The organism is Staphylococcus sp. acrmy (assembly GCF_022690565.1).
Classification (GTDB): Bacteria; Bacillota; Bacilli; order Staphylococcales; family Staphylococcaceae; genus Staphylococcus; species Staphylococcus caledonicus.
In genome coordinates this window covers 288,358-346,028 of sequence record NZ_JALCVE010000001.1, presented here as the reverse complement: position 1 = coordinate 346,028, position 57,671 = coordinate 288,358, and the positions used below count along the sequence as shown (strand labels likewise).

Genomic DNA, 57,671 nt, shown 5'->3' with positions numbered 1-57,671 from the left:
AGACCGAACGATATTGCGAAAGAAACATTTAAATCAGGTACGATTAGTATCGTCGGTATGGGTATTATTTATACGCTATTAGCCGTAATGGGTACAATGAGTTTAGGTCATTTTAAAGTCAGTGAAAATGGTGGTATCGCACTTGCACAAATCGCTCAATACTACTTAGGCGATTACGGTATTATCATCTTGTCACTTATTATCATCGTGGCATGTTTAAAAACGGCAATCGGGTTGATTACAGCATTTTCAGAAACATTTACAGAACTCTTCCCGAAAATGAATTACCTATGGTTAGCTACTGGTGCCAGCGTATTAGCATGTATCTTCGCCAACGTCGGTTTAACAAAAATCATTATGTATTCAACACCAGTACTGATGTTCATCTATCCATTAGCGATCACGTTAATTTTATTAACACTTGCAAGTCCATTATTTAATCACTCAACAATCGTTTACCGCTTTACAACGTTCTTTACAGTATTTGCGGCGTTCTTCGATGGAGTTAAAGCAAGTCCAGAATCTTTTGCGAAGACTGGATTCGCTCAATCATTAGTAGGATTTGCCGAAAAATATTTACCATTCTATACAATCGGTATGGGTTGGATTGTACCAGCAATTATCGGATTTATTATTGGTTTTATCGTATATAAAATCCGTTCTAATAAAACCACACAAACTAAATAATATGACTCATTGTAACGAGTAGCCTGAGACATAAAACTCTCAGACCAAAAGAAAAATGATAATTTCTATTGAACCAAGATAGAAATTATCATTTTTTATTTTTAAATTAAATTCTTATTGTGCTTAATGAATTATTGTAGTACGATATAAAACGTAATTATTACGATTTATATTAGACGAGGAGAATTTTAATGACTAAGAGTTATGAGGTTTGGTGGCAAAAAGGGCAAGAATCAGACGATGATATGGCTCGTGACCATCAAGAAGCATGGGAAAGAACAATCCAAATGTTAGATAGAGAAGATATTAAAGGTAAAAGAATTTTAGATTTTGGCTGTAATCAGGGAGGATTTTTACGCCAAATGTACGACACAGTACCTTTCGAAGAAGGCGTAGGAATTGATTTAGCACGCGCATCGTTGAAGAAAGCTGAAGAATTAAAAGGAGAACGCCCACTTACATATGTATTAACAGATACACCGCAAGACACTCACAAAACATTCCATACTGCAGTAAGTACATCGGTACTTTATTTAATCGAGGACTTACGCCAACACGCGAAAGATTTAAAAGCAGTATTACAACCGAATGGTGTCTATTACGCGACATTTGCGGACCATACTGACAATCCGAGTCGCCAATTTATGAACGACACGATTAATCAATACGGCGCTACACCATCACAAAATCACTCTCTCAAAGATATTGTAGATAGCTTTGTGGCAGAAGGCTTTGAAGTGGCAGTTATAAAAGAACCCGTTCCAGATGTTATTGATTTAACGCATTATAGTGATTTTTACTTATCACCGAATGACTATTTGCGCACCCTATTTGAGGAGTCATTTTTAATAAAAGCTAGAGTGAAAGAAGGCGTTAATTTATGAAGAAAAGATTATTAATAACGATGGCTGCAAGTGCGTCTATTATGTTGGCGGGTTGTGGGAATGGCGATGACCAAAAAGATAACAAAGAAGTCAAAGTGTCATTACCAACCGAGGCTAAAGCGGATAAATTAGACGCCCAAGGTTACGATGCGGCAATGCCCGTCTACAGTGCAGTGTATGACGCTTTAGTAAGATACGACAAAGATAAAGGCATCAAAGCAGGATTAGCCGATAAGTGGTCGGTAGATGACTCAGGAAAAGTATATGAATTTCACTTGAAAAAGGATGTTAAATTCTCAGACGGGTCACCTTTAAACGCTAAAGCTGTGAAATTCTCTATCGATCGTGCGAAAGCTATGAACAAAGAGACAACGGTAGAGACATTGAAGAAATTAGATAAAGTGGTAGTTAAAGACGACCATACCGTACAAATTAAACTTAAATCGCCTTCAAATCAGGTGTTAAACGAGTTAACACAAGTGCGACCATTACGTATTATGAGCCCACACGCAGTTGAAGGGGAAAAAGTGAATGGCAAGTTTAAAAAAGCTATTGGTACAGGTGCATTTGTAGTAGATGAACAAGGTAAAGAGAAGACATCATTGAAACCGAATAAACACTTTAATAACGACCATCCTGTTAACTACAATTTAACGTTCCAAACAATTGAAGATGGTGATTCAAGAAACTCAGCCGTTCAAAGTGGCGAGGTAGACGTCTCAGGTGGCGCCTTAGGTATGTTGTCAGAACAACAACTTAAACAAGATAAGAAGAATAAAGACTTAACAATTGAAGATAAACCAAGTACGGTAAGCCATTTTATGGCATTTAACCCTAATAATAAGACATTACAAAATCGCGCCGTACGTGAAGCTATTAGTAAGAGTATTGATACGTCACAATTATCTAGTAAAGAGATGAAAGGTTTATTCCAAAAGAATGTAGAATTTGTGACTAAGGATAACCAGGAAAAACATGTATTTGATAAGAAACAAGCAGAAGAATTATTAAAAGATGAAGGTTACAACAAAAATGACGATGGTATCTTCGAAAAAGATGGCAAACCATTATCATTAAATTTAACCATTCAAACGGCAGAATTTCCAAATTGGAAAGACAAAGCTGAAAAATTACAACGTCAGTTGAAACAAGTAGGTATTAAATTAAATATTAAAACGTTAGATGCTCAAACATATTACGATACGCTATGGACTCAAAAGGATTACGATCTTATTTTCTATAGAACGTATTCTGATGCGTTAATGCCGTACAATTTCATGAATTCAGTATATCGCAATATGGATGGCAAACCAGGTGTATTAGCTGACGATGAACAACTTACTAAGAAACTTGATGACTTCCCAACAAAAGTTTCAAAAGAAGAACAACAACAAGCGTTTAATGACATCTTCAAACACTTTAATAAACAATATTATGGCGTGCCAATCGCTTATCCAAACGAAACATTTGTCTTGAGTGATAAAGTAAAATCATTTAAATTCTCAGGACTTACTGACGCACCAATTGATTATAAAACATTGAAAGTTAACGAGTAGCCATGATCAAGCGAACGCTCAAACTACTTTTATATCTCATAATCAGTTCGTTTATCATCTTCGTGCTAGTAGAAAAGACATCAGGGAATCCCGCGATACTCTATTTACAACGACATGGTTATACGACGATTACACAAGAGCATATGGAGTTGGCACAACATAAACTGGGACTAGGTCGTAATATGTTTCTAAGATATGTTGATTGGGTGGGTCATGCATTTACAGGCAATCTAGGTTATAGCTTTAGTACAAATGAACCAGTCATTTCAATGATTATAGAATCGGTCGTTCCAACGCTCGTCTTAATCCTTGTTTCTGCATGCATTATGTTGCCATTTGGCTATATCATCGGCTATCTGATTGGTAATCATCCACATCGCCATTATGCGAAGACGATTCGTGGCGTGGCTCAAGTGATGACCTCTATGCCTGAATATTGGTTGGCGATTCTGTTAATTTATTATTTTGGTGTTAAATGGCAACTGGTACCATTTGTGGGAAGCGACTCGTGGCAACACTTTTTACTACCAATTATCACCATTGTAATGATTGAAGGATGCCATGTGTTACTTATGACGGCACATTTGATCGAACGCACATTGGATAATGATGCCTACCAACTTGCGGTATTAAGACGCTTAAATTTAGTTGCGCGCATTCACGTTCAAATTAAAGAAATTTTTGCGCCATTAATGACTATTTCGTTTAATAGTATCATTCACTTGTTTGGTAAAGCAGTCATTTTAGAAGTGATCTTTAGTATGTCCGGTATAGGCAAATTATTGATTACAGCGATTAATCAACGTGATTACCCTTTAATTCAAGGCATCGTCGTCATGATTATAGTGTCGATTATGTTGATTAATTATATTGGCGATTTAATTATTTTGAAAAATGAACCAAGACTACGCCAACAAGCAACGCTACGTTCTAAGCATGGAAAGAGGAAATCGTTATGAGACAGCAATTAAAATATTATATTGCGGGTAGTCTAGCGATCTGTATCTTATTATTGATGTATGGTTATACAAAAATACAAGGTTCAGACCTGTCCTCACCTTTACAAGCACCTAGTTTAAAACATTTGTTAGGGACTGATCAGCTAGGAAGGGACTTCTTTACTCGATTGTTTCTGGGGACAGGCGTGACACTCGGTTTAACGCTTACTGTGATTATACTTAGTGTCGCAATTGGGTTAACACTCGGCCTTATCGCTGGTATTGAACGTAAGTGGTTCGATCAGTTGTTAATGTTTGTCGCTGATATGTTACTAGCGATTCCGTCATTTATTATCGCTTTAGTCGCATTGAGCTTGGTTAGTAATTCAATGCTTGGCTTAATCTATTCACTGGCACTCGCGTGGATAGGACGTTACTTAAGATATTTTAGAAATTTAACGAGAGATATTCAGAAACGCCCTTTTATTACGTATGCGGTGTTAAGTGGTAATTCTAAAGTAAAGACGACACTTACGCATACGATTCCACACTTAACGAGTGATATTTTAGCGCTTATCACTGCTGATTTTGGCAAGATTATGCTTAGTATTTCAGGTCTAGCGTTTTTAGGTTTAGGTATTAAACCACCAACACCTGAGTTAGGAACCATCTTATTTGATGGGAAAAGTTATTTTAACGGCGCGCCGTGGCTCTTTTTCTTCCCAGGTCTATTGTTAGGAGGTTGTGCGTTATTATGTCAGATGATAAACAGAAAGCTAACACGTTAAATCCAATATTAGATGTCCAACAGTTAAGTGTCTTTGAACATCACCGTCAACTTCTACATGACCTCTCACTACAAGTTGTACCTGGTGCGTTTCATTGCATCATTGGTGAAAGTGGGAGTGGTAAATCATTATTTACTAGAACAATATTAGGAATGCGACGTTCCAATTTAAACTATCAAGGAACGGTTAATTTTGATTTAACTAAAGCTGATGCCGTATTCCAAGATGTTCAAAGTAATATGTTTCAAAACGTGACTTTGGAAAAGCATTTTCAATATCTCCATGAAGTGTCTGACTCTGATTTAACATGGACAGAACAAAGAGATGAAATTATCGCTATGATGGAACGTCTCGGCTTAGCGCAAGGCAAACAATTGTTAAAGCGTTATCCATTTGAATTGAGTGGTGGTATGGCACAAAGAATCGCCTTCATTATGTCATTAATAAGACGCCCGGACTACTTAATTTTAGATGAACCGACAAGTGCTTTAGATGCTGATAATAATCATAAATTTATGGATTATTTAAGTGAAGTCATGCGCAAAAACCAAATGACGATTATTTTTGTAACACACGATTTAAATTTAGTGAAAGCTTACGCAACACATATAAGTATTATGAAAGATGGCAATATTATTGAAACTGGGGAGGCGACTAGCATTTTAGAACATCCTCGTCACGCCTATATTGAGAAATTAATTTCAATCGCTTCTAGGAGAATTCGTCATGCTTCAAGTTAAACATGTAAATAAGTATATCGACCAACGACACATTTTAAACGATATTTCATTCGACATGACGCAACAATGTTTATTAATTTGTGGAGAAAGTGGTTGTGGTAAATCAACACTCGCTCGAATTATTACAGGGTTAGACAATGAATACACAGGTCAGATTTATTTTGAAGATAAATTAAAAGAACAAACGCCTTTAAAAACGTGGATGCAACATATCCAATATGTCCCTCAATATCAAAAAGACACGCTAGATGGACGTAAAACAGTTCAATATACCTTAATGGAACCCTTAAAGAATTATAACTTTGAGAAGAGTAGTTACCAAACAAGAATTGATAGTGTACTTGAACGTTGTTTGTTACCTAAAGACATTTTAAAGCAACGGGTAGAAACATTGAGTGGTGGGCAGTTCCAACGTCTTTGGATTGCCAAAGCCTTGCTTGTTGAACCTAAAGTTTTAATATTGGATGAGGCGACGACCAACTTAGATGTGATTAATGAAGAGCTTATCATTGAAATGTTAAAATCACTGAAAGATACGCAGTTAATTATTATTTCGCACGATTCATACGTGTTAAATTACTTTGATGGGCAAATGTTGAATTTAAATAATTATTCACATGAGTAGGATGTAAATCTCAATGTATATTTTTAATTGTAGACTATTTAAATTAATTTTAAGGTTTAATAAATTAAAAATTAGGGGATATCGTACTACTTGAACCTTTAATGGAAATTTATAAAGTATAAGGTTGTAAATTTGAAAGGGGAATAATTGTATGAAAATCTACAAATTATATTACCAACATTACAAAGATATCGTTGATGACAATGTATTAAAAGTATTTGTTTTAGCTAACAATGAAGATGAAGTAAAACAATTTGCGAAAAAAGCAGCTTATGCGATTGAAAAAATTGAAGAAGTTAGCCAAGAAGAATATGAAGAAGAAAGAAAAAATGACAATAGTTTCGGCCTTGAACACGCTGATAAATACTTAGACTAAGTCAATATTCTTGAAATCTAGCGCCTTACTGTAAAGTGAGGCGCTATTTTAAATCGGTAATTTAGTTGACAAGACAACTAAATGAGTTGTATATTAAGATAGTTGATATGACAACTATTATTATTCAAAGGATTGATATTGTGAACAATCAAGAATTCGAGTATAAAAATATAAAGTTTATCGGAAAATTATCTTCCAAGATATACCGTAGAGGCAATATCTATATCACTCAAATGTTAAAGCCATATGATATAAATTATATTCAAATCATGTGTTTAGTTACGCTATATATTGAGAATGGTTTAAAACAAGAAACAATGGTTGAAGATATTGGTATAGATAAAGCGAGTATTAATCGAGCTATAAAGTCGCTTGAAGCAAAAGGGTTTATAACTAGAGAGAGAAATCAAGATGATAAAAGATCATTTAATCTTTATTTAACGTCCAAAGCTAGAGAATTTAAAGAAACTGCATGGGGAATTTTAAGTGAATGGGAAATGATGATTTCTGAAGGAATAGATGAAAAAGATAAAGCCATTGCTTTCGAAGTGATGAAGAAAATGGCATTAAATGCAGATAAATATTATAAAGGATAAAAAGGAGAATTTACTATGAATAAAAAAGAAAAATTTAATCATGCTATCGTATTGGGTGGCGGCGGTTCACTCGCAATTAGTTGGGAATTAGGTTACCTTTATGCGCTTTCTAATGAAGGCATGGATATTAGAAATGTAGACTTAGTTATTGGTACATCTGGTGGAGCACAAGCTGGTACAGGACTAACTTCTATGAATAGTTGGGAAGAGATTTATGATCAACAAATAGCGCCTAAATCAAATGAAATACCACCAATTCAAGATATGAATCCTGTATTCGAGAGATATCAGGAAATTGAAAATAGCGCTAATACACCTCAAGAATGGGTTAAGAACTATGGCGCTTATGCGTTGGAAGAATGTTATTTTGATGAACATGAACATATAAATAGATTACAAAAAAGAATTAAGGTAAATGACTGGCCTAAAAACTTAATGATTACAGCAGTTAATACACAACAAGCAGAACGAGTAGCCTTTACTGTAAAATCTAATGTTGATTTATATAAAGCGATGGCGGCGAGTGGTTCTCTTCCAGGTGTTTGGCCAGCAACAACAATTAACGATGAAAAATATTGTGACGGAGGTTGTCATTCTATGGAGAATGCTGATCTAGCGCAAGGTGCTAAGAAGGTATTAATCTTTGCCACAAATTTACCAGTTAATACGCCTTATAAATTGGAAGATGCAATAACAGAGTTGGAAAATAAAGGTTCAGAAGTTAAATTAATTACACCTAGTAAAGAAGTATTTGCTAAATTAAAAGAATTAGGCGGTAATACAGTGGATCCTTCAATTAGACCAGAGATTTTCGAAGTAGCTAAAATACAAGGTTACAATGATGCGAAAAAACTCAAACAATTTTGGAATTAATAGTTACTTTGTTTTATTTTGAAGAAGTAACTACAATTAATAACAATAGATGAAGGGGAGAAGAATGATGGCACGAGATTTTAGCCATGTAGAGGCACCTAAGCACTTTCAATATAAAAGTGGTCATACTATTCTAAAACAAAGTTATGATTTTATCTGTGATAATCGTATATATTTTAATGAAACAGTTTATCGTGATTTAACGCAACATCCTTATCGTTTATACGTGGATGTGTTGTCGCCTATCGGGCAGTATGGTTTAGGATTAGATTTTAATGATGTAGATGCCATTTATAAGCAACACATTGAACCTAAATTACATCACCAACTGCTTAACGACACCTTGCCTAATATGAATACAACGGCAGAAAATATCGCCATGTGGATTTGGGATACTTTTGAGCAACATCTACCAAAAGATACTTCAATGTATAACTTAGAGTTATTTGAGACGGAACGACACGGGGTAAGTCTAAATCGTACGCTTATGAACAAATAAGCATAAATTATAAGCAAAACGATATAATATAGTAATTAAAATATTGATATACTTAGAGAAAAGGAGGGATTAAATGTTCTTAGCATGGAATGAGATTAAACGTAACAAATTAAAATTTGGTTTAATTATTGGGATTCTAGTCTTAATCAGTTATTTACTGTTCTTATTATCTGGCCTAGCCAATGGTTTAATTAATATGAATACAGAAGGCATTAAAAAGTGGAAAGCTGATGCGATTGTTTTAAATAAAGATGCGAACCAAACGGTACAACAATCTGTATTTAAGACTTCTAAAGCACAAGATACTTTTAAAGAGACGGCACCATTAAAACAAATGGGAGTCATTGCCTCAAATCAAGATAGTGAAGAAAATGCCTTACTCTTTGGCGTAGATGCGAAGTCATTTTTAATACCTAAAATAGTAGAAGGCAAGACATTTAGTAAAGATAACGACGTCGTTATCGATCAAACTTTAAAAGATAAAGGATTTAAAGTAGGCGATACATTAAAATTATCACAGTCTGATGAAAAGTTACATATTGTAGGTGTCTCAGAAAGTGCTAAATATAATGCTTCACCTGTTATTTTTACTAATAATAAAACGATTGCTAAGGTTAATCCGGTATTAGGAAAAGATAAAACTAACGCAATCGTCGTTCGGGATAAAGAGTGGAAAGATAAAAAAGTTGATAGTGACTTAGAGGTTGTTGGTATGGATGCCTTTGTAGAGAATTTACCTGGCTATAAACCACAAAATCTAACGATGAACTTTATGATTACATTCTTATTTGTTATTTCAGCGACAGTTATCGGCGTCTTCTTATATGTCATTACCTTGCAGAAAAAGAATTTATTCGGCGTGTTAAAAGCGCAAGGATTTACTAATGGCTTTCTTATGAAGATGGTACTAGCACAGACCTTTATTCTTGCGTTTATTGGTACACTTATAGGACTTATCCTGACATTACTTACTAGTCTTGTATTACCAGAAGCCGTACCCGTTCAATTTAACATCGGTACATTGCTAATCTTTGGGCTTGTACTCATTCTGACATCGCTTGTCGGTAGTTTATTCTCAGTATTATCAATTCGCAAGATAGATCCACTTAAGGCAATAGGATAGGAGGTGCCACAATGTTAAAATTTGAGAATGTAACCAAAGAATTTCAAGATGGAAATCGTATTATTGAAGCGGTTAAATCGACTTCTTTAAGTTTTGAAAAAGGTGAACTAATAGCCATTGTCGGCCCTTCAGGTTCCGGGAAAAGTACGTTCCTTACGATGGCGGGGGCATTACAAACGCCGACATCTGGAGAGATATTTATCAACGAGAAGAACATTTCTAAACTCAGTCAAAAACAATTGGCCAACATGAGAATGAAAGAAATTGGGTTTATATTACAAGCCACTAATTTAGTGCCGTTCTTAACGATCAAACAACAATTTCATTTATTAAAAAGTTATAAAAAAGACGTGTTAAGTAGCGAAGAATATACTAAACTACTTGAAGATTTAGGCTTAAAAGACTTAGAAAATAAATTACCTTCAGAAGTGTCTGGAGGACAAAAACAACGTGTCGCGATTGCGAAAGCGATTTATACACAACCTTCTATTATTTTAGCCGATGAGCCTACTGCTTCATTAGATACCGAAAATGCGATGGCAGTTATGGAGATTTTAAAAGAACAATCTAAACAACGTGATAAAACATGTATTATTGTGACTCATGATGAGCGATTAACCCAGTTTTGCGATAAAGTCTTTCATATGGAAGACGGCCGTTTAACTGAAAAATAGAGACTAAATAAAACCCCTGTACGACATCACACTCTTAGTGATTGTACAGGGGATTCGTCTATCTATAATGAATTTATTCACTTTCCATTTGTACTTCTGCTTTTTCAGATTCTTTTTTATATCGTTGATACATAAGTAATAATACGGCTCCCCAAACGGGTGCGAATAGTACCGCGTAACGTGTACTACTACTAATTAATAAAATGATAAAGATAAATGCAAAGAAGACAAGTATGGCATATGCCATATATTTACCACCTGGCATTTTGAACTTACTTTCTTTATGTAATTCAGGATTTCTTTTCAAAAAACCTAAATACGCAAAGATGATGCATGTCCAAATCATAATATTTAATACCGTTGAGAAAGTAGTTATTTGAACGAATACTTTTGTCGCATCTTTGAAAACTGCGTTAAGTATAACTGAGATACTAAGTAATCCGCATGTTACTAAGATGGCGTAGTAAGGCACACCATGTTTATTTGTTTTATGGAAGAATGGTGGTCCTTGTTTACGACCTGCTAAACCGAATAGGGTACGGCTATTCGCAAAGATCCCGCTGTTACATGATGATGCTGCCGCAGTTAACACTACAAAGTTAATGATACCTGCTGCGAAAGGAATACCGACTAACCCGAATAACTTAACGTATGGACTTTCTTCAGGATTTAATTTATCCCATGGTACCACTGACATAATCACAGCTAAAGAACCAATATAGAAAATTAAAATTCGAAATGGCACGTTATTAATCGCTTGAGGAATTGTTTTATGTGGGTTCTTCGTTTCCCCAGCCGTAATACCGATAAGCTCGATACCTATAAATGAGAAAATAGCCATTTGGAATGACATAAAGAAACCTGATGCCCCGTTAGGGAAGAAGCCTCCATTTCCCCAAATATTACCAACGCTTGCTGGTCCGTAAGGTGTCTTCATCGCAAAGACAATCATCACGATACCAACTACGATTAAAGCTAAGATAGTCGTTACTTTAATAATAGATAACCAGAATTCAAGCTCTCCAAATAATTTGGCACTGAACAGGTTCATTGTCACTAATACAATAATTGTAAAAGCGGCTGTAATCCAGTTTGGCATTGCTGGATACCAATATTCGACATATTTAGCGACGGCTGTAACTTCGGCCATGCCTGAAATAATCCAAGTTAACCAATAGGTCCAACCGACCATAAACCCTGCCATGGGTCCTATATGATGGTGGGCAATATCACCAAATGATTTAAACCCTAAGTTTGATAGTAAAATTTCGCCCATTGCGCGCATAAACATAAATAATACGAAACCAACGATGATATATGTAAGTAATATCGATGGCCCTGCTAAATGAACTGAAGCGCCGGCGCCTAGGAAAAGTCCTGTACCGATTGCGCCACCAATCGCAATAAGTTGTATATGCCTATTGCTTAATTCTCTTTGCAGTTTGTCTGCCATAATTTTCTTCCCCTTCATGAGTATATATCTGACTGAAAATTATGACTGAAATACGTATACTCTTCATTATATCATAAATAATTATTCTCAGTTTTGAATTATTTATTTTGACAAAATTTATAATACCCCATTTAATTGTTTTTAATCATGAATTAATTAAGGCGATGACATTAATCGAGAATAAATTTAATTTTTTTCACAAGTATAAGACCAATTTTTATCTTTTAAACGATGTTCTATCGCTTCAATACGTTTAGTAATAAGCGCTTGTTCAGACTTTAAAACTTCTAAATGAGTTTCTAGAATGTCGGGCACGGTTGTCTGATTAGAAGAAAGCTGATGCATGTATTGCTTAATTTCTTTAAGTGGCATATTGAGCAATGTGAAACATTGGATGAGACTAATAAGTTCAATATCTTTCTCGGTATAAATACGTTTATTATTGGCATCACGTTGGATATTAGTTAATATGTCGTGCTTTTCATAGTAACGTAATTTGCTTTTAGAAATCTTGCAACGCTCGGAAACCTCTTGGATATAATAGGTAGTCATGTAAGCATATCCTTTCTCTTAAACTATGGTTTAACTGGTAATCTATTCTACATAAAATAAAGCTAGAGATAAACGAAAATATTAAAATGAGAAAGTAGGCTTTAAGATGAATGATTTTAATGAAATATTAGAAGGTCGTAAATCTGTAAAAGGGTTTGACCCGGATTATAAAATTCCACACGAAGAAATGAATGAAATGATTGCGAAAGCGACGAAAGCACCGTCTTCAGTTAACATGCAGCCATGGCGCTTTGTAGTTGTTGAAAGTGATGAAGCGAAAGCGAAATTACGTCCATTAATCCAATTTAATACGAATCAAAATGATACCTCTTCAGCAATGATTGTCATCTTCGGAGACTTACAATGTTACGAAGAAGGCGAATACATTTACGAACAAGCTGTGAAACATGGCCACATGCCTCAAGAAGTGAAAGATCAAATGTTGCCAATCGTATTAGAGAATTATAAACAACGTACACGTCAATCGATGAGTGATATTGTCAAAATAGACAGCAGTCTTGCCGCAATGCAGTTAATGTTAGTTGCTAAACAACACGGTTATGATACGAATCCAATTGGTGGCTTTGAACAAGAAGAGATTGGTAAAGCGTTTGGCTATGGTTTAGAACGTTATGTCCCTGTCATGATTATTGCAATTGGTAAGCAAGCTAAAGAAGCGCATACGTCATTTAGAATGCCAGTTGAACGTGTCGTAGATTACCAATAAACACGCGCCACGCTTTAACTACTCTTAACAACTAATGCGATATATTAAAATAGGGTATAAATAATAGACCAATTTTTTGGAAAAGGGTGAAATGGTATGACAAATAATCAATTAGAAACACTTACATTAGTAGAAAAAGGAATATATGAAACTTCTACTTCTGTACTTCCGTTCGACCGTAGATATCTAATGAAATCTTTCGTTTTAGAACGTCCAGAAGGGAATGTAGTGATTTACCATTCTTCAGGTCTTAACCAAGCTAAAGACGATATCAATGCATTAGGTGGTGCGACGCGCGTATTAATGAACCATGAATCACTAGGTGGTAAGCCTGCCATAGACTTACCATTCTGGATTCACCAAGATGATGCGAAAGCCATTAGCAACACAGTTAAAGTAGATGGTTATTTTAAGCAACGTGAAATGTTAGCTGATGATCTCGAAGTGATTCCGACGCCTGGTCATACACCTGGAACGACAATGTTCTTGTGGGATAATGGTGAACATCGCTATCTATTTACAGGCGACTTCCTATGCGTTGAGGAGGGTGAATGGCGTACTGTAATTTTAGGTTCAAGCGATAGAGAAGCAGCTCTTCAAAGTTTAGAACTGATTCGCGATTTAGAGTTCGATGCAATTGTGCCGTGGGTGGCTATTAAAGATGAACCTTCCATCTTTTTTGCTGAAAATGAGGACGACAAACGCCAACGTATTCAAGCAATTATTAATCGTGTCCGAGATGGTGCTAATACTTAAAACGGACAGGATAATATTGAGGGAGGTTTAGTACAGATGAATCGTGGAATTAATCATATTGGTTTAACAGTACCAGACATGGAAGAAGCGACAGACTTTTTCAAACAAGGTCTTAATGGCAAGATTGCTTATGATAGTCAGAAGAAGTCTGATGAACCACGTGGCGGTGACTATGTTGAGCACGTACTTGGTTTGGAAAAGGGCGCTGCTATTATTCATAAACGTATGATGGTCTTTGGCAATGGACCAAATATTGAAATGTTCGAGTTTGAAAATGCGCATCAAGGCCCATCTCAATCATTACAAGACATTGGCTTTACGCATATCTCGTTCTACATAGAAGCCGAACACTTTGAATGCGTATTACAACAAGTGACCGAAGCGGGTGGTCAGCCTATCTCTGAACCTCATGCGAACACTAAGTATGAGGATACAGAAGATAATCAAACCGTCTATGTGAAAAGTCCATGGGGTAGCTTGATAGAACTACAAACCATTCCAAATGGTTATTACTATCCAGAAGACAGTGAAGCCCAAGTATTTGTGCCAAAACAGACGGATAGTTAAATGCTAAATAACTACAAATTAACAACAATATTACACATTTGTTATATTAATAAAGTTTATATTTTATTATCTCAAAATACGGTATACTTCCATTAATAAGATCTTCCAATGAGTACGCAGTAAATTAAGGGACAGCGATACTTCATATTAATTAATGGGAATATCTTTGTGAAAATGGGGTAATTAGTTAAGGGCATATTTTACATAATATGTCAAATGAAATATAAGGGAGTCATGCTCATGATTGATATACAAGTACAAAAAACACAATTAATCGAAGTTATTGAAGACATCATTCAGGATAAAGTGAAAGTTAAAAATAGCGATGCATGCGAAGTATTAGCTACAGAAATTGTCAACGGGTTAGAAGAGTTAAACAGTGAAGAAACTCAAGCCAACAACCTACTTGGACTTAATAGCGAATTGCGTCATGAAGTGAATAATCCAAGTATCGCTAAAAAATTAATTTTAACTGCGAATGAAGACTCGCGTAACAACAAAGAAGCAAATAAAGATATGATTAGTAATTAGTGAGAGGAGCGACCTAATCACTTGTTAACGATCAATTTAATAAACAATCAAGGGTTGGAAATAAGCACCTCCTATTGGAAGAAGTTTGAATATTCTTTCAATAGGAGGTGTTTAAGTTTTATAAGAAATAAAAAATATCCTTACATGATTGTAGATGAGAATCACGTAAGGATATTTTAGTAGCGGAGGGAGAAGGATTTGAACCAACGCGAGCACGAAGCTCCTACCAACCATAAATGGTTGGCCTCTTAAGCCAGGCTTGAGTACCCCTCCATACATTTAGTTATTATTTTTAACAACAAAATATATATTACTACAAAACCTTTTCAATGTAAACTATAATTTTATTGCATATAAATTTTTTGCATAAACGATATTAATTTAATCATAAGCTAGAGTGTGATGGGACATTAATAAAGCGTATACGGTATCTAAATGTGGTGTCTGAATATCATGTTCTTTCGCTTTACGGTAGATAAAGCCTTGAATAGCTTCGACTTCTAAAGGTTGTTGGTTAATTACATCATAATACATACTTGTGCCCATATGATCTGGGTAGCCTGCGTAAATCGTCATTATTTCGTCGATGATTGTGTCAGGGAAGTCAATGTCTTCCGCTTGAGCAACTTCACGACCTTCATTTAATAACGCTCTACATAACGTTTCGACTTCTTTAATTTTTAGAATTTGAGCCGTATTTTTACCGAGTGCAGTAATTGAGTTAATGCCTAAGTTGACTAGTAGTTTATACCATATTTTTTCTTCGATATCGTTCTCTAGGACTATTTCGATTTTTGTATGATCAAATAGTTGTTTCAACTTCGCAGTGCGTGCATCTTGTTGAAGGTGTAAACGATAGTCACGAAAATGTACTACTTTATTGTCTGATTTCTGAGCACTAATATAAACGACGGCTTGATAAATATGTTTGAATGGTAAGCGAGATAGTAAGCCATAACCATTTTGCGCTAAAATAAATATCGTTTCATGATGACTAAGGCGATGAAGTTTTGGAATTAAATCTTTAAGTTGATGGGTCTTTACGGCGATAATGATAATGTCAAATGGCGTGTCCGTCTCATCGATGTTGTACGCTTGAACTGTTTGATTGGCGGGCGCAATATGCATCTCTTTGGTAGAGCGACCGAGTAAGGTTACATCGGTTAATGTTTGTTGAAGTTCATAGGCAATGGTCGTACCAACTGCCCCTGGACCGATAATAGCAATTCGCATTTAAAACTTTCCTTTCTAAGCATTCTTAAATATAATTATACGTATTATTATCAAACTTTTGATATAGGAGTTAAATTAAAAATGAAAAATTTAGCAAAATTAGTGGAAATGAAGCAAAGCCAAACGAAGATTTCGATGATTACAGCTTATGACTTTCCGAGTGCAAAACAAGCACAAGAAGCAAATATTGATATGATTTTAGTTGGTGACTCTCTTGGCATGACGGTATTAGGCTATGAAACGACAACACAAGTAACGTTAGATGATATGATTCATCATGGTCAAGCCGTGAGACGTGGCGCAAATGATACTTTCGTCATTGTGGATTTACCGATTGGCGCTGTAGGTGTCAGTATTGAACATGACTTACGCAATGCGTTGACATTATACCAACAAACAAATGCCAACGCGTTAAAAGCAGAAGGTGCTCATTTAGTCGATTTCATTAAAAAATCAACACAAATCGGTATTCCTATCGTGGCACATTTAGGACTAATGCCACAAAGCGTTGGTGTAATGGGCTATCGTTTACAAGCAGGCACAAAAGATGCTGCACAACAATTAATTCAAGATGCGCACGCGGTTCAAGAAGCTGGTGCAGTGGCGTTAGTGTTAGAAGCGATTCCTAGCGACTTAGCTGGTTTAATCAGTAGTCAATTAGATATTCCTGTCATTGGTATTGGTGCAGGTAAAGACACTGATGGCCAAGTGTTGGTTTATCACGATATGTTAAATTATGGCGTAGATCGCCAGGCTAAATTTGTAAAACAATTTGCTGATTTTTCAATTGGTGTCGATGGAATTAAACAATATGACGAAGAAGTGAAGGCTGGGACTTTTCCATCTGAAGCACACACATATAAGAAAAAGATTTTAGACGAGGTAAATGGCAATGACACAAATCATTAAAACTGTGGCAGAGATGCAACGTATCACACATGATTTAAAACGTTCTGGACAAACAATCGGTTTCGTACCAACGATGGGCGCATTACATGAAGGGCATTTAAGCATGATGCGTCGTTCAGTGGAAGAGAACGATGTAACGGTAATTAGCGTCTTCGTTAACCCATTACAATTTGGACCTAATGAAGATTTTGATGCTTACCCACGTCAAATCGATCAAGATGTAGCCTTAGTGGAAGACGTCAACGTAGATTATGTCTTTCATCCAGAGGTTGACGAGATGTATCCGAATGAATTAAGCGTGACATTGAAGGTGGGACGTCTAGCTACCGTCTTAGAAGGCGCACAACGTCCAGGACATTTCGATGGCGTGGTCACAGTAGTAAATAAATTATTTAATATTGTACGTCCTGATAAAGCTTATTTTGGGAAAAAGGATGCCCAACAGCTCGCGATTATTGAAAAAATGGTCGAAGATTTCAACCACCCTATCGACATTGTAGGCATCGATATTGTACGTGAAGCAGACGGCTTAGCACGTAGTTCACGTAACGTCTATTTAACGGCAGAGGAACGTCAAGAAGCAGTTCATTTAAGCAAAAGTTTAAATATTGCAAAGTCGCTCTATGCAGATGGTGAAAGACGTAGTAATATCATAGTCGGCGCGATTAAAACGTATTTAACAGAACATACAAGTGGCCATATCGATGAAGTCGCTATCTATAGTTACCCTGATTTAGAAGCCGTTTCTGAGATTGAGGGTCAAATTTTTATTTCGTTAGCAGTGAAATTCTCGAAAGCGCGTTTAATAGATAATATTATTTTAGGAAGTGGAAGTAAGTAATGATTAGAACAATGATGAACGGTAAGATTCATAGAGCACGTGTAACTGAATCTAACTTAAATTACGTAGGTAGTATTACCATCGATGCTGATATTTTAGATGCGGTTGATATTTTACCGAATGAAAAGGTAGCCATCGTTAACAATAACAATGGTGCACGTTTTGAAACATATGTTATTGCAGGCGAAAGAGGCAGTGGCAAAATATGTCTTAATGGTGCAGCGTCACGTTTAGTAGAAGTTGATGATGTTGTGATTATTATGACGTATGTACAAGTAGATGAACGTGAATTGATTGACCATGCGCCAAAAGTAGCAGTGATGAATGAAAAGAATGAAATCATTCAAATGATTCATGAAAAAGAAAATACGATTATACGATAATGGATAATCATTTGGATTCTAGAATATAAATTTTAAAATAATAGCGTAGAGATATTCAATCATGAATACTCTACGTTTCTTTTTATATCAATATTTCGTATTTTATGGCTTGCATTTCCTCAGGAGTCTCACCAACAATACTCCGTATTACATTTTATTGTGTATTACTCTAGATATAGTATTTACAAAGTATCTTTTTATAAATAGAATAAAAGATAATAAATTTATTTTAAAAATCCATTCTATATAAGGAGTAATGATGAAGAAACTTTTATGGTTAAGTAGTGTGCTTTTACTATTGTTAGCAGCTTGTGGTACTAACGATGTTTCAAAAGATAAGAATTCTAAATCTAACACAGAAAATAAACAAACTAGCACTCAACGTTCTAATAATAAAGACAAAAAGTTAGAAAAAGAGATAGCTAAACTCTCTGAAAAAGAAAGACTAGCGCTTGTTTTTTGTGTGGAGGATGTCGATCAATATACATCAACTAAAAATGAAATTCTAACAGGGATATATGAATATAAAATGCCTACTGGAAAACGTAATTATAATTTAGTTGATTTTACGTTAGTGAAATATACAGACAAGGTTGAAAATGCGCCTAAAAATATGCACTTCTATACTGTTTATCCTAATAAAGGGAATTTCACAACTATTGTAGGAGTGAATAAAGATAAAATCTTTGTTGGCCGTGATCAAGCGACTGAACCGACGTATAAAGCATTTTTAGAAAAAGGGAAAGAAATTGATTTAAAAGAAGTATACAAACATAACAAAGACAATAAAGCGATGTCTGAGTTAGTTAGTAAAATCAATATCTCAGATAAATTGCCAGGCACTAAGGAAGAAAGAGAAAACCCTATTTCTGATAAGAATTTAGAAAAATCGGGTAGTGTTGGTACACAATATCGTAATCAGGTTTACAAGTTAATCTCTAACTTTGATGATGTTCAAGTAGGTAAAACAGGTTACTTATGGGACAATGTTAAAAATACGAATCATAAAGGGGATTGGAAAGTAAACTATCGTAATAATGATGGGGAAATCTTAGGTACGTATGTTATGGAAGATGGTAAGATGTCTAAGTTAGATGATAAAGGTAAAGTCATTAAAACAGAAAAATAGTTTGGCTATAAATAAAACAGATATATCAAAATATAGACGTAAGAGTGATGTGTTCAATTATAAATCACCTTTACGTCTTTTTTGTTTCTTCTTTTGTATCTTCTTTTATATAGTCCTTTGTACCAATACTACGTATTGTTTGGCTCGCGTTCTTAGGGGGGAGCGGGACAGAAATCTAATGTAATTTCTAAGATTTCGTAGTCCTGCCCCGGCAAGGTTGACTAGAAATGAAGAAAGTGAGGCTTGAACGCATCTTCATTTCAGACAACTACTGCCAAAATTAATTTATCCTTATTCCCTCAAGAGTCTCGCCAACAATACTTCGTTAGTTACATGCAATTTTTACATTAAAGAATTAAGATACTTCGTATAATTAGATAATTATTATTAAATCAAATTTAATTAGTGAGTTTCCTTTTTATATTAATGCTTTAATTTCATATAGTTTTTATTTTTAATAAATTTTGTATGTGAAAAGGGTTTCAATGTGATTTCAGTATGATACGATGAAAGAAAGTCGAATAAAGGAGTTATTATATATGAACCCTAAAGTAACGTTTGGAGAAGCCTTTAAATTATTTTGGAAGAATTATTTTAATTTCCGTGGACGTTCGAGACGTAGTGAGTATTGGTGGATGCAACTATGGCATCTTATCTTTTTCTTGCCAGCAATATTTATATACCTTATTTCATTAATAGTAGTGATTTTAGCAGTATCAGTCCATGTAGACAACGGTGGAGTAGTGGGTATTTTAGGAATCATGTGCGCTGGTTTATATATTCTACTATACGGGTTAGTAATCATTATCCCACAACTTGCGTTAAGTGTAAGACGTTTCCATGATACGGGCCGAACAATGTTTGTGCCGGTATTACTCGTGGCTTTAGCTATTTTTACGAATGTTTTCCAATTCGTATGGGAAGTTAATGACCCAAATTTAGAAAATGGCTGGCTATTACTAGCTCTTACTATATTTAATATTATTGTCTGCATTATCTCTATTTATCAAATGGTCATTACTTGTCTCAATAGTAAAGTTGAGAAAAATAAATATGGCGTAAGTCCAAAATTCAAAAATCTCCCTGAACATGGCGTTCAAGAAGAGAGACATTGAAACTAAATTTACCATTCTAAAAAACCAAGCTCCGGTTGACCTTACACGTGTCAATCGGAGCTTTTTGTTATCCAAAGTAAATGTTTCATGTAAAACATTGTGTTATTGATCTCTAACTTGTTGCTTTGCACGGTTATAAATCTTGTCTGGGAAGCGGGTAATACGCAATAATTCAATCGCGTTACGTGTATTGGCTTTGCCTTCTTTAATCTTATAATCAAAGTGGATTTCATGATGTTCGATTGTTTCATTAAAGTGATAATTGAGGTAATTTGGCTTCAATAGTTCCGATAGCTCAATATCATGGGTAGCAGCGATGACTCTATATTGCGGTAACTCATGTAAGTACGTTAATACCGATTCTGACGCTGCAATACGTTCAGTCGTGTTCGTTCCTTTAAAGATTTCGTCGATAAAACAATATACCGGCGTTCCCGTTCCAATATCAAATAGACGACGTATCGATTTAAGTTCGGCCATAAAGTAGCTATCGCCTGATAGCACATCATCGGCATTTGCCATGGACGTATAGACTAAACCGGGTTGATAACTAAACTCGTCGGCTGTCGCTGTGTCGATAGTTTGTGCAAGTATCAGGTTAATCGCTACCGCCTTCATAAATGTGGACTTTCCTGATGCATTTGAACCGGTTAATAGAATATTGTGGTTAATGTCCAGGTCGTTTGGCACTGCATTTTCCAATAAAGGATGAACTAGGTTAGTGAATGAGACGCTTTGGTTCTTGGAAAAGGCAGTCGGCTTACAGTAAGTGTTTAGGGTGCGACGGTACATGGCGAGTGAATAGTGATTGTCTAGGGTGCTAACGTAATCGTAGCAGGCTAGGACTTCGTCTTGGTACTGATAATATGTGTGTTGGATGGTATGGAAGAGGAAGTAGTCTACCATAAAGGCCATCTTGAGTAACATGACGAATGCGCCACCAATGTCTTGATCGCCGGCTGTGCCGAGTAAGCCACTAAAGAAGCGTGCACCTTTAAAGTGATTGAAGTTAGTAGCAACGTCTGGTGTGCCTTCAATCTGGTCGAGATGGTACCCTTCTTTAAGTACGTTGGCGGTATAGAAGAGTGACTTTAAATCTTGATCATAGGTACGCTTTAATGTGCCTGATAAGATGATGTTAAGGAGTACGGCAAATACTGTGATAAGTGTTCCCACTGAAGGTGAAAATAATAGCACAATCAGTCCAATAAATGGTAAAAATGGACACAGCATAAATAGATTTTGTCGTTTAATTGGTTTGAGTTGATCAGGGAAGATAGGATAAACTACTTTGCCTATCGATGCGAGACGATAAGAGACGTTCACGCGGAAATCTTGGTCGTTATTGAAGCGGTCAATCAGTTCATGTTGGTCGGCTTTAAACATTTGGCGTAAAGTCGCGTACCAACGCATTTCTCCGATCGCCGTGAAGTTGAAGTTGCTGCGATGAAAGACTTCTTCGAGATTAAGGTCGGACCACGTTTTATCGTCAATCACTTTAGAATGTCGGTCGCGATAGAGCTCGAATTGATAGTTGAAGCGTGAATTCGGGCGAATAAAGCTTTCTAAAGGTCGTTTATTCTGCCATAATGTATGGATTTGATTGATTAATTTTCTTTTATTTGAAAATGAAATCGCAAAATTCACAATCAGTCCTAGTATGATAATTCCAATTACGAGAAGTGCATAAGTCTGATAGATAGTCATATTGAACTCCTTGGAAAATTTAATATTTTCTATAATTATTTCATACTCAGGAAAAATATACAAAAGTGCTTAAAGGCGACGATATAGCTTCTTAAAATTAGTTATGGGAGTGCAATTAGGATAGATTGTGAACAGTTGAGCATTCACATTCACCATTTGAGAATAAAAAATCTTTTTTTGAACGAGATTTGGTATTATAGGAAAGGTATTTATAGAGGAAGTTGGCGCATACCTATCCCTAAATATGTATTTAAATAACTTACACCCAATAAATTTGTTAATTGAACACATCGCGCAGTCTTACTTCCTCTTGAGAGAGCGGCTACAGAAATTTATTTCTGGCCCGTTCTCTTTTTTTGAATCAATTTAGTTTGCTTAGCTAACTAAAAATGCTAACATTTTATAATGTAATTAGTTTTAAAGGAGTATTATGTATGGAGAATAGTCAAATGAGTATAGCGAAACGGAATACGATTGTGCTAATTATGCTCATTAGTGCCTTCGTAGCTATGTTAAATCAAACAATACTTAATACAGCATTACCGGCCATTATTAGTGGTTTAGGTATATCAGAATCAACAGCACAATGGTTAATCACAGGATTTATGCTTGTGAACGGAATCATGATTCCATTAACCGCCTTCTTAATGGATAAATATCCGACGCGTAAGCTTTACATCTTCTCAATGGCTGCCTTCCTTATCGGCTCTATTCTAGCGGCCGTATCTCCAGGATTTGGCATCTTAATGGTCGCGCGTGTCGTTCAAGCGGTCGGTGCAGGTATTTTATTACCGCTTATGCAATTTACAGTCTTTACACTATTTCCAGTTGAAAAAAGAGGCTTTGCGATGGGGCTTACCGGTATCGTCGCACAATCTGCTCCAGCTATTGGACCTACATTAACGGGGTTATTAATCGACTTCTATAGTTGGAGAATGCCGTTTTACATCGTGGCAACCATCGCCATCATCGTCTTTGTGATAGGTTATTTCTTCGTGGAAAATAGTAATCAAACGAAACCTGCCGTCTTAGATAAACGCTCTGTGGTTTATTCTACTTTCGGGTTTGGCTTAATCCTCTTTGCGTTTAGTAGTGTGAGCACGTTTGGCATTACATCGCCTGTCGTTATTTTAAGCTTTATTGTCGGCATGTTAATTGTAGTTATCTTTTCAATGCGTCAACTTAAAGTGAACCACCCGTTATTAAATATACGAGTATTTAGTAACCGTACATTCACATTATCTGCGGTAGCATCTATGTTAGTGTTCATCGGTATTGTAGGACCTGCCTTATTAATACCTATGTATGTTCAAACCGGTTTAGGTTTATCGGCTGTGTTATCTGGTTTAGTCATTTTACCTGGTGCCGTATTTAACGCCTTTATTTCGGTTTATACAGGTAAGATTTTTGATAAATATGGTATACGTGTATTAGCTATTCCAGGTTTTATCTTATTAATTATAATGACAATTCTACACATCTCCTTAACGTCAGATACACCGTTTTGGTATGTGGTAACGATTTACGCTATTCGTATGTTCTCAGTTGGTTTACTTATGATGCCACTGAATACGGTAGGTTTAAACGCGTTAGACAATAAAGACATTTCGCACGGCACAGCGATTATGAATTCAGCACGCATAATTGCCGGCGCAATGGGTACTGCTATTAGTATGACAATCCTAGCTATTGTAGCGAAACAATACACAACTTCTGCACATAGTGGTCTTTCAAAAGAAACCATTATGAGAGAATCAACGGTACATGGGGTAGATGCAGCCTTTATCTTCACGACGATTTTAATTGTTATCGCATTTATTCTTACTTTATTCATCAAAGACAATACGAACCACGACAAGGCTTAAATGGTATGTAATCTTAATTTTGAAAGGAAGTACAAATTATGAAAAATGTATATTCAGAACAAGAAAAAGTCCAATTGTTAGCAGATATTGTTGAAATGAACACCGTCAATGATAACGAAATAGAAGTTGCGAATTATCTTAAAGATTTATTTGAAAAGCATGGAATCAATGCAGAAATTGATGAAATTGAAGGACAACGTGTAAATTTAGTTGCTTCAATTGGAGAGGGTCATCCCGTTGTAGGTATTTCAGGTCATATGGACGTTGTATCTGAAGGGGATCCAAATGATTGGACATATCCTCCATTTGAACTTACTGAAAAAGATGGCATGTTATACGGACGTGGAACATCAGATATGAAAGCCGGATTAATGGGCTTAGCGATTACAATGATTGAGCTTAAAGAAAATGATGCTTTACCTAAAGGAACAATTAAATTTATGGCTACGGCTGGTGAAGAAAAAGAACAATTAGGATCAGCTCAATTATATAAAAAAGGCTATATGGATGATGTAGATGCCTTAATTATTGCTGAACCTTCTGAACAAAATATTGTGTTTGCGCATAAAGGCTCAATGGATTATAAAATCACATCTAAAGGTCAAGCAGCACATAGTTCTGTGCCTGTTATTGGTAAAAATGCGATTAAACCATTAATCGATTTTATTCAAAATATTGATGAGGAATATGAACGTATTTCTCAAGAACTAAAATGTGAAAAACTTGATTTCTCAGATGTGATTGAACGTTTTAGCACAACATTACTTAAAGATAGCGGTTTAGATGAGGAAGAAGTTAGACGTGTAGTTTCTGGTCTAGTGATTAGTAATACAATCTTACATGGTGGTAATCAAGTCAATTCAGTACCTGATGTAGCGACGGCTGAATTCAATATTAGAACTGTACCTGAATACGATAACGACATGGTTAAAGAATTATTTACAAAATATCTAGAAGAGATTAATAAACAGGGCGGTAACTTAGAAGAAGATATCTATTTAGATTTAGATCCAGTACTTACTACTGGTGATAATGATTTGATTAGAGTAGGTCAACAAGTGGCTAAAAATGTATTTGGACAAGATGTCCTTGCATCACCAACTGTAGGTGTAACGGATGCTTCTAACTTATTACGTGATAAAGATGAGCATTTCTCATTCTTAATGTTTGGTCCTGGTACTGTACCTCACCAAGTTGATGAGCATGTGGATAAAGATAAATATCTTAAATTTATCGATTATTACACAGAATTAATCACAACATATTTAAATAAGGCTGAGTAGTGTTTTACTGCGTATTGTTTGGCTCGCTTTCTTAAGGGGTTTGGCTAAGCCACGGTCTTAGCCTAGCCCTGACCCTTCAAGAGTCTCGCCGACAATACTTCGTATAAAAATATTTATTTTTTATAATGGAAATAAAAGACACGGGTTAATGGGTTTTTTAAAATAGTATATGTAAGATAAATCAATAATTATAGGCTTAAAGGTGAAATTACATCATCTTTAAGCCTTTTTATTAATACTTCGTATTGATCGGCTCGCGTTCTTAAGGGGGGAGCGGAACAGAAATCTAATGTAATTTCTAAGATTTCGTCGTCCCGCCCCGGCAAGGTTGACTAGAGATGAAGAAAGTCAGATTGGACGTATCTTCATCTCAGACAACTACTGCCAAACTTAGCTACTGAGTCCACTATTTAATAAAGAATTCAGGTATGAAGTTATGTTCTGTCTTTATAAAACTGGATGATATGATTTAATACTTCGTCTTCGTGTGTAATTTGTAACCAATGTCCGGCGTCTTGAATAACGTGGTAGTTAAAGTGGTTTGAGACATAGTGCCAAGAAGCGGCCATTTGATCAACTGTTAATGCCGGATCTTTCTCACCAATTAAACCTAACGTTGGAACATTAACACCACCAAAGCCTCGCATTAACATCGTATAATTGCCACGATACCAATTTAACGCTGCTGTTAAGCGGTTTGGACGTGATAAACGACGTTTCCAATTATCATGCAGTGTGCCGCTTTCATCCATAAATTCTAACATTTTGTAGTCGAGGGCAGAGAGGACTTTTTCCGCTACATTTTTAATTAGGAAAAGTGAGACATACATACCTTTTAACATTTGTGATACACCACCGTAGCGAAGATAACCATTAGGATGGCCTACACTCATAGCCACATAACTTTTTATAATAGTTGGATAGTCATGCGCAAAGAGCCAACCTAAAAATGCACCCCAATCATGACCTATGACATGTGCTTGTTTAACATCTAATTGTGTTAACAAATTAAATAAGTCTTTCGAAGATGAGTGTATATTAAAGTTGTCAGGGATATCTGTATCGCCATAACCTTTTAAATCTGGGGCGATGACTCTATAACCTTGTTCAACTAATTTAGGTATAAAGTTAAACCATAATTCTTTTGAATCTGGAAAGCCATGTAATAACAGAACGGCTGGCTTATCTTTATTACCTTCATCCACATAAGCATAGTTGATACCATCTATATTAATATACTGTGTCGTAAGCATATGCTACCTCCTTTAATCATCTAATATTAGTTATACCCTATCTAAGTATAATCAATTGAAAGCTAAAAAATGAAATTTGCGTCAGGGAAGACTGACGTTTGTCTGAAGTGAGTAGGAGGGATGTCTAATAAACGTTGATATATCATTGTTCGGGTGTGTCGAAAATATAATAATGAATATAAACTCTATAATCTCAAGAAGCATCAACAACATGTTAATTATTTAGCTATGGCTTTTAATTTTCCTAAATAAAGGGTAGAAACATACGTAAACAAAAGATAATTATGAGGAGGACTAACCATGGACGTAAGATTTCCAATTGGCGAATTTCAACCACCAGAGAATCCAACATTAGTAGATGTAAAACAATGGATGAGTGAAATTGAAGTATATATTAATCATTTAAAAGAAACGGTAACTGATTTAAATGAGGCACAACTTAAAAAACAATATCGAGAAGGTAGTTGGACGGTCAATCAATTAGTACACCATATTGCAGATTCTCAAATTAACTTATATGAACGTTTGAAGATGGCATTAACCTCAGATGGCGTAACGGCATTCATGTTCGATCAAACACGTTGGGTCGAATTGCCGGATTCATTCTTACCTGTCGATATTTCAGTCAATATTTTAGAAGGTTTAAATAAACGTATCGTAGAAATGGGTAATCACGTAACTAATGAAGATTTATCACGCAAGATTACATTAACAGATGGCTCCGATTTGACAGTCGCTGAATTATTGAAGAAACTATCATGGCATGAACGTCATCATTTAGAACATATTAAAATCGCATTATCAAACTAATTCTACCTATGACTACAACTTAAGAATGAAATTCTCAGATGGCGAGGCTTTATAATAAGATAAATCGCTCAACCCTGTTATAATCAACCATTATTAAGAAGAATGATAGGGGATGACATTTTATGAAAGAGCAAGTTTTAGTTACAGGAGGCACAGGCTTCCTGGGATTACGTATTATTTCGGAGCTATTAAAACAAGATTATAAAGTACGCGCTACCTTACGTTCGGTGGCAAAACAAGAAACGGTATTAGAAACATTAACTAAAAATGGTATCGCTACAGAGAATTTATCCTTTGTAGAAGCTGATTTGTCTAGAGATGAGAATTGGGCAGAAGCAATGGAAGATTGTACGTACGTGATGAGTGTTGCGTCACCTGTAGTGATGGGTAGCGTAAGCACAGAAGACGAAGCTTCCATCAATAAGCAAGCGGTCGAAGGCATTCAACGTATTTTAAGAATTGCGGAAAAATCTGACGTTAAACGTGTGGTCATGACGGCAAACTTTGGTGCAGTCGGCTTCAGTAATAAAGACAAATCAAGCGTTACTACTGAAAAAGATTGGACAAACCCAAATGAACCAGGTCTCTCAGTTTATGAAAAATCTAAACTCATTGCTGAACAAGCAGCGTGGAACTTTGTCGATGCGACAGACCACGATTTAGAATTAGCCACTATTAACCCAGTAGCCATTCTAGGACCATCATTAAATCAACATATGTCACTAAGTTTCCAATTTGTGGAAAATATTGCGAACGGTAAAATGAAACGTATTCCAAATATTCCAATGAATATCGTGGATGTACGTGACGTGGCTACATTACATGTGTTAGCTATGCAAATACCTGAGGCAGCAGGTAAACGTTTTATCGCGACAGCTGAGGGACAAATTTCAATGCCAGAAATTGCACAATTAATTAAAAAAGAACGTCCAGAAGTTGCGGACAAAGTTTCAACTAAAAAGGTACCTGATTTTGCGATTAAACTAGGGGCGAAATTTAATAGTGAAGCGCGTGAAGGTAAGCTCTTACTTGAAATGAATAGAAACGTGAGTAACCAACAAGCACGTAATGTGTTAGGTTGGAAACCTATGTTTACTCAAGAAGAAGCCATCCTAGCTTCCGTAGATAGTATGAAAGCTTACGACATCTTAAAATAGAATCATTCCCAATATAATATCGAACACCTTTATCTCATTGATGTAATTCGTGGATAAAGGTGTTTTTTTACTTTAAAAATTTAAAGAATGCAAAAGTTTCTCTTGTTTCATGAAATTTTCATGTGCTAGGATATATCTATGATAACGTTTTCATAAAAATAAAGTGAGGTGAGACGATGAATAATACAGACATTAAACGCTACATAGAAGAAGGGCATTTAACTGTAGGAATCGAGTTTGGTTCTACGCGCATTAAAGCCATCGCGATTGATGACCAATGTCAGACGCTCGCTACAGGCTCTTTCGAATGGGAGAATAGCTACGAAAATGGCTATTGGACATATTCTATGAATGACGCGTGGGTAGGCATTCAAAAAAGTTATGGTGCTATGACTCAAGCGTTAAAAGATAAATACGATGTAACAGTAACGCAACTGGCATCATTAGGTATTAGCGGTATGATGCATGGTTATTTACCGTTCGATGAGAAAGATGATTTACTTGTACCATTCAGAACGTGGCGTAATAACAATGCTAACCAAGCGGCCGAAATCTTGCGTGAAGACTTTCAAGTCAATATTCCTGAACGTTGGAGTATCGCGCAGCTTTACCAATCAGCAATAGATCAAGAAGCACATGTCGACAAAGTAAGTTACATGACAACGCTTGCGGGTTACATCCATTGGTACTTAACTGACGAGAAAGTTCTTGGTGTAGGTGATGCTTCAGGCATGTTCCCAATCGACATTGAAACACAAGATTATCGCCAAGATATTATTCAACGTTTTAACAAGCTCTTCTCTGAAAAGGGATACACCCAAGATATTCGAGATATCTTACCTAAAGTCGTCGTAGCAGGTGAGTATGCGGGACGTCTAACAGAAACAGGTGCTAAGTTAGTCGATCCAAATGGTGAACTACAAGCAGGTTGCCCACTTTGTGCGCCAGAGGCTGATGCGGCAACTGGTATGGTTGCGACAAATAGTGTAGCGCCAAGAACAGGTAATGTCTCAGCAGGTACAAGTATCTTTTCAATGATTGTTCTCGAACAACCAATTAAAGATGTGTACCCAGAAGTAGACATTGTAACTACACCAGATGGTTATGAAGTAGCCATGATTCACGCTAACAATTGTACGTCAGATATTAATGCTTGGGTCGATTTATTCGGCGAAGTATTAGATATGATGGGCGTGAAATACGACAAAGGTGAACTTTTTACAAAATTATTTGAAAGCGCTTTAAAAGGCGACAAAGATTTAGGTAAATTATTATCCTTTGGCTATATTTCAGGTGAATTTATTACAGATGTTCAACATGGTTACCCAATGTTAGTACGTTCAGTAGATAGTAACTTTAACTTAGCTAACTTAATGAAAACACACATTTATAGTGCGTTCAGTACATTAAAAATTGGTATCGACTTATTGAAAGAAAAAGAAAATATTCAAATTGATTCCATGTTTGGTCATGGAGGCATTTTCAAAACAGAAAAAGTTGCTCAATCGTTCCTAGCAGCTTCTCTTCACAGTCCAGTGCGTGTAATGCAAACGGCAAGTGAAGGTGGCGCCTGGGGTATCGCAGTGTTAGCTCGATATATGATTGAAGAAGATTCAACGAACTTAGCGACATATCTTAATGATTTCGCCTTCAAAGGTACAGAATCGACAACAATTGAGCCAACTGAAGAAGAAATTGAAAGTTTCGAAGCTTATACAGAACGTTTCAAACAAGGCATTCCACTTGAACGCCTTGCACATGAGCAGTTTAAGACAGAAGAATAATAAGCATTACACTAAACAAAGGTAGAAAGTGGGATTACGGTGTCTAATGATATACAAAAACAAGATCGTCAGTTTTTAGGATTACCTATGGTGTTAATTTGGGGTTATATCGCTGTAGCAATCTTTATGACGGGCGATGGATTTGAACAAGCATTTTTATCTAAATATATTGGTAGTCTTGGCTTCACTCAGTCAGAGGCTGGTAGGGTATTAGCAGTTTACGGCTCAGTTGTAGCCATTGCATCATGGATGTCAGGTGTGTTGGCAGAGATATTTAGTCCACGTCGCGTAATGACGTTCGCATTTATTATATGGGTTATCTTCCATGTAGGTTTCTTAACGTTAGGCTTAGCGCAACAAAACTATGCCATGATGTTAATTATGTATGGTATTCGTGGCTTTGCATATCCAATGTTTATTTACAGTTTCGTAGTATGGATTACATATTCATCACCTAGTTACAAACTTGCCTCTGCTATGGGTTGGTTCTGGGCGATGTATTCAATTGGTATTGGTGTATTAGGTTCATATTTACCAAGTTTCTCAATTCCAGTTATCGGTGAAATGGGAACATTATGGTTCTCACTTGTCTTCATCGTAATTGGTGGACTTATAGCTATGTTCCTAGTGAAAGATAAAAAAGGCGAAGACGTTGAAGCAAAACGTATGTCTAAAAAAGAAATGTTTAGCGAATTTGTTCGCGGTATTACAATTCTAGGCAATAAACAAGTTGCAGTGGCTTTCGTAGTACGTATTATCAACCAATTATCTTTATTCGGTTTAGTAGCCTTCCTGCCACGTGTGTTCACCGACGATTTCGGTTTCACAACATCTGAATGGTTACGTGTATGGGGTCTTATGTACGCCGTAACAATCTTTACTAACTTATTCTGGGGTATCGTTGGTGACAAGATTGGTTGGGTACGCCAAGTTCGTTGGTTCGGTTGTATTGGTATGGCCATTTCAACATTGGCTTTCTATTACTTACCAGCCTGGAGTGGTCCAAACTTCTTCGTTACAACATTAATCGCCTTAATGTTAGGTTTCGCGGTAGCAGCATTCGTGCCAATGTCAGCGATCTTCCCAACATTAGTACCAGAACATAAAGGTGCGGCAGTATCTATTCATAACTTAGCAGCTGGCTTAAGTAACTTTATTGGGCCAACAATTGCGTCAATCACATTAAGTTTTGCTTCAGTAGAAGTAACAATTTGGGTATACGCAATTATCTACGTTATTGGCTTTATCTTGACGTTCTTTATGAAAGTGCAACAACCAACAAAACAAGTACATACAAATTAAAAGGGTGAGAGAAAAATGACAAACATTATTGATCAATTTAGAGTAAATGGAAAAGTAGCAATCGTAACAGGAGGCGCAATGGGTCTTGGTAAAGCAATGGCTGAAGCATTAGCACAAGCTGGTTCAGATATCGTTATTGCAGATATTAAATTAGACTTAGCGCAAGAAACTGCATCTGAAATTGCGGAAAAAGAAGGCGTAAAAACAACAGCATTAAAAGTAGACGTTACAAATCCTGATGACGTTAACAAAATGGTTCAAGACGTTGTTAATGAATATGGCAAAGTTGATATTTTAGTTAACAATGCTGGTATGACAATTAACGAAAAAGCTGAAGACGTTTCTTATGAAAATTGGTTAAAAGTTATCAACTTGAACTTAAACGGTGTGTTCTTAGTAGCACAATCAGTAGGTCGTCAAATGATTAAACAAGGTTATGGTTCAATTATCAATACTTCTTCAATGTCAGGTTTAATTGCCAATAAACCTCAAGAACAAGCGTCTTACAATGCTTCTAAAGCAGGCGTAATTATGTTAACGAAAAGTTTAGCAATGGAATGGTCTAAATATGGTATTAAAGTAAATACTATTGCGCCAGGATATATGAAAACAGCGTTAACTAAACCAATGTTTGATACAGGCGGCGAAATGATTGATTACTGGATGGGTGCAACTCCAATGGGTCGTCCAGGTATGCCTGAAGAATTAGGTGGTATCGTAGTTTACTTAGCTTCTGATGCTTCATCATTCGCACAAGGTAGTGTCTTCACTATCGACGGTGGTTACACTGCGTTATAATGCGTCGTACACTATTACGATAAATACTATTATTTGAATATATAAATAACAAAGCCATCTCTACCGATTAACGTTGGAGATGGCTTTTTAATAACTAATTTTCTATATGAAGTTATGGGATGGGTGTAGGTTGGGTAGACTGTAGTTAGACACTTTGAACGGAGGAATCATAATGAAACGCGCTAAAGAACTCGAAAAGACGCTAAAGTCCTTAGATGGACAGAAATATGGTGCTTATAAAAAAACTAAAGGTATCTATGCCTTTGATCAATTTCGTCTTGCGATAGACCATGTCCAAGTCGATCCTTTCGCACCACCTTCCAAAATGCAGCTCTTCATTGAGCGCTCTACTACACAACTTCCGAACGACTTATTAGATACGAAAGACAAACGTCTAGCCGTAGCTGACTTTTTAACGCGTACATTTAATCAACAAACGCAACGTTTTAATCATAGTGTTAAAGGTTCAGGCAAAAACGGTAAAATCTTTATCGACCATTGTGGCCAAGAGATATTAGAACGTACGGCTGTAGTGATTCATGATAAAGAGATTGAAATTAACATTGAAGTTGGTATGCCAGCTGCAGGCCGTAAGATTCTTGGAAAAGCAGCAGCCCATACGTTGATTCAAGGTTTACCACAAATCGTCGATCAAGCGCTAATGTATCAACATATTAATCAAGATGCATTACGTAAACAAGTTGAGTTAAAACTAGATCAAACGTATATAAGAGAACAACTTCAACAACAAAACTTAGTTGCCTTTGTAGCTAATGATTCAGTTTTACCACGTAAAAGTGGTGTCTCAGATGAACCTATGAAAGGCGCTATTCAATTTACAAGCCCTAAAAAATTCGAAATGACATTTAACTTGCCAAGTGGTCAGGCAGTCACAGGGATGTCTATTCCAGAAGGTATTACGCTCATCGTAGGTGGTGGTTATCACGGTAAATCCACATTACTAGAAGCGTTAGAACGTGGCGTCTATAACCATGTACTTAATGACGGACGTGAGTTTGTATTAACACGCGAAGATGCAATGAAGATACGTGCTGAAGATGGCCGTAGTATTCAAAATGTGAACATTCAACCGTTTATTGATAATCTACCTGGCAAGAAGGATACGACACGCTTTTCAACTGAAAATGCGAGTGGTAGTACATCTCAAGCTACAAATGTCATGGAAGCGTTGGAAGCTCAAACATCGTTATTACTTATCGACGAAGATACGTCTGCGACAAACTTTATGATTCGTGACGGACGCATGCAAAAGCTTATCGCTCCTGATAAAGAACCAATTACGCCATTCTCTAGTAAAGTGAAGCCACTGTATGATGATTATAAGGTTTCAACAATCTTAATCGTAGGTGGTTCTGGTGACTATTTCGATGTGGCTGATCAAGTATTGATGATGGATGAATATCACTTGAAAGATGTGACAGACGATGCTAAAGCTATCGCTAATACAGATGATTACAAGCGCACGACCGAGTCATACGACCACTTTGGTGACATTCCATCTCGTGTGCCTTTAGGTAGTTCATTTTCCAAAAAGGGGAAAGATGATCGTTTGAAAGCGAAAGGTCTGCATACGATTACGTATGGTAAAGAAGGTATCGATATATCTGGTCTGGAACAATTAGTTGATGCTAGCCAAACGAATGCCTTAACGGTCATGATAGATTACTTTAGACATCATGCGATAGATGGCCACACTAGCTTGATTGAAGCAACGAACCAAATGTATGCATTGATTGAAAAAGATGGACTTGGTGCGATATCAAACTTTAACGGACACCCAGGCAATTTAGCCTTACCACGTAAACAAGAATTTATCGGCACATTAAATCGCTACCGAGGATTAAAAGTGAAGTAGAAAGCAAAAGGTAATTCCTATCGAATACTCGATAAGAATTACCTTTTTTAAATTATTGTAGGGGGACTACGAAATCTTTGAAATAACATTAGATTTCTCTCATTGTTTTTCTTACTTATTTCAAAATTTAAATATACATACGGAGTATTGTGGCGAGACTCTTGAAGGGTCAGGGCTAGGCTAAGACCATGGCTTAGCCAGACCCCTTAAGAAAGCGAGCCAAACAATACGGAGCTTTATGTTTCTGAAGGACGCTCTTCAAAGAGACGCAAGAAAAATTCCATAGAAAACTCCTGTTCTTGAGCCTTTCCATGATATGTAGGTACATCTTCTCTAATTAACGTACTTAACCCTTGAATATCATCTATTCCATAATCTTCCACAAAACCATATTGGCCTTCTTTAACATACAATTTAACCTTCCCTTTAAATTGCACTTCACGATTCAATAATCGCTCACGATCAAGATAATATTTTTTAGGTAGTTTAACCCATATATGGTCAAAATGGCATCCAGCGATAACCACTTCTTTGAGTAGCATCGTGGCCGGGTTTGGAGCGTTAGTATATTTAAGACGGCGTTTAATCGCAATGTTCTCTACTCGTCCGACTACGTTTACTGTTTTATTTCGAAAAGGCTGTAAGTCCATACGCGACATAGCTTCACCTTCTTTAAACAATTGTTATAAAAAGTGTATCACAATTATGAGAAATTTTTAAATTTTCGATATATTTTACATCTTTACTTGAAAATTTTACCTTCTGACGTCCACATTTTCCAAAGAATTAAGTTAAAGCTAGGAGAAACGGATTGATAGATTATCGCATAAGGCGGGTATATACTTATGATATTAATTCTAAAAAGGGGTGGATGAATGTGACAATATTAGACGTATTCAATCCAGCAACAAATGAAGTTATCAAAACATTAGACTATACAGATGAAGCAACGGCCAAACAACAAATTGAAAAGGCGCATGAAGCATTTAAATCTTGGAGAGAAGTAGATGCTCATGAACGTGCGCAAAAGTTATCTCAATGGTTTGACTTAATCAATGAACATAAAGATGAGCTTGCAGAATTGATTACTAAAGAAGGTGGCAAACCGTTAGCAGAGGCACATGGCGAAGTGGATTATGCTAATTCTTATGTGTCATGGTATGCGGAAGAGGCTAAACGTATTTATGGACGTACCATTCCGGCAAATACACCTGATAAAAATATTATCGTGAAGAAATTCCCAGTAGGTGTGGTCGGTGCGATTACGCCATGGAACTTCCCGGCAGCAATGATTACACGTAAAATTGCGCCTGCACTCGCAGCAGGTTGTACGATTGTTTGTAAACCAGCGACGCAAACACCTTTAACAACGATTCGCTTAATCGAATTAGCTCATGAAGCGGGCATTCCTAAAGATGCTGTTCAATATGTAGTAATGTCAGGTAAAGACGCTGGCGAATTATTTACGACACATCCTCAAATACAGAAAGTTACATTTACTGGTTCAACAAACGTAGGTAAACAATTAATTGCACAAGCTGCAGATTCCGTTAAAAATGTCACAATGGAACTTGGCGGCTTAGCACCACTTATCGTTCATAACGATGCAGATATTGAGTATGCGGTCGATCAAACGATTGCCTCTAAATTCCGTAACGCAGGTCAAACGTGTATTTGTGCTAACCGTGTTTACGTTCATAAAGACGTTGAACAAGAGTTTGTGGACCAACTTACGCAAAAAGTTCACGACTTAAAAGTAGGAAATGGCATGGATGACAATGTCACAATTGGGCCATTAATTAATGAAGACGGTGTGAAAAAGGTAGTCAATCAGCTTAAAGATGCCGAAAACAAAGGGGCTAAATTGTCACGTTCATTAGATGAAGCACAAGAAATAGGTGGCAATTTCTTAAAACCTGTCGTAGTATCAGGAGCGACTCAAGATATGTTAGCTATGCAAGAAGAAACATTTGGCCCAATTGTACCTGTAGCGACATATTCAGATTTAGATGATGCGATTCAAATGGCTAATGATACACAATTTGGCTTAGCTGCGTACTTCTTCACAAATGATTACCGTACTGGCTTCCATTTATACAATGCACTTGATTATGGTGTGATTGGTTGGAACGACGGTGGACCATCAGCTGCACATGCGCCATTTGGTGGTATGAAAGAAAGTGGTTATGGACGTGAAGGTGGTACAGAAGGTATCGAACCATACTTAGAAACTAAATATCTTTCTATTGGTGGGAGCGGGAGCAAGACAGGGAGCAAGACAGAAATCTAATGTAATTTCGAAGATTTCGTAGTCTTTCCCCGGCAAGGTTGACTAGAAATGAAGAAAGTACAGATTGGACGTATCTTCATTTCAGTCAACTACTGCCAAAACTTATCCCTTCAAAATACTTCGTTCAATATAAGGTTTTATATAAGAGGATGGCATTTCTATTTATTTAAATAGAGTGCCATTTTCTTTATTATTCATTAGTTTTTTTAGGTGGTAAAAAGGCTTGTAACTACCGTAATGATAGGAATCGTTACGGTTTGTTTATATTTTAAAAAGTAAGATTATTTTTACACTAAAAAATATTGTTAAAACATTCTTTCTGTTTAAAATTACTACTCAAATTTGCATGAAATCGTTTACATAAATACTTTTAAATGGAAAAATATAGAGTAGATACATAAACCTAGGAGGATGTTAACAATGAGTGAAACGATTCCAGAGAAAATGAATATTGCATTAATGAATGAACCATATGATATTGAAATTAAAGAAAGAGACGTACCTTCAATCGGACCTAAAGATGTCTTAGTTAAAGTGATGGCAGTAGGCGTATGTGGCTCAGACGTACACTATTATGCACACGGACGTGTAGGCGAATTCGTAGTTGAAAAACCAATCGTCTTAGGTCACGAATGTGCAGGTATGGTAGCTAAAATTGGGGATGAAGTAACAGATTTCAAAGTTGGAGATCGTGTAGCTATCGAACCAGGCGAACCATGTCGTGAATGTGAATATTGTAAATCAGGAAAATATAACTTATGTCCACATATGGAATTTATGGCAACACCTCCATATGACGGCGCATTCTGTCAGTATGTTAGCCACCCGGCAGACTTCCTATACCATATTCCTGATACAGTGACATACGAGCAAGCAACATTAATCGAACCATTCTCAGTAGGATTACAAGCATGTAAACGTGCTGATATTAAACCAGGATCAACTGTAGTTATTATGGGAATGGGTCCTGTAGGCTTAATGGCTGTTGTTGCTGCTAAAGCTTACGGTGCCACAAACATCATCGTTTCTGACTTAGAAGAAAATCGTCTAGAAGAAGCGAAACGTTTAGGTGCTACAACAACAATTAATATTAAAAATGATGATGTAGTTGAACGTATTAATGAAATTACAGACGGCCAAGGCGTAAACTATGCGATTGAAACAGCAGGTAACCCAATTGCCTTAAGAAGTGCGTTAAATTCATTAAAAGATGGCGGTACATTAGCAATTGTCGGCTTACCACAAGAAGACATGAACGAAATTAACGTACCATTTATCGCTAACCACGAAATTAATATCGTCGGCGTGTTTAGATATGCAAATACGTACCCACAAGGTGTACAAATCTTAAGCACAACAGACGCAGACTTAGATTCAATGTTCACACACCAATTTGAACTTGAAGATACAAAACAAGCTATGGAACTGACACGTACAAGTAAAGGCGATGCCTTGAAAGTTATGGTTTATCCAAATGGTTTCTTAGATAAATAGAGATGGATATAAACGACCCCTCACTATTGTTGTAGTGAGGGGTTTTAATGTGTATTTGAATAGCATTTTTTATACTAAATATTAAAGTATTATCCTACTAAACTTTATTTTTTAGATAATTTAAACGGCAATACTCTTAATAAGATTTTTCCATTGTGGTTATGCTTGTCAGTAGCTACCTTTGCGATAGATTAAGCAGCTTCATTCACGCTACGCATATAGAAGCCTTTCATGTTTTTATTTAGGTCAGTTGTCACGCCACCTGGCATAACACCAAAGATTTCGACAGGTATATTATTTTTCTTAAAGTCTCTAGCAAATAACTTAATCATCGCATTTAACGGTGCTTTCGTAGCAATATAACTAAATGGATGGAAGAAGACACTAGGTTTAAGCGGAATAGTTAAATTTACGATTCTACCTTTGTTACGCGCTAAAATTGGCGTAAAGGTTTTAATCATTTCAAAATTGCCAAAGAAATTCACATCAGCGAGCGCTTTTAATTCTTCAACATCAACATCTAACGCTGACGCATCCATATCACCTGAAATACCTGCATTATTAATTAATAATTTTACATCTGGATGATTAGCTTTAATGTCATCAGCAGCTGCATGGATGGTATTAGTATCAGTTAAATCAATTTTAATCCATTTCGCAGAAATACCTTGTTGTTGGAGTGCTTCAACCGCTGCCATGCCCCTTTGTTCATTTCTAGCGCTTAATAAGATTGTCCAACCCTTAGCACCTAATTGCTTAGCAGTTTCAAAGCCAATCCCCTTATTGGCCCCAGTAATTAAAACTTTCTGTCCCATATCAATCTCTCCCTTTTAATTATGGAAATTACATACACCTACATTAGCATATAAATAGTTATAGATTGAAAGATTAGCGCTTGGAAAAGTAGACAAGTAGTCTATCTTAATTAAAATGATTTAGATAAATAATTATTGCCCGTTAGAATAAAAAGATACTTAATGATACGATTGTTATAAAAGGAGTGCTTTTTATGAAACTATCTTGGATCGCCTGGTGGATTGTTAGCTTATTTTGGACAATTACATTTATAGCAATGTCTGTGTTTATATGGGTGAGAGATGTAGATGCTTCGGGAATTACTCAAACGTTTGAAGCTAAACTAGCAGCATTTATAGTTCTAGCCATTTTTTATATTATACCTTTAGTTATACAACTCATATGGATGATTATTAATATAGTAGTAGGACAAAAGAAAGAGCCTACCGACTTGCACTTAAATGAATAGATTGATTTGAAAATTCTCATGTGTTCTAAACCCTTGTCATGCGACTGTTCTCATCATCTAAAAATATTTCATCCTACATATTTATGTTTAAAAAGTTTTTAAACGTAAATACTATTATTGTAAGGAAAAATGATAAGAATTCTCATTCGGAGGGATTTTTAATTATGACTAAAGAAATCAAAACAAATGGTGTAACAGTAAACGTACCTGAAACAGTAGAATCAGCCGTAGCGTTAGAATATTCATTTGGTGAAGCATTGGGAAAACTTAACATTAATATTACAGGTATTGCAGACGATAACGATAAACACAATATTGATGCTTCAATTAGAGATCGTATTAGTAACTACGTATCAGTAGGTACACGTTTAGAACCAGATACTGAAGCAATTAAAAAAGCAGAACCACAATTAATCTTAGCGGATAAAAGTAGACACGAAAAAATCTTTGATGAATTAAATCAAATTGCACCAACTGTCTTATTAGATAGCTTTGATGCAAACTATGAACAAAGTGTTGAAACATTCAAACAAGTTGCTGAAATCGTATCTGAAGAAGATAAAGGTAATGAACTTGTAAAAGAGCACAATCAAAAAGTAGAAGATTTAAGTAAAGATGTAACACTTGATAAAGATAAAACAACTATCGCAGCTGTTCCTACAAGCGAAGGCTTATACGTGCATGCTTCTGATTCTTATGTAGGCCAATTCTTAAACAAAGTTGGCTTCAATAGTTCACTTTCTAAAGATGATGAAAGTAAGTTACCAGGCTATATGGGTGCTGACTACTTAAAAGTAGAAGCAGACAAACTTGCTGACTTTAATCCTGAACGTATTGTAGTAATGGTTGATGACGATAATCAAAAAGACTATGACAACTTAAAAGAATCTGATGCTTGGAAACAAGTTGAAGCGGTTAAACATAATCGTGTACACGAAGTTAACCGTGAACGTTGGGCTAAATATCGTGGCCTTATCGCATCAGAATTAATCTTAGAAGACTTAACAAAAGTTGAAGAATAATAACGTTGTTCATTCCCCAAATTGAACATTAATGTAAAGGTAGCGGAGCTTCGCAATAGTGAAGCTTTAGCTACCTTTTTTGTTGATTTTTAGTTTCCGTAACCCGCGTTTGAAATAATATGTGAAGAATGACTGACGATGGATGCCATGTTTATTAGTCTCAAATATGAAGGTTGTGTGAGATTTTGTAAGCAATGGCTGTATTTTTTGTACGGCCAGTTTATTGTTGCGAACCATAGGTTTGATAACTTTAGTGTGTTTCATGCCTTCGTGGCCACCAACGTACCAATAGATCTTCTTATTAGATAGGGCGGGACTGCCTTTTCCAAAAAGAGAGAAAATGTCAGGGTACCACATGGATGGTGATAGGATAATGTAGTTGCCGAATTGGTCGGGCATGGTGAGGAGGGCGTAGAGTGTGAGTAAGCCTCCGTATGATGCGCCTGCGATGGTAAGGTCGTCATTGTTTGGTGAGATGCGGTAGTGGTGTCTAAGGTGTGGGATGAGTTCGGTTGTGAGCCAAGTCAGATAGTTATCTGCGCCACCGCCGTTTAAGTTGTGTTCCGTCATCCAAGGTGTGTAGTCGTGAGCGCGGTCAATAGGTTCGATGCCGATGAAGATGACGTCGTGGCGTTGAATTGATTTAAATAAGCTATCGCCGTCTTGAGTGAGGACTGCTGGGTAGTGGCGTGTAGGCTTTTTTGAGTAGAAACGTGGTAGTTGAATGATAATAGTATGGTCTTGAAAGGTGAAGGTATAGGTATTTTTCATAAAATTACTCCTTTTTTAAAAATTATATAGTAATTGGTGGAGAATTTGCTATAATTGATTTTGATAATCGTTATCAATTATACATAAAGGGGTTGTATTTATGAAGAAACTTTTACCTATATTATTGTGTTTAGCGTTATTATTAGTTGCATGTAGTAACGGTAACGACAATAGTAAGAGTGACAGTAATAAATCTGATAATCAACAAAGTTCAACAAAATCATTTACTACGGATGGCAAGAAAGTTAAAGTACCTAAAGATCCTAAGCGTATTGTTGTATTACATCCAACGTTTGTTGGCGCGTTAGTGAAATTTGGACATAAACCTGTAGCGGTGCCTGATTTTGTAGATCAAAATAAAACATTAAAAGACGCGACGAAAGGGATCGACCGTCTTGACAATACGAATGTAGAACAAGTAACAAAGCAGAAACCTGATTTAATTATCACTACTGCTGAAGATAAAAACATCAAGAAATTACAAAAAATTGCACCAACTGTAGCGTTCAATATGACAGAAATTGATTATAAAGATGCGACAAAACAAATTGGTGAATTAGTAGGAGAGAAAAAACAAGCTGATAAATGGGTTAAAGATTGGGAGAAACAATTAGCGAAAGATAAGAAAGCTTTATCTCCATTTATTGATGGTAAAACAGCGACAGTTGTTCAACAAACACCTAAAGGTACAATGGCGTTCAGTGATCATCTTGGTCGAGGAACTGAAATCATTTATGGTGGTTATGGTATGAAACAACCAGATAAATTGAAACAAGATATTGGTAAGCAATACGCGATGCCAATTAATCCAGAACAGTTTAATGATTATTTAGGTGACATTGTAGTTGTTGCTGAAAATGGTAAACAAAAAGCTGATTTTGAAAATACGAATTTCTGGAACAACTTATCTGCTGTCCAAAAAGACCATGTGATTCGTTATGATGTAAACGATACACAATACAATGATCCAATTTCATTAGAAAAACAACGTGATATCTTCTTCAAAGAATTGAAAAAAATGAAAGATAATAATAAATAATTATATATAATTTGAGGTAATAAAAACCTTAAATTTTAACATAAGAGGCTCGAAGATCGTTAATGTCTAATTGACATGACCTTCGAGCCTTTATTGTATTATTATCTAAAAAATTTTATAGAACTATAACTTTTTGAAACCATTAGCTTTAAGTTCAGTATCTAATTCATCCATTTTATCTTTCTTCGGAGATGAATCTTCTTTTACAGTTGTATCATCTTTAACAAGTCTATTATTTTCTAGTTTATAGTTTTTATAACCTTTATAAATATAATTTACCTCAGTATCAACATACTCGCTTGCTTCAGTTACTTTGGTTGCCGTAACTAAAGTAATACTTATTGGTTCAGTTGAAGTTGTTGGTGATACTTTTTCACTAATTTCTTTATCATCTTTTGAGAATGAACTGCTACTTTCAGTACCGATATTTACTTTATAGTAATTAGCTATGTTTTCAGTGCTATATTTTATTATATCACTACTATTATATTCATCTTTAATTAAAGTATTATTTTTATCAAGAATTTGATCTAAATTTTCTACTTTATTCAAGTCAGTAAGATCTTTTACTTCAAGTGTATAATCTTTTTTGCCTTCAAATGTATTTGACCCACTACTATTTATGTCTTTCACTAATTTTTCAGGAATTTCTAATTTTATTTTATCTCCATTTTTCAAATTGCCATTATTAGGCACAGTAAACTCATAATCAGAAATTGCAATGTTTGATAGTTTTTTATCTCCATCTTTAGTTGTCAAAGTAAGTGAACCAGAACCATTAACACCAACGAATTTAGGATTTAAATCTTCAATGATATCTTTAGCTGTAAGACTTTGAGGTTTTTTTAAACCATGAACTTTAAATTCTTTAGTAAATTCTTTAGCTTTTAGTCTATATTCTTTTGAAGAAGATTTATTAATTTTCAATTGTACTTGAACTTTATCGCCATTCGATAAGTTTTCTTTATTTTTTATATCTAAACTAACATTCTCCATTATCTTTTCTGCCTTACTCATTCCCGCTAAATCAGTATAATTTAAATTTGATTTATCTATATCATGTGTATTATCATTTTTTATCATATTTAAGATTTCTTTGTTTTTAAAATTAGATTGTTTTAATGCACGGACGTACAACTTGTTCATTGCTTTCTTATAAGATTTACCTGTAATTTCTGCAGTGCCTGATTTTTCATAACCACTAAATTCAACCTCGATATCGTCTTCTACGTTAACTTTACTATTTTTAACAAATAAAGTAATTGCTATTAAAAGAGCAATTAAAAGTACGACGCCACCAATAACATACCATTTGTAATTTTTTAAAAAATTCTTAACCTTTTCCACAAAAACACCTCGTTTAAATTTAAAGACAATTGATATTAATGAAACTGTATTATTTTATTTACCTATAACTAAAATATCACATATTAATAAAGTATTATATAATTTATTTAAAATTGTAAACGTCTAATATATATTTTTTATTTAAAAGGGGCGGTAATATAAATTGGATGCTATTTTTGAATGATATATTTTATAAAGTCTTATATTAATCTCTAAAAGTTTTTCAATGCTCATTTTAATGAGCACGGATTAGATTACATAGAAAATGGTTGATTCTGCTTAATGCAAAACCAACCATTCTTTTTAATTATTTAATTGTTCACTGAACATGTAGGGCAACTTTTTTCGAGTCTTTATTTTATTAGTATGCCGGGAGTCTTAAAAGTTATTTTTTACTTTCTAAGAATTTCTCTGCTACGGCTTTACCAGATTGTGGGTTTTGTCCTGTGATAATTTGTCCGTCAGCTACTGCGAATTCGCTCCAATTATCACCTTGTTGATAGTTTGCGCCACGATTTTTTAGTTCATCTTCAGTTAAATATGGCACAACATCTGCTAATCCAACGGCTTGTTCTTCGCTATTTGAGAAACCTGTAACTGTTTTGCCATCGATAATATTACGGCCTTCACTATCTGTTACGTTTAATAAGCCAATTGCACCATGGCAGACAGATGATACTGTACCGTTTTGTTCATAGATAGCACGGGCTAATGTTTGTAATTGTTCATTATCTTTGAAGTCCCAGATTGTACCGTGGCCACCTGCGAAATAAATAATGTCGTAATTTTCAGCTTTAACTGCGTCTGGTGTGAGCGTGTGACCAAGACGTGTCATGAAGTCTTTGTCTTGATAGTATTTCCAGTCTAAGTCCGTCATCATATCTTCTTGTAAACTTTGTGGATCAATTGCCGTATAGCCACCTTGTGGGCTGACATAATCCACATCATATCCATTGTTATATAGTACGTCTGCGAAATGAACTGCTTCGCCAAACCATAAACCTGTAGGACGGTTCATATCAGGATATTTTGAAACACTTGTAACAACGACCAATGCTTTAGCCATAATTAGCCTCCTAGTAATTTGCTAGTTCACTGTTTACCCTTTTTCGAAAATTAAAAAACTGAACTGACACGAGTGGCTATACCTTTTCACAAAGTTAATTTATTGTGCCGTATGTCTAACTTCTCTATACTTAACACATTACTATCTATATATAGAGAGAGGAGAGGTCACTTTGGCGCAAGATAATAATAAATTGAAATGGTCAAGTTTAATTATGGGGACGCTATTACTTATCGTCGCGGTTATTATATTTAGCTATCCAGTGAAAAATTTCTACACGCTCACATGGCTAATCGGATTATTCATTCTCATTAACGGTATTATTCAATTGATGTTCCGTCGTGCTACGAAAGCACTCGCCGGTGGAGGCACAGGACTAATCATTGTGATAGGTATTATTGATATCATCTTTGGTTTACTTGTAATGTTTAATGTTGGCGCAAGCTCTGAATTCTTCGTCTTTATGTTTGCGGCTTGGTTCATTGTAAGTTCACTAATCGGATTATTCACAATTTCTAAGCAAAGTACGTTAAGAGGATTATCAATAATTGTAAATATTTTAGGACTTATTTTAGGTGTTATCTTACTATTTAACCCGATGATGGGTATGGTTTTAGTATCTACTATGATTGCTATTACATTTGCGATTCTAGGTATTACTTATATTATTGATGGATTAGCGTAATTTAATATATTGTTAAAGCTAAAGGCTAAGCTATTTTTTATATTATGGCTTAGCCTTATTTTTTTGTTAAAAATTAATTTAAACTACACAAATATATAACGATAATATAAAACAATTATCATATAGTGGTACTATGGTAAATGGTTTCATGGTACTATTTAGATGTCTTAATTAATTTTCAGTAGTAAAAATAAATAAACGAAATGAAGGTCAAAGTGAAATGAAAAAGTTAACTAAACTCTCTGGCGTTATAGGGGCAGTGGCGCTTAGTGCGACATTTCTGTTACCAACAAGTGATGCCGATGCTGCTGTAGCATCGTATCCATACAATGGTTTAAGCAATACCAATTACTACCAAGCGGTTAATTTAAAATCTAAAGCGGGCAGTGTCTCAATCAATAGAATTACTAACCCTTCTAAATCAGGTTATGATGCGGTTGGACGTGTTACTAATTTAGATGGTTGGAAAGGTAAAAATAAAGATAGTATGGGTACGGGCTTTATTATTGGACCACATACATATATGACAAATCTGCACGTAGTTCAGGATGGTAATGGTAAGGTAGCTAGTGCGAAGGATGTAAAAATCGTTACTGGTCGTAATGGTTCAACGAAGAAATACACTTTTAAATCTACACAAATCAAACGTGTTCCAAATGCTGATGCGGTTATCGTTCACACAAAAGAAGATATGAGTCGTTATCTTAAACCATTAAAACTTGCTAGCACTTCAACAATTAATAAATTGAAAACTGGTTCTAAAATTAAAGCACCAGGTTATGATAAATATTATAAATACGGTCCAACAGAAGATAATACAAGAATGTGGGAATCACATGCTAGATTCTTAAAAACAACAACGAACGGCCGAGAAATTATGAACAAATAAATCTTTAGATCTGGTGGTTCTGGTTCACCTATGTTAACAAGCAGCAACCAAGTAATTGGTATCTCTGCGTATGGTTGGAATTTAAACGGCACAACAGGCAATGAACTTGCGGGAGGCTTTAAATTCACAGGCAGCATCCGTTCATTCATTGTTAAAAATATTAAATAATAATCAAGATGCTAAAAAATAGCTATGAAATTTTCTATTGTCACAGAGCTTATTCATAGCTATTTTTATATGTTTTGGGGTTTTTGAGGTTAAGATATTAATGCATTATTTTAGTGAATTATCTTTCTACAACAGACCCTCTAATTGGATTTTCTAAATTAGCAAAGTTAATTTTTAGTGATTTACAACTATTAGTAGGGAGCGGCGTATCTGTAATTTGAAAATGAATGTGAGGTTCAGTAGAATTACCAGAATTTCCGCATTTGCCGATAATTGTGTTTTTGTCTACTTTTTCTCCTGGGCTCACACAAATTGAATTATGTTTAAAATGAGCAATCATACTGTATTCATTTTCAGTGTGCCTAATAATCACATAATTGCCAGAAGGGTGTTCAATGTCTGTATTTCCCGGGATATTATCAGGTAAATTATTACGTACATCTACAACTACGCCTTCTAAAGGTGCTAAAATATTTTGGTTAAAAGCGTAAAAGTCATCATTCTCTCTACCTTCATTTAAATAAGTAAAGCCATTATGAGCTATTAGCAAATCATAAGCATATCGTTGACTAATAATGTCGTAATGGTAATTAACTAATTTATTATTACCACCCCAAAAAACAGTCCATTGCTTATCAATAGGCATATAATATTTAAGAGAAGTTGTAGGCGCATGATCTTTTGCATCCAAATAAGTCAAAAATAAACCTTCAATTTGATTGCTATTATTAATGGCTAAATACGCACCTTGCTTTTGATTATTGCTAATAAAAACAACATGTTTGATATTATTAATTGAAAAGTTGCTATAGAGTATATGGTTGGAACTATTATATTTTTTTATGATTTTTTTAAGTTCTCTTTTCTTCACATGTTTTTTTAATTCAGGAGACAGATTATTATAGATTACTTTGTATTGGCCATGATTAATGGAATCTAAATATGATTCTTCAATGTTAAACATATTATACGCTCCTTTCTTTTTATTATATCTATCACAATTTCTTTTTCCAAAATATCATAAATTGCATTAAGTGAATTAAATGAAGGTAAGTATTAAAATAGAACGTAAGATATGGACAATAGGAGGATGAAACGTGAGCTATAATTTTGATGAAATTATTGATCGTCGGTATACCAACGCGATGAACGTAGAAGGCTATAAAGGCTACTTATTTGGTGACGCCGATGTTTCAGATATAGAAGATAACGATGAATTAATTCGTATGTGGGTGGCAGATATGGATTTTGCTACACCAGAAGTAGTGCTAGACGCTATACGTGACCGCCTTGATAAGAAAATACTAGGTTATACCAACATCTTTGGTTCAGAATACTATGATGCTTTTGTATCATGGACGGAACGTCGTTTTGGTTATACTTTTCCCCAAGAACAACTCGTATTCTCACATGGTATCGTAGCGGGATTAATAGAATTGGTAGGCTATATTTGTGATAAAAATGACAAAGCACTTATTCTTACGCCGAGCTATGGACCTTTCAAAATGGCATGTGACAAAAATCATATTTCTACCGTATATTCCCCAATGATTAATCATAATGGATATTATGAAATTGACTTTGAAGATGTACGCAAAAAGGTAGAAACAGAGAATATTAAATTATGTATCTTTGCGAACCCTCATAACCCGACAGGTAGAGTTTGGTCAGAAGAGGAATTACGCCAATTTGGTCAAATTATGAAAGATAATGATGTGTGGTTAATCTCTGATGAAATTCATTGTGATATTAAACGTAGTGGGCAAACACATACGCCGTTCGCTAAAGCTATTCCAGATTATGACAAGATCATCACCGCTATGTCTCAAAGTAAAGCATTTAATATTGCAGGGCTAATGTTCTCAAATATCATTATTCCTAATACACGTTTATTAAATATCTGGAAACGTCATCACTTCAGTTCTGAGAATCCATTAAGTATTGTTGCGACTCAAGCTGCTTATGAAAAGGGCGAAGACTGGTTGGAAGCCATGAATGATTATTTAGATGGCAATTTCCAATACCTAGCCGACTTCCTAGAGCGTGAACTGCCACATGCAGAATTTAAAATCCCTGAAGCAACCTACTTAGCCTGGGTAGATTTAAGTTATTATATTAAAGAAAATAATATTAACGAACCACTAGCCAAATACTTTATTAAAAATGCCGGCGTAATTATAGAAGGACAAGAACAATTCGTACACAATGCAGACGGCCATGTAAGAATTAACCTCGCCGTCCCACGCGAAATTATGCAAAAAGGCCTACAAAAAATTAAAGACGCATTAGTATAAATATTGTGGTTTAGAAATTCACAGATTTTAAGAGGAGAAGCATTATGACTATTATAGATTATTCAACAAATGGAATGACGCCTTTTCAAAGATTATTAGGTCATCAACAAGAATTAATGACATCTTGGACGCGATTAAGCGATTTACTAGAAAATGATGGGGCGCTTAGTAAAGAACTAAAAGAAGAAATACGAAGAATGCTAGCTCAAAAGAATGGATGTATGTACTGTAAAGCAAAAGGTGAACCTACCGGCAGTCTTAAAGATGAAAAATCAGCAGTTTGTATAGGCTTTGCGGAAGTTTTTATTAAAATGGGCGACCAAATACCAGATAATATTATTAATGTGTTAAAAGAAAACTTGAATGAACAAGAAATTGTTGAACTTGTTTCATTTATTACTTTTACAAATGCCCAACAAAACTTCGGTGCAATTATGAAATTAGAACCTGTTAACGAAAGTTAGTTCTTACTCAATTAAAAATCAAAATAGTAAACTCCGATTGAGCCAAATATTCAATCGGAGTTTTTTACTTACATAGATTTATATCTATATAGGTGTTAATCTATTAAGTGTTGAGGAGGTAGTGTATGTCTTATAAAGAGTTATCGGCAATGCTTAAGGTTTTATCGGATCCAAGTAGATTGGAAATTATAGATTTACTGTCATGTGGGGAGTTATGTGCAGGCGACTTGTGGGAGCATTTTCAATTTTCGCAACCAACGTTGAGTCATCACATGAAATCCTTAGTGGATAATGAGTTAGTTACTACTCGAAAAGAAGGAAATAAACGTATGTATCAACTTAATTACCAACTATTAGATAATATTCACCAAGATTTAACTAACCTCCGTACTTCAAATGAACGATGTATATGTAAAAATATGAAATCAGGTGAATGTTAATAATGACTATTTTAGCAATTGCAATATTTCTTATAACCTTAATTTTTGTAGTGTGGCAGCCTAAAGGGTTAGATATTGGTATTACGGCGTTAATCGGGGCTATCATAGCTATTATTACAGGTGTAGTAAGTTTCTCTGATGTAGCTGAAGTTACAGGCATAGTTTGGAATGCGACGCTGACATTTGTCGCTATTATTCTTATTTCTCTAATTTTAGATGAAATTGGTTTCTTTGAATGGTCGGCTATACATATGGTTAGGGCTTCAAAAGGCAACGGCCTAAGAATGTTTATCTTTATTATGTTGTTAGGTTCTATTGTAGCTGCGTTTTTCGCTAATGATGGGGCTGCGCTAATTTTGACACCTATTGTACTGGCAATGGTAAGAAACTTAGGATTTGATAAGAAAATTATTTTCCCATTTATTATAGCGAGTGGATTTATTGCGGATACGACATCACTACCTTTAATCGTGAGTAACTTGGTTAACATCGTGTCTGCCGATTACTTTAATATTGGTTTCCTAGAGTACTTTAGTCGGATGATTATTCCTAATCTATTCTCTTTATGCGCAAGTATCGTAGTTTTATGGTTATATTTTAGAAAATCAATACCAAGCACGTTTAATACTGATAATATTTCACTACCTAAAAGTGCGATTAAAGATCAACGGTTATTTAAAATTTCCTGGGTAGTATTAGGTGTGCTATTTATAGGATATCTTGTAAGCGAAGTTATTCATCTTCCTGTATCCATTGTTGCAGGCGTTATTGCAATTGTTTTTATGCTATTAGCATGTAAATCTAAAGCTGTTCGTATTAAAAAAGTACTTAAAGGTGCACCATGGAATATTGTTATATTTTCAATTGGAATGTATTTAGTGGTATTTGGTTTGAAAAACGTAGGCATTACCACAATATTAGCCGATGTACTATCTCATATTTCAAGTTACGGCTTATTGAGCAGTATTATGGGAATGGGCTTTATATCAGCCTTTTTATCTTCAATTATGAACAATATGCCAACTGTATTAATTGATGCTATAGCCATAGGACAATCTAGTGTCAGTGGAGCGATTAAAGAAGGTATGGTTTATGCGAACGTAATTGGTTCTGATTTAGGACCGAAAATCACACCAATTGGTTCTCTAGCAACATTACTATGGTTACATGTGCTTACACAAAAAGGCATAAAAATTTCTTGGGGAACTTATTTTAAAACAGGCATTGTCATTACGAGTCCAGTGCTATTTGTAACATTATTAGGTTTATACCTTACACTTATACTATTTTAATAAAAGACGGGGCCAGGCCTCGTCTTTTATTTTTGAAATACTGTTAAAATTTTTAAATAATTAAAACTTTAAATTATTTGAGTATTTTGAATTTAGAGTATAAAATGTAATTAAAGAAATAAGAAAACGCTTACATTTGAAATAAAACCTTCTTATTTCTGTGTTTCAAAATCGTTGGGAGCGCATAGCGATATGAATGAAAGAAAGGGAGGGGGCAACATCAATGAGTAAAGCATATGATTTAATCGTCATCGGAGCAGGCCCAGGTGGTTATGTAGCGGCGATTCGAGCTGCACAAATGGGTAAGAAAGTGGCTGTCATCGAGAAAGTGAACGCCGGCGGAACATGTTTAAATGTTGGCTGTATACCTTCTAAAACGTTTCTTGAACACGGTACGAAAGTGCATGACATTCAAGTTGCCAATGACTGGGGCATTTCAACTAGTGAAGTTAATGTTGATGTTTCAAAATTGGTTCAACGTAAGAAACAAGTAGTTCAAACGTTAACAGGTGGCGTGAAACAGTTACTTAAGAAAAATAAAGTTGACTATATTGAAGGCGAAGCAACCGTAACCGATGACTTAGAAGTTAAAGTGAACGACAAGACGTATAAAGCGCAAGATATTCTACTTGCTACAGGTAGTAAACCTTTCGTGCCACCAATCAAAGGATTAGATAATGTGGATTATGAAACGACAGATACGTTCTTTGATTTAAAAGCGTTACCTAAGAAACTAGCGGTTATTGGAGGTGGCGTCATCGCAACTGAACTGGCCTCTTCTATGGCCGATTTAGGCGTCGACGTTACCATCCTCGAAGTAAGCGAGAATATCTTATTAACCGAAATTGAAGAAGTGCGTGACTTAATAAGACAACATTTAGATAACCAAGGCATTCACATTATCACTAATTCAAATATTAAGAAAGTGAACAAAGATAGTATCGATATCGAAGGTCATGATCCGGTACCATTCGACACATTACTCCTTGCGACCGGACGTCAACCTAACGCTGCAATTGCAGAAACACTGCATCTTGAAATGGATGGAAAATATGTACAAGTAGATGAGCATTACCAAACAAGTCGCCAACATGTTTACGCAATTGGCGATTTAGTACCAGGCTACCAATTGGCACATGCAGCGAGTGCGCATGGGATTCATGTAGCCGAAACACTTGCCGGCCAACATCTTCAAACGATTCGCCAAGAAGATATTACACGTTGTATTTATACGCGTCTTGAAGCGGCGTCAGTAGGGTTATCTGAGACACAAGCAAAAGAAGCAGGTTATGAAGTTAACGTGACGCAATCTACTTTTCAAGGAAATGCTAAAGCAATTATTAAAGGTGAGACAGAAGGCTTTATTAAGCTCGTTGCGGATAAGCAATATGGAGAAATTCTCGGTGCCTTTGTGGTAGGGCCACATGCGACAGATTTAATCAGTGAAATCTTAGGCGTTAAAGCTGCCGAGGGAACACTTAATGAACTGGCTCATATTATTCAACCGCATCCATCTCTGTCTGAAGCAATTGGGGAAAGTGCCGAACATTACTTTGGCCAAGCGATTCACATGTAGCGATATGAAACCAGTGAACGATAGGGGGAACTAACGATGGAAAAAGAACAAGCACGTTGGATTTATAAAACGATGAACGAAATCCGATACTTTGAAGAGAAAGTGCATAAAATCTTTAGTGATGGTAAGATTCCAGGCTTTGTGCATTTATATGTTGGTGAAGAAGCAGTAGCCACAGGTGTGATGTCCCAACTAGAAGACGATGATTATATTACAAGTACGCACCGTGGACACGGACATGCGATTGCTAAAGGCTGTGATTTAAACGGTATGATGGCTGAAATCATGGGTAAACGTGATGGTCTTGGCCACGGTAAAGGTGGCTCAATGCACGTAGCTGAAATTGATAAAGGGATGTTAGGTGCTAATGGTATCGTCAGTGGTGGCTTTGGCCTTGCGACAGGTGCAGGGATTTCAATACGTAACCAAGGTAAAAAGAATGTTGCCATTTGTTTCTTCGGCGACGGTGCTGCAAATGAAGGGAATTTCCATGAAGGTTTAAACTTTGCTTCAATCTTGAACCTTCCTGTCATCTTTGTTTGTGAAAATAACCAATTCGGCGAAGGTACAACACATAAGTATGCGAGTGCTTCTGAAACAATTGCTGAACGTGCGAGTGCTTATAATATGCCTGGTGTACGTGTTGACGGTATGGACGTAGTTGAAGTGTATAAAGCAGCGAAAGAAGCGGTGGAACGTGCTAAAAATGGTGACGGCCCAACGTTAATTGAATGTGATACCTACCGTAAATACGGTCACTTCGAAGGTGACGAACAAAAAGTTAAATCACCAGACGATCGTAACGCCGATAAAAACGCGACAGAAGACTTCAGAAGACAAGCACTTGAAGAAGGTTGGTTAACTGAAGATGAAGCCAATGACATTGAAAAAGCAGCCGAACAAGCTGTCGAAGATGCCGTAAAATACGCAGATAATAGTGAGTTACCAGACGTTGATGCCTTACACGAAGACGTATTTGCCTAAAAGGGGGTTATAACTATGAGTGAAGAACGTAAGTTAACATTTATGGGAGCAATTAACGAAGCAATCGACCAGTCAATGGAACGAGATGACAATGTTATTTTAATCGGTACCGATGTGTCAGGTGGTGCCGGCGTTGAACATATTAAAGACGATGATACCTTTGGTGGCGTATTCGGAGTAACTAAAGGACTTGCTAAAAAATATAGCCGTGATCGTGTTATCGATACACCTATTGCAGAACATATTACGTTGAGTGCAGCTGTAGGGGCAGCAGCAACAGGGATGCGTCCGATTGCTGAATTGATGTTTAACGACTTTATTGGTTTTGGTTTAGACCCTATCTTAAACCAAGGCGCAAAAATGAGATACATGTTTGGCGGTAAAGCGAAGATTCCACTTGTTGTTCGTACCGTACATGGCGCAGGTGCTGGCGCGGCAGCACAACACTCTCAATCTTTATATAACATGTTCGCTGCCATCCCAGGCGTTAAAGTGGTGGTACCGTCTAACCCATATGATGCCAAAGGATTGTTAATGGCTGCCATACAAGATGATAATTTAGTAGTATTTTCAGAAGATAAAACATTGTTAGGTCAAAAAGGCGACGTGCCTGAAGAACCTTACACAGTAGAGATTGGGAAAGCCAATGTTACACGTGAAGGCGATGATTTAACTATTGTTGCTATTGGGAAAATGGTTGCCGTCGCAGAAGAAACGGCTGATACACTAGCGGATGACAATATCTCAGTCGAAGTAATCGATTTACGCTCAGTATCACCATGGGATCAAGAGACCGTTCTAGAATCAGTGAAGAAAACTGGGCGTCTCATTGTCATCGATGAGTCTAACCCACAATGTAATATTGCCGGCGATGTGGCATCAGTCATTGGAGATGTCGGTTTCGATTATCTAGATGGCCCAATCAAGAAAGTCACTGCACCAGATACACCCGTACCATTTGCGGCTAACTTAGAAGAAGCTTACATTCCAAGCGTAGACAAAGTGCTAGATGTAGCTTCTGAACTTATTGAAGATTTAAAACAAGTAAATGCCTAAGTAAGGGGGGATGAGACGATGAGTGAAAATATTATTATGCCGAAACTAGGTATGACGATGAAAGAAGGCACAGTGGAAGAGTGGTTCAAAGCTGAAGGCGATACCGTAGAAGAAGGCGAAAGCATTGTGACTATTAGCTCTGAAAAGTTAACACAAGATGTGGAAGCGCCAGCGAGTGGTACGCTACTTGAAATCAAAGTGCAAGCTGGCGATGAAGCTAAAGTTAAATCTGTACTTGGTGTGATTGGAGAAGAAGGCGAAAGCACTGGCGATAACGAGGATGCTGAGACAGATGAACAAACCTCTAAACCAACGCAAGCAGAAGACAAACAAGAAGATGGCACAAATAAAGATGAAGCTGAAGTAGCACACGCAGAGCAGCAGCGTTCATCAGAAAGCACATCAAATCAAGGTCATACAGATGGGCAACGTATCTTTATCTCACCATTAGCGCGTAAAATGGCCGAAGAGAAAGACTTAGATATTACACGCATCAAAGGTACAGGCGGTAATCAACGTATTACGAAACTTGATATTCAACGCGTCGCAGACCAAGGCTATGATTATGAAGGTAATGAAACTTCAGAAGTAGCGTCTGAAACAACTGGCAGTCAAACTGCGAGTGGATTTGATAGTACTAAGATTGGTGAAGGACTTAACCCGATGCGTAAACGTATTGCCCAGAACATGCGTCAAAGCCTAGCCGAAACAGCCCAATTAACCTTACATCGTAAAGTTGATGCCGACCGCTTATTAGACTTTAAAGAGCGACTCTCTACTGAATTAGCCGATGCCAACCAAGAGGTTAAACTTACGGTTACTGCATTATTAGCTAAAGCTATTGTTTTAGCGCTCAAAGAATATGGTGCGATGAATGCACGTTATGAAGATGGAGAACTCACAGAATATGATGATGTACATCTTGGCGTAGCGACATCATTAGACGAAGGACTTATGGTGCCAGTGATTCAACAAGCCGATACAAAAAGTATTGGAGCTTTAGCTAAAGAAATTAAAGCTGCAGCTGAAGCCGTAAGAGAAGGTAATACGAATGACGTCCAACTACAAGGCGCAACCTTCACGATTACGAATATGGGTACAAGTGACATCGAATACTTCACACCAATTTTAAATCGTGGAGAAACAGGCATCTTAGGTGTAGGCGCATTGTCTAAAGAAGTCGTCTTAGAAGCGGGTAGTGTTAAACAAGTGTCTCGTATTCCGCTTAGCTTAACATTCGATCATCAAATCTTAGATGGCGCTAGCGCAGCAGATTTCTTAAAAGTTCTAGCTAAATATATTGAAAATCCATACCTATTAATCTTGTAAATTTGAGTAAGTCAGCTATCTTTTATCGTAAGATAGTTGACTTCTTTTTTATAATAGACTATCTTATATTATAAGATAGTTAGTAAAAGGTGATTATATGTCAGTATCAAATCAAATGATGAAGGGGCTTTTAGATGGTGCCATACTTGGACTTATAGCAAAAGGTGAAACCTATGGATATGAAATTTTAGAGAAATTAAAAGAAAATCAATTTCCTGAAATTAGCGATGGTAGTATCTATCCGGTCTTACTGCGATTAAGTAAGAAAGGGTACGTCAAAACAACAACGCGCAAATCAGATAATGGTGGACCTAAACGTAAGTACTATACTATTTCTGAAAGTGGCCAGAAAGAACTCCAACAGTTTAAGGAAAAGTGGTATTACCTCAACTCAGGAATGACACATTTATTCGGGAGTGATAAGGATGATAAGTAAAGAAGCGGAAGATTATTTGTTTAAGCTTAAAACTGAATTATTATTTAGAGGTAAAGATGAAAAAGAAATACACGCAATTGGTGATGAATTAGAAGATCACTTTGAAACAGCAGAGCAAAATGGCGAAGATGTGAGCGATATTCTTAATACGCCGGTAAAACAATATGCCGATAAGTTTTCTAAACATATGAGCTTTACCGAAGGCTTACCCAAATATGTAACTTACTTCGTAATTTATTTGTTCGCATTGTTTACTATTCCAGATTTCTTCAGAAAAGGATTTACATTAACGCTAAGTTATTTACTAAACGTAGTCATTATTTTCGCAATTAGTATTGGAGTATTATTTCTTTATAAAAAATTAATTATAAATTATGGTGAGCAAAAGCGCACATATATCTACGCCTTCATTGGAGGAGGTTCTATATTTCTACTCATGGTATTAAGTACGTTTATTACAAAGCATCATCCTATTTATACGATTCTGACTTTAACACAAACGCAAAGTATTATTGTAGGAACAATTTTACTTATTGGTGTTATGGTGGCATGCTTTATTGTTAAACAAAAAGTTTACGCTTTAATAATATTTGTATTGTGTTTACCAAATATTATTGCACAATTATTTACTGCACATAATCATTCACAAATCCAATATACGTATATTTCACTTGGAATATTAATGGCTTTATTGCTTTTCCAAATTATATATACGATTTATAAAGGTAATAAATTACGCAAAGAAGATTCAAAAAAGCGTTAGAAAAATTGGGGCTCTTAGCCTGATTGACTCATTCCTAAACAATACAAAAAAGCGTTTAATCACTAATTTCTAGTTCATTCAACAACTAGATAGGTGATTAAACGCTTATTTTATTTCATATTATAGTGCTTCGTATGCTTCAACGATTTCTTTAGCTAAGCCATCGCTCGCTTTAGCATGTTCTTTTAAGAAAGCTGTCACGCCATGTGCGTCGATATACTCACGCATTTCTACAGTTTCTTTGTCTGCCATATCATCATATTTTAATAATAATGCAGCTGCTTTCACTAAACCTTTACGGTGTAAGTTACTTTTATATAAGTAAGTTAAAGGTTTCATAATACGGTCTTTTGGACCAATTTTACGAAGTGTGCCACGACCTACACGTGTCACTTCATCTGATAGGTAAGGATTTTCAAAACGGCCAATAATTTTATCAACATAAACCGCTTGTTCATCGTTACTGAAACTGAAGTTATCAGTGATGTACTCGCTTGTTTCACCTAACACTTGGCGTAAATCTGCTAAAATAGCTTCGTCTTTAACTGCGTCTAATACAGTGTCTTTGCCATAGTATTTACCGGCATACGCTAATAAAGCGTGACCAGTGTT

At 35.9% G+C, this 57,671-nt stretch carries 59 protein-coding genes, 1 tRNA gene and 2 pseudogenes (2 of these 62 only partly in view); 49 read left to right on the top strand and 13 right to left on the bottom strand.

The window, feature by feature from the left end; genetic code table 11:
• The 13 genes from brnQ to FH144_RS01635 form a co-directional block, all read left to right on the top strand.
• Window positions 1-687, top strand: the 3' portion of a protein-coding gene (gene brnQ / locus FH144_RS01695; protein ID WP_242313413.1) for a branched-chain amino acid transport system II carrier protein. 675 nt of this gene lie to the left of the window's left edge; the window shows 687 of its 1,362 coding nt (coding positions 676-1,362); the start codon falls outside the window, past its left edge; its stop codon occupies window positions 685-687.
• Window positions 688-878: 191 nt separating this feature from the next.
• The gene (locus tag FH144_RS01690) at window positions 879-1,571 is read left to right on the top strand and encodes a class I SAM-dependent methyltransferase (RefSeq protein ID WP_242313412.1); all 693 of its coding nucleotides are present in this window, start codon (window positions 879-881) and stop codon (window positions 1,569-1,571) included.
• On the top strand, window positions 1,568-3,127 hold the full coding sequence (locus tag FH144_RS01685; protein WP_242313411.1) for an ABC transporter substrate-binding protein: 1,560 nt from the start codon (window positions 1,568-1,570) through the stop codon (window positions 3,125-3,127). Before FH144_RS01690 ends, FH144_RS01685 begins: the two co-directional genes overlap by 4 nt.
• Window positions 3,128-3,129: 2 nt before the next feature.
• Complete coding sequence (locus FH144_RS01680) at window positions 3,130-4,086, top strand: ABC transporter permease (RefSeq protein ID WP_242313410.1); 957 nt, start codon at window positions 3,130-3,132, stop codon at window positions 4,084-4,086.
• 56 nt (window positions 4,087-4,142) lie between these two features.
• The gene (locus FH144_RS01675; RefSeq protein WP_481914030.1) at window positions 4,143-4,853 is read left to right on the top strand and encodes an ABC transporter permease; all 711 of its coding nucleotides are present in this window, start codon (window positions 4,143-4,145) and stop codon (window positions 4,851-4,853) included.
• The gene (locus FH144_RS01670; RefSeq protein ID WP_242313408.1) at window positions 4,820-5,593 is read left to right on the top strand and encodes an ATP-binding cassette domain-containing protein; all 774 of its coding nucleotides are present in this window, start codon (window positions 4,820-4,822) and stop codon (window positions 5,591-5,593) included. Before FH144_RS01675 ends, FH144_RS01670 begins: the two co-directional genes overlap by 34 nt.
• Window positions 5,580-6,218 carry an ABC transporter ATP-binding protein gene (locus FH144_RS01665; protein ID WP_242313407.1) on the top strand — a complete coding sequence of 213 codons (639 nt, stop codon included), beginning with the start codon at window positions 5,580-5,582 and terminating at the stop codon, window positions 6,216-6,218. Before FH144_RS01670 ends, FH144_RS01665 begins: the two co-directional genes overlap by 14 nt.
• A 151-nt stretch (window positions 6,219-6,369) precedes the next feature.
• Window positions 6,370-6,594 carry a hypothetical protein gene (locus tag FH144_RS01660; protein ID WP_107507318.1) on the top strand — a complete coding sequence of 75 codons (225 nt, stop codon included), beginning with the start codon at window positions 6,370-6,372 and terminating at the stop codon, window positions 6,592-6,594.
• Window positions 6,595-6,659: 65 nt separating this feature from the next.
• Window positions 6,660-7,190, top strand: a complete 531-nt coding sequence (locus tag FH144_RS01655; protein WP_242313406.1) for a MarR family winged helix-turn-helix transcriptional regulator — start codon at window positions 6,660-6,662, stop codon at window positions 7,188-7,190.
• A 15-nt stretch (window positions 7,191-7,205) separates the two neighbouring features.
• The gene (locus tag FH144_RS01650; protein ID WP_242313405.1) at window positions 7,206-8,063 is read left to right on the top strand and encodes a patatin-like phospholipase family protein; all 858 of its coding nucleotides are present in this window, start codon (window positions 7,206-7,208) and stop codon (window positions 8,061-8,063) included.
• A 64-nt stretch (window positions 8,064-8,127) separates the two neighbouring features.
• On the top strand, window positions 8,128-8,562 hold the full coding sequence (locus FH144_RS01645; RefSeq protein ID WP_481914028.1) for a 6-pyruvoyl trahydropterin synthase family protein: 435 nt from the start codon (window positions 8,128-8,130) through the stop codon (window positions 8,560-8,562).
• Window positions 8,563-8,635: 73 nt separating this feature from the next.
• Window positions 8,636-9,685: an ABC transporter permease gene (locus FH144_RS01640; RefSeq protein ID WP_242313403.1), complete on the top strand. Its 1,050-nt coding sequence runs from the start codon at window positions 8,636-8,638 to the stop codon at window positions 9,683-9,685.
• 11 nt (window positions 9,686-9,696) lie between these two features.
• Window positions 9,697-10,359 carry an ABC transporter ATP-binding protein gene (locus FH144_RS01635; protein ID WP_242313402.1) on the top strand — a complete coding sequence of 221 codons (663 nt, stop codon included), beginning with the start codon at window positions 9,697-9,699 and terminating at the stop codon, window positions 10,357-10,359.
• A 73-nt stretch (window positions 10,360-10,432) separates the two neighbouring features.
• Here FH144_RS01635 and FH144_RS01630 read toward each other — a convergent pair whose 3' ends face one another.
• Together FH144_RS01630 and FH144_RS01625 are read right to left on the bottom strand one after the other, a co-directional pair.
• Complete coding sequence (locus FH144_RS01630; protein WP_242313401.1) at window positions 10,433-11,812, bottom strand: amino acid permease; 1,380 nt, start codon at window positions 11,810-11,812, stop codon at window positions 10,433-10,435.
• 186 nt (window positions 11,813-11,998) lie between these two features.
• Entirely contained in the window at window positions 11,999-12,364 is a 366-nt protein-coding gene (locus FH144_RS01625) for a MerR family transcriptional regulator (RefSeq protein ID WP_242313400.1), read from the bottom strand.
• 106 nt (window positions 12,365-12,470) lie between these two features.
• Between FH144_RS01625 and FH144_RS01620 the strand changes: the two genes are divergently transcribed.
• The 4 genes from FH144_RS01620 (at window position 12,471) to FH144_RS01605 (ending at window position 14,945) form a co-directional block, all read left to right on the top strand.
• The gene (locus FH144_RS01620; protein WP_242313399.1) at window positions 12,471-13,091 is read left to right on the top strand and encodes a nitroreductase family protein; all 621 of its coding nucleotides are present in this window, start codon (window positions 12,471-12,473) and stop codon (window positions 13,089-13,091) included.
• Between the two features lie 96 nt (window positions 13,092-13,187).
• Window positions 13,188-13,847 (top strand): MBL fold metallo-hydrolase, encoded by a 660-nt coding sequence (locus FH144_RS01615; RefSeq protein ID WP_242313398.1) that lies wholly within the window; start codon window positions 13,188-13,190, stop codon window positions 13,845-13,847.
• Window positions 13,848-13,883: 36 nt separating this feature from the next.
• A complete protein-coding gene (locus tag FH144_RS01610; protein WP_242313397.1) occupies window positions 13,884-14,414 on the top strand; it encodes a VOC family protein in 531 nt (176 codons plus the stop codon).
• Between the two features lie 240 nt (window positions 14,415-14,654).
• Window positions 14,655-14,945 carry a hypothetical protein gene (locus tag FH144_RS01605; RefSeq protein WP_107507324.1) on the top strand — a complete coding sequence of 97 codons (291 nt, stop codon included), beginning with the start codon at window positions 14,655-14,657 and terminating at the stop codon, window positions 14,943-14,945.
• Window positions 14,946-15,128: 183 nt separating this feature from the next.
• Here FH144_RS01605 and FH144_RS01600 read toward each other — a convergent pair.
• Both FH144_RS01600 and FH144_RS01595 read right to left on the bottom strand, forming a co-directional pair.
• Window positions 15,129-15,218, bottom strand: a tRNA-OTHER gene (locus FH144_RS01600).
• A gap of 108 nt (window positions 15,219-15,326) precedes the next feature.
• Window positions 15,327-16,178: an oxidoreductase gene (locus FH144_RS01595; protein WP_242313396.1), complete on the bottom strand. Its 852-nt coding sequence runs from the start codon at window positions 16,176-16,178 to the stop codon at window positions 15,327-15,329.
• 81 nt (window positions 16,179-16,259) lie between these two features.
• On the opposite strand from FH144_RS01595, the gene panB reads away from it, so the two are divergent.
• The 5 genes from panB (at window position 16,260) to FH144_RS01570 (ending at window position 20,555) form a co-directional block, all read left to right on the top strand.
• The gene (panB, locus tag FH144_RS01590; RefSeq protein WP_242313395.1) at window positions 16,260-17,087 is read left to right on the top strand and encodes a 3-methyl-2-oxobutanoate hydroxymethyltransferase; all 828 of its coding nucleotides are present in this window, start codon (window positions 16,260-16,262) and stop codon (window positions 17,085-17,087) included.
• On the top strand, window positions 17,071-17,928 hold the full coding sequence (gene panC / locus FH144_RS01585) for a pantoate--beta-alanine ligase (RefSeq protein ID WP_242313394.1): 858 nt from the start codon (window positions 17,071-17,073) through the stop codon (window positions 17,926-17,928). Before panB ends, panC begins: the two co-directional genes overlap by 17 nt.
• A complete protein-coding gene (panD, locus tag FH144_RS01580; protein ID WP_107507328.1) occupies window positions 17,928-18,311 on the top strand; it encodes an aspartate 1-decarboxylase in 384 nt (127 codons plus the stop codon). The genes panC and panD overlap by 1 nt, the downstream gene beginning before the upstream one ends.
• A gap of 256 nt (window positions 18,312-18,567) precedes the next feature.
• Window positions 18,568-19,440 carry a hypothetical protein gene (locus FH144_RS01575; RefSeq protein WP_242313393.1) on the top strand — a complete coding sequence of 291 codons (873 nt, stop codon included), beginning with the start codon at window positions 18,568-18,570 and terminating at the stop codon, window positions 19,438-19,440.
• Between the two features lie 539 nt (window positions 19,441-19,979).
• Window positions 19,980-20,555, top strand: a complete 576-nt coding sequence (locus tag FH144_RS01570) for a DUF805 domain-containing protein (RefSeq protein WP_242313392.1) — start codon at window positions 19,980-19,982, stop codon at window positions 20,553-20,555.
• 102 nt (window positions 20,556-20,657) lie between these two features.
• Here FH144_RS01570 and FH144_RS01565 read toward each other — a convergent pair whose 3' ends face one another.
• Complete coding sequence (locus FH144_RS01565; RefSeq protein ID WP_242313391.1) at window positions 20,658-22,262, bottom strand: MutS-related protein; 1,605 nt, start codon at window positions 22,260-22,262, stop codon at window positions 20,658-20,660.
• Window positions 22,263-22,696: 434 nt separating this feature from the next.
• Here FH144_RS01565 and FH144_RS01560 point away from each other — a divergent pair, with 434 nt between their 5' ends.
• Both FH144_RS01560 and FH144_RS01555 read left to right on the top strand, forming a co-directional pair.
• Entirely contained in the window at window positions 22,697-24,127 is a 1,431-nt protein-coding gene (locus FH144_RS01560; RefSeq protein WP_242313390.1) for an MDR family MFS transporter, read from the top strand.
• Window positions 24,128-24,165: 38 nt separating this feature from the next.
• Window positions 24,166-25,410 carry an ArgE/DapE family deacylase gene (locus FH144_RS01555; protein WP_242313389.1) on the top strand — a complete coding sequence of 415 codons (1,245 nt, stop codon included), beginning with the start codon at window positions 24,166-24,168 and terminating at the stop codon, window positions 25,408-25,410.
• A gap of 434 nt (window positions 25,411-25,844) precedes the next feature.
• On the opposite strand, the gene FH144_RS01550 is transcribed toward FH144_RS01555, so the two are convergent.
• Window positions 25,845-26,663 (bottom strand): alpha/beta fold hydrolase, encoded by an 819-nt coding sequence (locus FH144_RS01550; RefSeq protein ID WP_242313388.1) that lies wholly within the window; start codon window positions 26,661-26,663, stop codon window positions 25,845-25,847.
• Window positions 26,664-26,963: 300 nt separating this feature from the next.
• Here FH144_RS01550 and FH144_RS01545 point away from each other — a divergent pair, with 300 nt between their 5' ends.
• The 6 genes from FH144_RS01545 to FH144_RS01520 all read left to right on the top strand — a co-directional run bounded on the left by FH144_RS01545 (window position 26,964) and on the right by FH144_RS01520 (window position 34,390).
• The gene (locus tag FH144_RS01545) at window positions 26,964-27,473 is read left to right on the top strand and encodes a YfiT family bacillithiol transferase (RefSeq protein ID WP_242313387.1); all 510 of its coding nucleotides are present in this window, start codon (window positions 26,964-26,966) and stop codon (window positions 27,471-27,473) included.
• A 122-nt stretch (window positions 27,474-27,595) separates the two neighbouring features.
• Complete coding sequence (locus FH144_RS01540) at window positions 27,596-28,630, top strand: SDR family NAD(P)-dependent oxidoreductase (RefSeq protein WP_242313386.1); 1,035 nt, start codon at window positions 27,596-27,598, stop codon at window positions 28,628-28,630.
• A gap of 176 nt (window positions 28,631-28,806) precedes the next feature.
• Window positions 28,807-30,414: a xylulokinase gene (locus FH144_RS01535; RefSeq protein WP_242313385.1), complete on the top strand. Its 1,608-nt coding sequence runs from the start codon at window positions 28,807-28,809 to the stop codon at window positions 30,412-30,414.
• 39 nt (window positions 30,415-30,453) lie between these two features.
• Window positions 30,454-31,716 carry an MFS transporter gene (locus tag FH144_RS01530; RefSeq protein ID WP_347341112.1) on the top strand — a complete coding sequence of 421 codons (1,263 nt, stop codon included), beginning with the start codon at window positions 30,454-30,456 and terminating at the stop codon, window positions 31,714-31,716.
• A gap of 15 nt (window positions 31,717-31,731) precedes the next feature.
• Window positions 31,732-32,514: a glucose 1-dehydrogenase gene (locus FH144_RS01525; protein ID WP_107507339.1), complete on the top strand. Its 783-nt coding sequence runs from the start codon at window positions 31,732-31,734 to the stop codon at window positions 32,512-32,514.
• A 172-nt stretch (window positions 32,515-32,686) separates the two neighbouring features.
• Window positions 32,687-34,390 (top strand): ABC-ATPase domain-containing protein, encoded by a 1,704-nt coding sequence (locus FH144_RS01520; protein ID WP_242313384.1) that lies wholly within the window; start codon window positions 32,687-32,689, stop codon window positions 34,388-34,390.
• Between the two features lie 236 nt (window positions 34,391-34,626).
• Here the strand turns inward: FH144_RS01520 and FH144_RS01515 are convergent, their stop codons facing one another.
• Window positions 34,627-35,049, bottom strand: a complete 423-nt coding sequence (locus FH144_RS01515) for a hypothetical protein (protein WP_242313383.1) — start codon at window positions 35,047-35,049, stop codon at window positions 34,627-34,629.
• A gap of 218 nt (window positions 35,050-35,267) precedes the next feature.
• Between FH144_RS01515 and FH144_RS01510 the strand changes: the two genes are divergently transcribed.
• Complete coding sequence (locus FH144_RS01510; RefSeq protein ID WP_347341111.1) at window positions 35,268-36,680, top strand: NAD-dependent succinate-semialdehyde dehydrogenase; 1,413 nt, start codon at window positions 35,268-35,270, stop codon at window positions 36,678-36,680.
• A gap of 420 nt (window positions 36,681-37,100) precedes the next feature.
• On the top strand, window positions 37,101-38,174 hold the full coding sequence (locus FH144_RS01505; protein ID WP_242313382.1) for an NAD(P)-dependent alcohol dehydrogenase: 1,074 nt from the start codon (window positions 37,101-37,103) through the stop codon (window positions 38,172-38,174).
• Between the two features lie 191 nt (window positions 38,175-38,365).
• On the opposite strand, the gene FH144_RS01500 is transcribed toward FH144_RS01505, so the two are convergent.
• Window positions 38,366-38,989, bottom strand: a complete 624-nt coding sequence (locus tag FH144_RS01500; RefSeq protein WP_242313381.1) for an SDR family NAD(P)-dependent oxidoreductase — start codon at window positions 38,987-38,989, stop codon at window positions 38,366-38,368.
• A 194-nt stretch (window positions 38,990-39,183) separates the two neighbouring features.
• On the opposite strand from FH144_RS01500, the gene FH144_RS01495 reads away from it, so the two are divergent.
• Together FH144_RS01495 and FH144_RS01490 are read left to right on the top strand one after the other, a co-directional pair.
• A complete protein-coding gene (locus tag FH144_RS01495) occupies window positions 39,184-39,438 on the top strand; it encodes a DUF3923 family protein (RefSeq protein WP_242313380.1) in 255 nt (84 codons plus the stop codon).
• Window positions 39,439-39,602: 164 nt separating this feature from the next.
• Window positions 39,603-40,460: an ABC transporter substrate-binding protein gene (locus FH144_RS01490; protein WP_107507346.1), complete on the top strand. Its 858-nt coding sequence runs from the start codon at window positions 39,603-39,605 to the stop codon at window positions 40,458-40,460.
• 66 nt (window positions 40,461-40,526) lie between these two features.
• Here FH144_RS01490 and FH144_RS01485 read toward each other — a convergent pair whose 3' ends face one another.
• Window positions 40,527-41,231, bottom strand: a complete 705-nt coding sequence (locus FH144_RS01485; protein ID WP_242313379.1) for an alpha/beta hydrolase — start codon at window positions 41,229-41,231, stop codon at window positions 40,527-40,529.
• A 100-nt stretch (window positions 41,232-41,331) separates the two neighbouring features.
• Between FH144_RS01485 and FH144_RS01480 the strand changes: the two genes are divergently transcribed.
• Complete coding sequence (locus FH144_RS01480) at window positions 41,332-42,270, top strand: ABC transporter substrate-binding protein (protein ID WP_242313378.1); 939 nt, start codon at window positions 41,332-41,334, stop codon at window positions 42,268-42,270.
• 123 nt (window positions 42,271-42,393) lie between these two features.
• Here FH144_RS01480 and FH144_RS01475 read toward each other — a convergent pair whose 3' ends face one another.
• Window positions 42,394-43,617: a hypothetical protein gene (locus FH144_RS01475; RefSeq protein ID WP_242313377.1), complete on the bottom strand. Its 1,224-nt coding sequence runs from the start codon at window positions 43,615-43,617 to the stop codon at window positions 42,394-42,396.
• A gap of 385 nt (window positions 43,618-44,002) precedes the next feature.
• Window positions 44,003-44,683, bottom strand: a complete 681-nt coding sequence (locus tag FH144_RS01470; RefSeq protein ID WP_198612263.1) for a type 1 glutamine amidotransferase domain-containing protein — start codon at window positions 44,681-44,683, stop codon at window positions 44,003-44,005.
• A 172-nt stretch (window positions 44,684-44,855) separates the two neighbouring features.
• On the opposite strand from FH144_RS01470, the gene FH144_RS01465 reads away from it, so the two are divergent.
• The 3 genes from FH144_RS01465 (at window position 44,856) to FH144_RS01455 (ending at window position 46,425) form a co-directional block, all read left to right on the top strand.
• The gene (locus tag FH144_RS01465; RefSeq protein WP_481914027.1) at window positions 44,856-45,368 is read left to right on the top strand and encodes a DUF308 domain-containing protein; all 513 of its coding nucleotides are present in this window, start codon (window positions 44,856-44,858) and stop codon (window positions 45,366-45,368) included.
• A 220-nt stretch (window positions 45,369-45,588) separates the two neighbouring features.
• Window positions 45,589-46,257, top strand: coding sequence for a trypsin-like serine protease (locus FH144_RS01460; RefSeq protein ID WP_242313376.1), 669 nt, complete (start codon window positions 45,589-45,591; stop codon window positions 46,255-46,257).
• A gap of 30 nt (window positions 46,258-46,287) precedes the next feature.
• Window positions 46,288-46,425, top strand: coding sequence for a hypothetical protein (locus FH144_RS01455; protein WP_242313375.1), 138 nt, complete (start codon window positions 46,288-46,290; stop codon window positions 46,423-46,425).
• 118 nt (window positions 46,426-46,543) lie between these two features.
• Here FH144_RS01455 and FH144_RS01450 read toward each other — a convergent pair whose 3' ends face one another.
• Complete coding sequence (locus FH144_RS01450; protein ID WP_242313374.1) at window positions 46,544-47,389, bottom strand: M23 family metallopeptidase; 846 nt, start codon at window positions 47,387-47,389, stop codon at window positions 46,544-46,546.
• Window positions 47,390-47,522: 133 nt separating this feature from the next.
• Between FH144_RS01450 and FH144_RS01445 the strand changes: the two genes are divergently transcribed.
• From FH144_RS01445 to FH144_RS01400, 11 genes and pseudogenes are all read left to right on the top strand, one after another.
• Window positions 47,523-48,719, top strand: a complete 1,197-nt coding sequence (locus FH144_RS01445) for a 3M3SH-releasing C-S lyase (RefSeq protein WP_242313373.1) — start codon at window positions 47,523-47,525, stop codon at window positions 48,717-48,719.
• A gap of 44 nt (window positions 48,720-48,763) precedes the next feature.
• Window positions 48,764-49,183: a carboxymuconolactone decarboxylase family protein gene (locus FH144_RS01440; protein ID WP_242313372.1), complete on the top strand. Its 420-nt coding sequence runs from the start codon at window positions 48,764-48,766 to the stop codon at window positions 49,181-49,183.
• Window positions 49,184-49,308: 125 nt separating this feature from the next.
• A complete protein-coding gene (locus tag FH144_RS01435; protein ID WP_242313371.1) occupies window positions 49,309-49,623 on the top strand; it encodes an ArsR/SmtB family transcription factor in 315 nt (104 codons plus the stop codon).
• Window positions 49,623-50,915, top strand: a complete 1,293-nt coding sequence (gene arsB, locus FH144_RS01430) for an arsenite efflux transporter membrane subunit ArsB (RefSeq protein WP_242313439.1) — start codon at window positions 49,623-49,625, stop codon at window positions 50,913-50,915. Before FH144_RS01435 ends, arsB begins: the two co-directional genes overlap by 1 nt.
• A gap of 223 nt (window positions 50,916-51,138) precedes the next feature.
• Complete coding sequence (gene lpdA, locus FH144_RS01425; protein WP_242313370.1) at window positions 51,139-52,491, top strand: dihydrolipoyl dehydrogenase; 1,353 nt, start codon at window positions 51,139-51,141, stop codon at window positions 52,489-52,491.
• Between the two features lie 36 nt (window positions 52,492-52,527).
• Window positions 52,528-53,475: a thiamine pyrophosphate-dependent dehydrogenase E1 component subunit alpha gene (locus FH144_RS01420; protein WP_242313369.1), complete on the top strand. Its 948-nt coding sequence runs from the start codon at window positions 52,528-52,530 to the stop codon at window positions 53,473-53,475.
• A 15-nt stretch (window positions 53,476-53,490) separates the two neighbouring features.
• Window positions 53,491-54,531 carry an alpha-ketoacid dehydrogenase subunit beta gene (locus tag FH144_RS01415; protein ID WP_242313368.1) on the top strand — a complete coding sequence of 347 codons (1,041 nt, stop codon included), beginning with the start codon at window positions 53,491-53,493 and terminating at the stop codon, window positions 54,529-54,531.
• Between the two features lie 18 nt (window positions 54,532-54,549).
• Window positions 54,550-54,717 (top strand): annotated as a pseudogene (locus FH144_RS12085) (biotin/lipoyl-containing protein); the annotation flags it as partial.
• 240 nt (window positions 54,718-54,957) lie between these two features.
• Window positions 54,958-55,860, top strand: a pseudogene (locus FH144_RS01410) (dihydrolipoamide acetyltransferase family protein); the annotation flags it as partial.
• 97 nt (window positions 55,861-55,957) lie between these two features.
• On the top strand, window positions 55,958-56,296 hold the full coding sequence (locus FH144_RS01405; RefSeq protein WP_242313366.1) for a PadR family transcriptional regulator: 339 nt from the start codon (window positions 55,958-55,960) through the stop codon (window positions 56,294-56,296).
• Complete coding sequence (locus tag FH144_RS01400; protein ID WP_242313365.1) at window positions 56,286-57,059, top strand: hypothetical protein; 774 nt, start codon at window positions 56,286-56,288, stop codon at window positions 57,057-57,059. The genes FH144_RS01405 and FH144_RS01400 overlap by 11 nt, the downstream gene beginning before the upstream one ends.
• Before the next feature lie 120 nt (window positions 57,060-57,179).
• Here the strand turns inward: FH144_RS01400 and FH144_RS01395 are convergent, their stop codons facing one another.
• Window positions 57,180-57,671: the 3' portion of a mannitol-1-phosphate 5-dehydrogenase gene (locus FH144_RS01395; protein WP_242313364.1), read on the bottom strand. It continues 612 nt past the right edge of the window; the window shows 492 of its 1,104 coding nt (coding positions 613-1,104); its start codon lies off the right edge, out of view; the stop codon is at window positions 57,180-57,182.

Coding starts and splice junctions, on each gene's coding strand:
- FH144_RS01495 (WP_242313380.1), top strand. CDS start 39,184: ATGAAACTATCTTGGATCGCCTGGTGGATTGTTAGCTTATTTTGGACA.
- FH144_RS01400 (WP_242313365.1), top strand. CDS start 56,286: ATGATAAGTAAAGAAGCGGAAGATTATTTGTTTAAGCTTAAAACTGAA.
- FH144_RS01575 (WP_242313393.1), top strand. CDS start 18,568: ATGATGAAGAAACTTTTATGGTTAAGTAGTGTGCTTTTACTATTGTTA.
- FH144_RS01490 (WP_107507346.1), top strand. CDS start 39,603: ATGACTAAAGAAATCAAAACAAATGGTGTAACAGTAAACGTACCTGAA.
- FH144_RS01615 (WP_242313398.1), top strand. CDS start 13,188: ATGACAAATAATCAATTAGAAACACTTACATTAGTAGAAAAAGGAATA.
- FH144_RS01565 (WP_242313391.1), bottom strand. CDS start 22,262: ATGACTATCTATCAGACTTATGCACTTCTCGTAATTGGAATTATCATA.
- FH144_RS01435 (WP_242313371.1), top strand. CDS start 49,309: ATGTCTTATAAAGAGTTATCGGCAATGCTTAAGGTTTTATCGGATCCA.
- FH144_RS01500 (WP_242313381.1), bottom strand. CDS start 38,989: ATGGGACAGAAAGTTTTAATTACTGGGGCCAATAAGGGGATTGGCTTT.
- FH144_RS01665 (WP_242313407.1), top strand. CDS start 5,580: ATGCTTCAAGTTAAACATGTAAATAAGTATATCGACCAACGACACATT.
- panB (WP_242313395.1), top strand. CDS start 16,260: ATGAAAAATTTAGCAAAATTAGTGGAAATGAAGCAAAGCCAAACGAAG.
- FH144_RS01670 (WP_242313408.1), top strand. CDS start 4,820: ATGTCAGATGATAAACAGAAAGCTAACACGTTAAATCCAATATTAGAT.
- FH144_RS01605 (WP_107507324.1), top strand. CDS start 14,655: ATGATTGATATACAAGTACAAAAAACACAATTAATCGAAGTTATTGAA.
- FH144_RS01690 (WP_242313412.1), top strand. CDS start 879: ATGACTAAGAGTTATGAGGTTTGGTGGCAAAAAGGGCAAGAATCAGAC.
- FH144_RS01685 (WP_242313411.1), top strand. CDS start 1,568: ATGAAGAAAAGATTATTAATAACGATGGCTGCAAGTGCGTCTATTATG.
- FH144_RS01470 (WP_198612263.1), bottom strand. CDS start 44,683: ATGGCTAAAGCATTGGTCGTTGTTACAAGTGTTTCAAAATATCCTGAT.
- FH144_RS01455 (WP_242313375.1), top strand. CDS start 46,288: ATGTTAACAAGCAGCAACCAAGTAATTGGTATCTCTGCGTATGGTTGG.
- FH144_RS01440 (WP_242313372.1), top strand. CDS start 48,764: ATGACTATTATAGATTATTCAACAAATGGAATGACGCCTTTTCAAAGA.
- FH144_RS01515 (WP_242313383.1), bottom strand. CDS start 35,049: ATGTCGCGTATGGACTTACAGCCTTTTCGAAATAAAACAGTAAACGTA.
- FH144_RS01675 (WP_481914030.1), top strand. CDS start 4,143: ATGTATGGTTATACAAAAATACAAGGTTCAGACCTGTCCTCACCTTTA.
- FH144_RS01540 (WP_242313386.1), top strand. CDS start 27,596: ATGAAAGAGCAAGTTTTAGTTACAGGAGGCACAGGCTTCCTGGGATTA.
- FH144_RS01555 (WP_242313389.1), top strand. CDS start 24,166: ATGAAAAATGTATATTCAGAACAAGAAAAAGTCCAATTGTTAGCAGAT.
- FH144_RS01525 (WP_107507339.1), top strand. CDS start 31,732: ATGACAAACATTATTGATCAATTTAGAGTAAATGGAAAAGTAGCAATC.
- lpdA (WP_242313370.1), top strand. CDS start 51,139: ATGAGTAAAGCATATGATTTAATCGTCATCGGAGCAGGCCCAGGTGGT.
- FH144_RS01560 (WP_242313390.1), top strand. CDS start 22,697: ATGGAGAATAGTCAAATGAGTATAGCGAAACGGAATACGATTGTGCTA.
- FH144_RS01570 (WP_242313392.1), top strand. CDS start 19,980: ATGAACCCTAAAGTAACGTTTGGAGAAGCCTTTAAATTATTTTGGAAG.
- FH144_RS01405 (WP_242313366.1), top strand. CDS start 55,958: ATGTCAGTATCAAATCAAATGATGAAGGGGCTTTTAGATGGTGCCATA.
- FH144_RS01620 (WP_242313399.1), top strand. CDS start 12,471: ATGAATGATTTTAATGAAATATTAGAAGGTCGTAAATCTGTAAAAGGG.
- FH144_RS01680 (WP_242313410.1), top strand. CDS start 3,130: ATGATCAAGCGAACGCTCAAACTACTTTTATATCTCATAATCAGTTCG.
- panC (WP_242313394.1), top strand. CDS start 17,071: ATGACACAAATCATTAAAACTGTGGCAGAGATGCAACGTATCACACAT.
- FH144_RS01415 (WP_242313368.1), top strand. CDS start 53,491: ATGAGTGAAGAACGTAAGTTAACATTTATGGGAGCAATTAACGAAGCA.
- FH144_RS01550 (WP_242313388.1), bottom strand. CDS start 26,663: ATGCTTACGACACAGTATATTAATATAGATGGTATCAACTATGCTTAT.
- FH144_RS01595 (WP_242313396.1), bottom strand. CDS start 16,178: ATGCGAATTGCTATTATCGGTCCAGGGGCAGTTGGTACGACCATTGCC.
- FH144_RS01505 (WP_242313382.1), top strand. CDS start 37,101: ATGAGTGAAACGATTCCAGAGAAAATGAATATTGCATTAATGAATGAA.
- FH144_RS01630 (WP_242313401.1), bottom strand. CDS start 11,812: ATGGCAGACAAACTGCAAAGAGAATTAAGCAATAGGCATATACAACTT.
- FH144_RS01545 (WP_242313387.1), top strand. CDS start 26,964: ATGGACGTAAGATTTCCAATTGGCGAATTTCAACCACCAGAGAATCCA.
- FH144_RS01535 (WP_242313385.1), top strand. CDS start 28,807: ATGAATAATACAGACATTAAACGCTACATAGAAGAAGGGCATTTAACT.
- FH144_RS01520 (WP_242313384.1), top strand. CDS start 32,687: ATGAAACGCGCTAAAGAACTCGAAAAGACGCTAAAGTCCTTAGATGGA.
- panD (WP_107507328.1), top strand. CDS start 17,928: ATGATTAGAACAATGATGAACGGTAAGATTCATAGAGCACGTGTAACT.
- FH144_RS01640 (WP_242313403.1), top strand. CDS start 8,636: ATGTTCTTAGCATGGAATGAGATTAAACGTAACAAATTAAAATTTGGT.
- FH144_RS01420 (WP_242313369.1), top strand. CDS start 52,528: ATGGAAAAAGAACAAGCACGTTGGATTTATAAAACGATGAACGAAATC.
- FH144_RS01635 (WP_242313402.1), top strand. CDS start 9,697: ATGTTAAAATTTGAGAATGTAACCAAAGAATTTCAAGATGGAAATCGT.
- FH144_RS01625 (WP_242313400.1), bottom strand. CDS start 12,364: ATGACTACCTATTATATCCAAGAGGTTTCCGAGCGTTGCAAGATTTCT.
- FH144_RS01645 (WP_481914028.1), top strand. CDS start 8,128: ATGATGGCACGAGATTTTAGCCATGTAGAGGCACCTAAGCACTTTCAA.
- FH144_RS01450 (WP_242313374.1), bottom strand. CDS start 47,389: ATGTTTAACATTGAAGAATCATATTTAGATTCCATTAATCATGGCCAA.
- FH144_RS01485 (WP_242313379.1), bottom strand. CDS start 41,231: ATGAAAAATACCTATACCTTCACCTTTCAAGACCATACTATTATCATT.
- FH144_RS01460 (WP_242313376.1), top strand. CDS start 45,589: ATGAAAAAGTTAACTAAACTCTCTGGCGTTATAGGGGCAGTGGCGCTT.
- FH144_RS01650 (WP_242313405.1), top strand. CDS start 7,206: ATGAATAAAAAAGAAAAATTTAATCATGCTATCGTATTGGGTGGCGGC.
- FH144_RS01610 (WP_242313397.1), top strand. CDS start 13,884: ATGAATCGTGGAATTAATCATATTGGTTTAACAGTACCAGACATGGAA.
- FH144_RS01660 (WP_107507318.1), top strand. CDS start 6,370: ATGAAAATCTACAAATTATATTACCAACATTACAAAGATATCGTTGAT.
- FH144_RS01480 (WP_242313378.1), top strand. CDS start 41,332: ATGAAGAAACTTTTACCTATATTATTGTGTTTAGCGTTATTATTAGTT.